The sequence below is a fragment of the Corynebacterium tuberculostearicum genome, assembly GCF_022347385.1.
GTDB lineage: Bacteria > Actinomycetota > Actinomycetes > Mycobacteriales > Mycobacteriaceae > Corynebacterium > Corynebacterium tuberculostearicum_M.
The window spans coordinates 1-56614 of the sequence record NZ_JAKRDT010000010.1 but is presented as its reverse complement, the minus strand read 5'-3'; the positions used below and the strand labels follow the sequence as shown (position 1 = coordinate 56614).

Genomic DNA, 56614 nt, shown 5'->3' with positions numbered 1-56614 from the left:
AAGAAGTAGGCGCCACCACAACGCATAAGGCCCGTACCGTCCCTTAGCCAGACTAGGGAGGTACGGGCCTTATGCTACCGTAGAACTTTAAGAGTTCTTTTGCTGCTGCTCCTGCTGTTCCTTCAGGAGGCGGGCTGCGGAACGGCGGCGGGAGCGCAGGTGGTTAATGCGCTCTTCAAGCAGCTCATCGAGCTCCTCGATGGAGCGGCGCTCACGCAGCATATCCCAGTGGGTGCGTGGTGGCTTAGCGGGCTTAGACTCAACGCCTTCACCTTCTACCAGGTGGCCCAGCTTGCCGTTCTTGCACATCCATTCTTCAGGGATTTCAGCATCATTCGCGAAAGGCACCTCATAAATTTCGCCGTCTTCGGTGCGGTACTTCACCATCTGGCGCGGTGCGAGGTCGTGGTCGCGGTCGGTTTCGTAGCTGACTGCGCCCATACGGCTGCCACGGAGTACGCGATCTGCCATGCAACATCATCCTTTTCAAAGAGATCCCTGATTGAGTGCGAAGCAAAACTTCGCCTAAGAGCTACTAATTATAACGAACACCCACGCGTCTTTGTTCCCAGCCCGCCCAAAATGGACTAAAGTGTACCGGGTGATCCGTACAGCTAGTCGTGAACGCAACGTCGGTTCCTGCCAATGGTGTGGGAAGGACATTGACCAAGGCGGTAGGGGACGGCCACGGAAGTTTTGCAGCGCCTCCTGTAAGCAGCGTGCTTATGAGCAAAGAAATAACGTCAGTGGCACGGGGATTCCCGCCAATGCCGTCATCCTTACTCCAGAAAAGGCAGAGAGTTTGCGTGACGGACTTTTTGAACTACGTTGTTCCGCAGAAGATATCAATACCGCCGCGGAGGAAGGCGCTAGTGCGCAGGAGCTTGCCGGTTTGTGCGAAGAGCTTGTTGCCCTGGCGCGACGCCTAGAAGGACTTCGATAGAAGATGAAAAAGCTTTTTTATAACCGCAAGCTCGTCATCACCATCTTTGTGGTGCTGATTGTGTTGCTCACCGCCGTGGCCATTGGCCCGATGATGTATTCGCTTCTCAAGGGCGCCGGAGTAAAGACCGAACCAGTTTCCGCCGACGGCGCAAAGGCCGCATCAACGGAGCTCGATGGCACCTGGGAGGTAGCCAAGGGCCGTGCCAATAACCATACCTCGGTTGGTTTTACCTTTAATGAGGTTCTACCTGCGGAAAAGACCACCACATCGGGTTCAACCACGGAGGTAACCGGCCAGGCGGATATTTCTGATTCCACCCTTAAAACCGCCACGGTCACCGTTGATATGGATGAACTGACCACAGATAAAAAGGTACGTGATCAGAACATGAAGTCCAAGCTCTTTGAGACTCAGCTTTTCCCAGAGGCATCCTTTGAGCTGACTAAGCCGGCCTCGCTTGCCGACGTCCCGGATGACGGCTCCATTGGCACAGTCAAGCTCACCGGAGATCTGACTATCAAGGATGAAACGCACGAGATTTCCCAAGACTTCGACGTTCTTCGCGATCGCGATCAGATCGTCATCGGCGGCACCGTGCCAGTAAATCGCCTTGATTATGGCGTGGAGACCCCAGAGATGCTCGCCGCGAAGGTCGAGGAAAACGGCGAGGTAAATCTCCGCATTTCCTTCGAGAAGAACTAACGAGGGCTTAAGCCTGTGAATTCCCGTCAGATTATCCCGTTTATGTGGCTGCGCCTCATCGTCGTCATCGGCTTTACCATTTTCGTCGCCGTTCAACAGATGTGGGTCATTGTGGCCATCTCTGTCCTTTTGGCGCTGTTGACTATCTGGCAGCTGTGGAGCGCTTACCAGAACCGCTAATTAGACCTTCACGGCGTTGGGTGTACTTCCTCGATTAAAGTCAGTGTGACTTTATATAGTGGTGTAGTAAGTCCCGCCAGTAGGGCCTATTTTTCGCCCGATATCAGGTTTTCGGTCGCCGAGCGAAACACCGTCGCCAACGGTTGGCCCCGGAATAAAAAGTCACGAAAGGCAGATGGGGTCGGCTGCCGCAAATCCGAACTCCAATGAGCGGCAGCCGGAATCGATACCTGCGCCTGAGCCTGGCGGCCGGCGGCCAGCGGGTGGCGTGACAGAGACCGCGGGTCGTCGCCAAGCAAAGCGCCGTAATATCGCGTGGAGGTTTGACGAAGCTGAATCGGGGCCCAATAGATGGGCCGGGAAGATGTGTTAGCACCCAGGCGCGACTGAGGGTGACACATGAAGGTCCGCTAGATATCCGTAATTGTCCGATAATGTACATTATGTCATTTTAACCAGGGGTGGCATTCCCCCTTTTAGCTCCTGACTCCATACATCGATACCTGCACCTCGCTTCTGTCGTTCGCTCCTGACAACACGCGCCCGAATGAAGCTTCCCAGATGTGCCATTCCTTCACGACAATTGGGCTCTCGTCATTTCTCATACGGCGGATGACTTCTTTCTCGGCTAGGCCTCTCGTAGCACATGCGGCCTTAAGCTCTGGATCGAATTCAGCGTTCGACGGATCCGATCCCTGCGCGTGTCCACCGCTAAATACGATATAAACCACTTCCGGATGGTGTTCTACATCCAGTGGACCTTTCCACCCACGCAGGTGTGCCTCTTCAGTCCAACAGGTTACCCCTGAGCGGTCTACACATTGTCCCATCGCTTTTTCTTGAGCGCGCGTCAGCGCAACTCCTGCAAAAGACTCATCATATGAATCGTCATTCCGCGCAAACAATACGAAGAGCCGCGCGGTTCCTTTTCTTCTACTTCTTCGTATCCATGTCCACATCTTCTCACCCGGCTATCGGTTAGTTTTCAACCAAAATGCACACTAGCGCATATAACGGCCAAGCAGGTCTCTATCAGGAGCGATTCCAAGCCGGCGAACGTACCTCATCTCCACAGGGTGCGTAGAATCGACAACATGACGATTCAGCACGTAGTAGATAAGCCTTCCCGCGCAGCTCTCTTCCTCGTCCTTGAAATCAAGGACGGTGGCGAGCAGGCCACTCGCGATATGCTCACGGGGTTTGCCGGACTGTTTAAGTCCGTTAACTTCCGCTACAACGAAGGCGAGCTTTATACCGTAGTCGGCATTGGTGCTTCCATGTGGCCGCGTTTGACCAGCGCGCCTATGCCGGAACGCCTGAAGGAATTTGAGGCAATCGATGCCGCGCATAAGGCCCCGGCCACGCCGGGCGATATTCTTCTCCACTTCCGTGCGAATACCTATGACCTGTGCCATGAGATGGCCCGCCAGGTACTGGATCAGCTGGGCGATGCCGCCAGGGTTATCGATGAGACCCACGGCTTTAAGTACTTGGACCAGCGCGATTTACTAGGCTTTGTGGATGGCACCGCCAATCCCCTCGCCGAAGAGGCCTTAGATACCGTGCTGCTTGGCGACAACGGCGACTACCCTCGTGGCTCCTACGTCACCGTCCAAAAATATATCCACGACCTGGCCAAGTGGAACGAGCTGAGCACCGAGGAGCAAGAAGAGGTCATCGGCCGCACCAAGGCCGACGATATCGAGTTGGATGACGATACCAAGCCCACTAACTCGCACGTCGCCCTCAATGACCTAGAGGAAGATATTTACCGTGAGAACATGGTCTTCGGCTCTTTCGCCGCGGGTGAGATGGGCACTTACTTCATCGGCTATGCCAAGGACCCCGAAAACGTCATGGAACGCCTGCGCAATATGTTCATTGGCAAGCCGGAGGGAAACTACGACCGTATCTTGGACTTCTCCACCGCGCTTACTGGCACCAACTTCTTTGTGCCCAGTGCGGATCTGATGAAGAACTTCGACGAGCTGCCGCCGGCCTAAGGGCCGCCGGCCTAAGGGCCGCCCGCCTAACGCCGGCCCCCGCGGTTGCGGTGAGCCAACCCAAATTGCACCGAGTCAATCATCCCGAGCGTCATAAGGGCCTCACGGAGGGCAAATTGGAAGGTCCATAAGCGACGGAAGACTGGGTCGAACCCAGCGGCCGCTGCTTCTCGCAGGTGCCCGTCAAAAAAGGATCGCTGCTGACGCAGGGATTCCAAGTAATGGGTGCCTACGTGTGTTTCGGACACGATGCGCAGGTTAGAGTTCTTATCCACTAGCTGGTGCATCTCCGTGGTGCGCGGATAGTCCAACCCCGGCCACACATAGGCTCGCAAGGCCTGAAGCGAGGCCTTACCGGCCTCCGTCATCGACTCGGTCGCAACGATGGACTGGATTCCTGCCCGCCCATTAGGCGTCAAGAACCGGTCGACTGCGCGGATATATTCTTTGCGCTCGCTGGCGCTGAGTTGTTCTACCTTTTCTACAGTGACGATTGCGTCATAGTGCCCGTGCCATTGCTTAGGGTTCGGGACGACACCGGGAATGCGCTCGACATGGATGGAATCGTCTGCCCCCTCTAGTACGAGGGCCTCGCGCATGTGGCTCATTTGGTCCACATCACTGGTCAAAACGTCCACCGTAGCGCGTCGCTTAGTCGCCCGCATCGCTGGCTGCATTCCGGCAGCCGGGTACACCAACAGGTGGGTTCCGGCGCCGGTGCGGGTGCCGTCAAGCAGCCAATCCGCTGCGCGGCGCTGCGCATCTCCCAGGTCATCCCTGTCCACACTCGTGGGCTCACTCAGCGTCGTGACATCGACGAAGTGGCTCTTCGGCTCCTTGCGGCCGGCCTTGGGGCTATAGCTTTCCACCGTTTCCCTAATGGTGGTCGGTACGCCACTGGAAAAAATCCCACCTACATGGCTTAATCCATCGCCGGCATAGAGCCGAACCAATTCCAGTGGCAGCTCCCCTGGCTCCGACTTACCAGCACCAAGCATTTTGGACTTGGGGAGGTAGCCTGCTCCCAATAGGCGGCCGAGCACCTTTACCAGCTGCGAGGAGGAAGTGACGGTCCACTCTCCTGCCATGTAGCTTTCCGCAAATCCCAACCAACCGCTAGCGGCAATGCGCTCAAACAAGGCATCATGCCCCACCTTGAGATCTGGTCCATCTTCGGCTTCGAGGTCCAGTTCTAGACCGGCATCATCGCAGGCCTTGGCAAATTCAGCCTCTGCCCGGCGGGCTTTCATTCCAGGCCAACGAGGTGCGGGAACCGTAGCCACATTGGGCCAGGATTCTGCATCGATAGAGCTCAAATACTCAGGGCGGGTAAAAGACATAATGCCAGGTGCGCTCCTTGGTGGGCGGAGGAAGTCACTATCCGGAACAACCTTAGTCAGCTTTGTGCGCACCCCGGTTTAGGCGCTCCGCACAGCCGCGCCGGTTCTTCCCACGGAATCCGCAACGCAGGGGCGGAAGTTTATCAGTCATTAAGTATGCGCGTTCTGTTTGAAGTGTTTAGACTGTACAGGTACAAAACATTAGCTTTCTTAAGGAAGGTCGCATTAAATCCATGACTGATACCCCTTATCGCCCCAACGGTGGCCGCCACCACGTCGTCGTGGTTGGCGCCGGCTTCGGTGGTCTCAACACCGTTCAGAAGCTGAAGAACGCCGATGTGGAAATCACCCTCATCGATAAGAAGAACCACCACCTGTTCCAGCCGATGCTGTACCAGGTAGCAACCGGCATGATTTCCGCCGGTGAGGTTGCCCCTTCCACCCGCCAGCTGCTGCGCGATCAGGACAACGTCCACTTCGTCAACGCTGAGGTAACTGATATCAATCTGGCGGACCAGACGGTGACCGCCGAGCAGGACGAGTTCTCCCGCACCTATGCTTATGACTCCCTGGTTGTCGCCGCGGGTTCCGGTCAGTCCTACTTTGGCAACGACCACTTCGCCGAGTTCGCCCCCGGCATGAAGACCTTGGACGATGCCCTGGAGCTGCGTTCTCGCATCATCTCGGCCTTTGAAAAGGCTGAGCTTACTGACGACCCCGCAGAACGCGAGCGCCTGCTCACTTTCATCATCGTTGGTGCCGGCCCAACCGGCGTTGAGCTCACCGGCCAGATTGCCGAATTGGCAAACCGTACCCTCAACGATGTCTACTCCAACTACGGCACTACCTCCGCCAAGATCTACCTGCTCGATGGCGCCCCACAGGTACTGCCACCATTTGGCAAGCGCCTGGGCCGCAAGGCGCAGCGCACCTTGGAAAAGGAAGGCGTACAGGTTCACCTCAACGCCATGGTGACTGATGTAACCGCAGATACCGTCACCTACAAGGACATGAAGACCGAGGAGGAGACCACCCTGACAGGTGCTACCAAGATCTGGTCGGCTGGTGTGGCCGCTTCCCCACTGGGCAAGATGGTTGCAGAGCAGGCTGGCGTCGAGGCAGACCGCGCAGGTCGCGTCTCCGTCAACGAGGACCTGACCGTGGGCGAGCACAACAACGTCTACATGATCGGTGACATGATCTCCCTCAACCGCCTGCCGGGTCTGGCACAGGTTGCTATCCAGGGTGGCGCGCACGTCGCAAAGCTCATCCAGGCCAAGGTGGACGAGGAATCTACCGCAAATGAGAAGGAAGCCTTCGACTACTTTGACAAGGGCTCCATGGCCATCGTCAAGCGCTTCAACGCCGTCGTTAAGCTGGGCAAGACCGAGTTCGGTGGCTTTGCAGGCTGGGTTGCATGGCTCGGCCTGCACCTGACCTACGTCATTGGTCTGCGCAGCCGCTTGGCCGTGCTGGTTAACTGGGCAACCAATATCCTTTCCCGCGATCGCGGCAACCTGGAGATCACCACCCAGCAGCGCATCGCACGCAACATCATTAACAAGAACGAGAAGTAGTACCTCCTCGCTCGCATCGCCGCCCCACCTGCTGCAAAGCAGGCTCTGGGCGGCGATTTTTATTTTCCTCGGCTACCTGCTGCTAGCGCCGGCGATTCCACTACTGGGGAGCCCGGACATCGATTTTCGCACATAGTTTCCGTGACCTTTGTTAGGCTGAGACACGCAACATGGGGTGCCGCACGCGGTGCGGCTGAGAAATACCCATCGAACCTGCACTCAGTTAGAACTAGCGAAGGGATAGTTGTGGATTATGCTTTTCTGCGCGCACACGACGCTGTGCGCGAGTCCACGCCGCTTATTCAATGTTTGACCAATAAGGTCGTCAGCAACGTCACCGCCAATGCCCTGCTGGCCATCGGGGCTAGCCCGGCGATGGTCGATACGCCGGAGGAATCGCGCGAATTCGCCCAAGTAGCCAGCGGCGTACTCATCAATTGCGGCACGCCCAGCTCAGAGCAATACGGCGGCATGCGCGAGGCTATCGCTGGGGCGAACTCCGCCCACACCCCCTGGGTACTCGATCCGGTAGGCGCCGGCGGACTGAGCCACCGCACCGAATTCATGCGCGAGGTGCTGCCACTCGGCCCGGGCGCAATTCGTGGCAACGCCTCAGAAATCATCGCCCTCGCAGGTACTGGGCAGGGCGGCCGTGGCGTCGAATCTACCGATGGCGTGGAAGCCGCCCTGGATTCGGCAGTAGCACTTTCCCGGGATACCGGAGCCGTCGTGGCCATTTCCGGCCCGCGGGACCTTATCGTCCACGTCGGCGATACAACCCGTGCCGTCTACCTCGAATCGGGACACCCGATGCTCCAAAACGTCATCGGTACTGGCTGTTCGCTTGGTGCTATCTGCGCCGCATATCTGGCCGCGTGGGAGGATCCTTTCGAAGCGATCATCGCCGCCCACGCGCACGTTGGCGCGGCAGGTAGCGTGGCCGCCGAAAAACACCACGCCCCCGGCTCCTTTGCCGTTGCTTGGCTGGATGCGCTCTACGATGTCCAGCCGGCGGACATCGAGGGCCTGGTCAAGCTCACTGACGTGGAGGGGATCTAGATGGCTATTGACTGGACGCTCTACCTGGTCACCGATCCAGATCTGGCTGGCGGGCGTGACAACGTGGTTTCCATCGTCCAGGAGGCTGTACGCGGCGGTGTTACCGTTGTCCAGCTCCGGGACAAGGAAGCTAGCGATGAACAGATTGAGCGCACGGCCCGCGAGCTGCTTGGCGTACTGGGCGATGTCCCGTTGTTCATCAATGACCGCGTAGAGGTGGCCGCAAAACTTGGCTGCCACCTGCACATTGGGCAGGATGATATGGCTTTTCGCGAGGCCCGAGAGAAGCTGGGTGAGGGCCAGCTTATTGGCTTATCCATCGGCAGTAGCGACGAGCTTGCTGCTATTGCGGACGATGCGCGCCCAGATGTCATTGGCATCGGGCCCGTGCATTCGACCGGAACGAAGAAAAACGCCCCGGCCGGCATGGGGCCGGCTGCGGCCGCAGCACTCGCCCACGCCGCACGTGAGCGTGGCATCGAATCCGTGGCCATCGGCGGAATCAAGACCCATAATGCGCACGAGCTGGCGGGCAGCGAGTTTGCCGGAATTTGCGTAGTCAGCGACATCATGGCGGCCGAGGATCCCGCAGCAGCCGCCGCCCACCTTAAGGAGGCTTTCCATGGCTAAAGGCATCTATCCCCGAGTACTGTCTATTGCCGGCACCGATCCCACTGGCGGAGCAGGCATTCAGGCCGATCTGAAATCCATCTCTGCCGCCGGCGGCTACGGCATGAGCGTCGTGACGGCGTTGGTGGCTCAAAACACCCAGGGTGTCCGCAGCGTCCACGTGCCACCGGTGGACTTTCTGCAGGAGCAGCTAGACTCCGTCATCGATGATGTGGAGATTGATGCGGTAAAGATTGGCATGCTTGCCGACGCCGCCATTACCGCCAAGGTCGCAGACTTCCTGCGCCGCCTGCCGGACGATGTTCCCGTGGTACTTGATCCGGTCATGGTGGCTACCAGTGGAGATCGCCTGCTGGAGAAGGAAGCAGAACAGGCCGTTCGCGATCTCTGCTCCCAGGTGGACCTCATCACTCCCAACTTGAAGGAATTGGCAGTCCTTACCCAGACGGACGAGGCGGGCGATCTTGAGCAGGCCATTGCCACGGCGAAGGAATGGGCGAAGAGTGCTGGTACCGCGGTCGTCGTCAAGGGCGGGCACCTCGATGCTGACATCGCCGACAATGCGGTGGTTAATGCGGATGGGGCTGTGCACCGCGTTGCTTCCAGCCGTGTGGACACGAAGAACACGCATGGAACTGGGTGTTCCCTTTCCTCTGCCCTAGCCACCCGCCTGGGAGCCGGCGATAGTCCCGCGGCAGCTCTGGTTTGGTCCACTCAGTGGCTGCATGAGGCCATTGCCCATGCGGATGCGCTTCACGTGGGCAAGGGACACGGCCCCGTGGACCACCTGCATCGCTCGCAGCGCCTTATGCAGGCGGCGTCTACCCTGCCCCGGCCGTATTTATCCGGCAGTTTGGAAGAACCGGAAAACGTTGACCAGCCGCGCGTTTCCGCGGCCGGCCCGCACACGCAACGCCTGTGGAACCTAGCCGGGGATCACTGGGAGGCCATCAAGGATCTGCCCTTTATTCGGGCCTTGGGCACGGGAGCGTTGGAAAAGGATGCCTTTGGCTTCTACCTCGACCAAGATGCTCAGTACCTGAATGCCTACTCCAAGGCGTTGGCTCGCCTCGCCAGCCAAGCCCCAGAAGCGGCACAGCAACTGCATTGGGCTGAGGGAGCGCATGATTGCTTGGCAGTGGAGGCCGAGCTGCACCGCGGCTGGCTCGAGAGCGATATCACGACTGCAGCCTCCCGGGTAACTAGCGCCTATACGGATTTCCTCATCCGCTCGACGCATACGGATGACTACGTAGTGGGCGCTGCGGCGGTACTGCCCTGCTACTGGCTATATGCAGAGGTAGGCCTCCACCTCGCAGAATTTGATTCCCCCGAACACCCCTATCACTCATGGCTCTCCATGTACGGCGGCGAGGACTTCCTCAACGGGGTTCGCACTAGCCTCGACATCGTCGAACAAGCCCTCGCCGGGGCGGATGAGCGCACCCGCCTGCGGGCCGAGCGCGCCTATATTACCGCCAGCCACCATGAGGTTGACTTCTTCGACCAAGCCGATAGGCGCTTTTAGGCCAGCAAGTCCGACCCAGGGCGCGAAAGAACGGCGACGAGGAAGGTGGAATGCTCCGAGAAGAGCTTCATGTCCCACGAGGAGAAAGTGAAGTCGACTCGGTAGCCCACCTTCTGCGCCATGTCGAGGAAATCAGCAAATTCCCACCCACGGCCCTCGCCAAAGCCGGTGACGAGGCGACCACCGGGCTTGAGGGAATCATAGATATTGCGCAGCGCGGGCTCGCGGCCGTCCTTTGCTAGAAAGCCCATGACATTGCCTGCGGACACGGCGATATCAAAGGGGCCTTCGGGCACCTCTTCCTCGCACAGATCTCCCACGAACCATTGCCCCTCTGGGAAATCGTGCTCTGCGTGCTCGATGAGAATGGGGTCTACGTCGACGCCCACAACGCTGTGGCCACGGCGAAGCAGCTCGCCGCCGACGCGGCCGGTGCCACAGCCGGCATCGAGGATGGTGGAGTTGCGTTCCACCATGGCGTCGATAAGCCGGGCCTCGCCGTTGATGTCTTTACCCTGTGCGGCCAGCACCTTCCATTTGCGAGCAAAGTTATGGGAGTGCTCGGGATTAGCGTCGGTTACTTCTTTCCACGTAGGCATAGATTCGATTATATTACCCGCCTTCGGTGTAAGATTTACCCGCTGCGTAAAATCGCCGCCTGCCCATTGGGAAAATATCCGCACTACCGCGCAAAGGAGGCTGAAAAGATGCCATCCGTACCTTCACCCTTTAGGGGCCGCAAGAAACCCGAGCCTCCTAGTAAGCCTACTTCCCTGCCGGTACCACCAGAGCGCGCCATCGAACATTGCCGCGTCTTTGTGGATGGCGAGGCGCTTCCTGGAGAGTATTCCACCAGCTCCGCGCTGGAAGCCATTGAGGAGTACGGCCGCGGATTTATTTGGGTGGGCCTGCACGAGCCCTATGAATCCCAGATGACCAAGGTGGCCTCCCAGTTTGGGATCCACGAACTTATCGTGGAAGACGCCGTTATGGCCCATCAACGCCCTAAGCTCGAGCGCTACGATGATCAGCTCTTCGTGGTCGCACGATCCGTGAACTACCGCGATCATGATGAGGTCACGGATAAGCGCCAGATCATTTCCACCGGTGAGATCCAGATGATCATGGGCTCCAACTTCATCATCACCGTCCGCCACGGCGCAAAGCTGCCCAACCTGGCTTATACGGTAGAAGATGAGCAGGACTTGGTAGAGCTTGGCCCAGTGGCCATGGCCTGGAAGATCCTGGATATGATGGTGGACCGCTACTCGGAGATTTCCCGCCTCATTAGCATCGAGGTCGATGAGCTAGAAGAAGAAATCTTCACCCCTAACCTCAAGTTTGATGTGGACCGCATCTACATGTTCAAGCGTGAGGTGCTGGAGATGAAGCATGCCATTGACCCGCTCTCGGTGGCACTGAAATCCATGGTCTCTGACCACAAGGATTTAATTTCCAAGCAATTGCGCTCCTACCTGCGCGACGTCAACGACCATGAGCTCGTGGTCAAGGACCAAGTATCCAGCTTCGATGAGCGCCTTACCTCGCTTATCGACGCCTCCGTGGCCAAGGTAACGATGCAACAGAACTCGGATATGCGCACCATTTCCGCGGTCGTTGGTATGTGGGCCGCGCCTACCCTGGTGGCGGGTATCTACGGTATGAACTTCGACATTATGCCGGAGCTGCACTGGGCGCTGGGATACCCCACGGCGATTATCATTATGATCTTGGTCGTTGTGGGCCTGTGGGCTTGGTTCCGAAAGAACCACTGGCTCTAATCCCTCCGGTACGCTCGTGCATTATGAGCGATATCACTGTTTACGGCGCTACCGGGCTGGTCGGCCAATTGGTGGCGCGCTACCTTGCCTCGATTAACGCGCCCTCTGTGACTCTGGCCGGCCGGAACCGACCGGTGTTAGCCGCGCTGCGCGATGAACTCAATCCGCACTGGGACATCGCCATCGCCGCCGCCGATGATGCCGCCGCTGTGGAGCGCATGGTGGAAGGTACCAAGGTGCTAATCACCGTGGTCGGCCCCTACAGCCTGTATGGTGGCCACGTCGTTGCCGCTTGCGCGCGCCATGGTGTGGACTATGTTGACCTCTGCGGTGAGGTTCCCTTTATTCGCCGGAGCATCGACTCCCACCACGCCACTGCCCAATCCACGGGTGCGCGCATCGTTCACTCCTGCGGCTTTGATTCCGTGCCCTCGGATATGGGCATGCTTAATCTCTATCAGGCGGCAGGAAAGCCGTTTGCACGGGTGCAGATGGTCGTCGACAAGCTCAAAGGGGGAATCTCACCGGGCACCATCGAGTCTTCCCTGCAGGTCTCGCATGCCGCGCACGCGGACAAAGAGGTAGCCCGTAACCTGCACAATCCTTACTCGCTGGACCCGGATCCCAAGGCCGGGCCACGCTTAGACGGCCTCCAGAAAGACTTCGAAATTAAAGAGGTCGACGGCGTGGGCTGGGTAGGACCGTTTTTTATGTCCATGTTCAATACCCGTGTGGTGCGCCGCTCTAACGCTCTGCTGGGGCGCGCGTGGGGAGCGCGCCTGTTTTACAAGGAAGCATGGTGGGCTGGCACCGGTCTTCCCGGTCGCGCCCGCGCCTATGGGCTGGCGCTCGCCACCAAGGTACTTTTTGATGGCACTCAGTCGCGCCTGCGCCCGCTGGTGGAAAAAATCCTGCCCAAACCCGGCCCTAAGGGCGCGCATTTCCAGGTCAGCCACCACGGCATTACCGAAGATGGCGAACGCTGGCGGGCAACTGTTTCTGCCGAGGGTGACCCAGGATATGAAGTCACCGCAATGATGCTGAGCCAGGCTGCTCTCTGCTTGCTCGATTCGCGCTCCGGTACTAGCCACGCAGGCGGCGTACTCACCCCGGCCACCGGACTTGGAAAGCCCTATCTGCAGCGGCTTTCCGCCCACGGCATGTCTTTTACCGCCGCTCGGGTGGACTAGCGCAGAATCATAGTGCGCAAGGTGGTGCGGGCGATAAGCTCGCGGCCTTGCCGCATCTCGACGCTCCACACGTGGGTGCGGCCGCCTAGCTGCACGGGCGTAGCCACGGCTTCTAACTCGCCCTTTCCTGTGGAGCAAATGAAGTCGCTGGAGTTATTGACGCCGACTGCGGGGGCGTCGGCAGCCGCAACGCTGGCAATGGAGGCCACGGTTTCTGCGATGGAGCAATACAACCCACCGTTGGCTACTCCCCAGGGTTGGTGATGCTCCGGCCGCACCTGCAGTTTCGCACGGGCCTCGCGCGGGCCCACGTGGGTGAACTGCAGTCCTAGCAATTCCGCAAGGCCGCCGTTTAAGGCGTTGAGAGACTCCAGTTCTTCTGCATTGAGCACTCGCGTGTGCGCGAGGTGGAGCAAGTCATTGAGTTTCTGCGTATCCGACATAGTCCACCAGCCTAGCCATTGATGCCAGCCTCGCATCCTAGTGACGTAGGATAGGCAGCATGATTGAAAAGAATGAACTTGCTCAGATTGGCGTCGTGGGATTGGCGGTCATGGGCTCTAATTTGGCCCGTAACTTTGCCCGCAACGGCAATACCGTAGCGGTGTATAACCGCAGCCCTGAAAAGACTCATGCGCTCATTAAGGCCCACGGTGAGGAAGGCAACTTCGTGCCCTCGGAAACCATCGAGGACTTTGTGGCTTCCTTGGAGCGCCCGCGCAAGGCAATCATCATGGTCAAGGCTGGCAAGGCCACCGATGCCGTCATCGATCAGCTGGCCGAGGCCATGGATGAGGGCGATATCATCATCGACGGCGGCAATGCTTTGTTCACTGACACCATTCGCCGCGAGAAGGACGTAGCCGCCCGCGGCAAGCACTTCGTCGGCGCCGGAATCTCCGGCGGCGAGGAGGGCGCGCTCAACGGTCCGGCCATCATGCCCGGCGGCCCCAAGGAGTCGTGGGAGACCCTCGGCCCGATTCTTGAGTCCATCGCTGCGAATGTGGACGGCACCCCGTGTGTAACCCACATTGGTCCAGACGGCGCCGGCCACTTTGTCAAGATGGTCCACAATGGCATCGAGTACGCCGATATGCAGGTCATCGGCGAGGCTTATCAGCTGCTGCGCTATGGCGCGGGCATGGAACCGGCCGAAATCGCAGAGGTATTCCGCGAATGGAATTCCGGCGACCTTGATTCCTACCTCATTGAAATCACCGCCGAGGTTCTGGCCCAAAAGGATCCGGAGACTGGCGCCCCGCTTGTCGACGTCATCGTGGACGCTGCCGGCCAGAAGGGCACCGGCCGCTGGACCGCCATCAACGGCCTAGAGCTCGGCGTTCCGATTACCGGTATTGCCGAATCCGTCTTCGCCCGCGCGCTGTCCTCCTCCACCGCGCAGCGCAGCGCCGCCCAAGAAGGCCAGCTTCCCGCCGGCACCATCAAGGCGCTGGACGTGGACAAGGCAGATTTCATCGAGGATGTGCGCCGCGCGCTCTACGCTGCCAAGCTCATTGCCTACTCCCAGGGCTTTGACGAGATTAAGGCTGGGTCCGAAGAATTCGGTTGGGACGTTGACCCGCGCGATCTAGCAACCATCTGGCGCGGCGGCTGCATCATCCGCGCCAAGTTCTTGGATCGCATCCGCGCAGCCTACGACAATAATGCGGACCTGCCCGCCCTCATTCTCGACCCCTACTTCAAGGGCGAGCTGGAAGACCTCATCGACCCTTGGCGCCGCGTGGTCGTCGCCGCTACCCAGCTGGGACTTCCGGCACCGGTCTTTGCGTCCTCCCTCTCTTACTACGACAGCCTGCGTGCCGAGCGCCTGCCGGCCGCTCTCATCCAGGGCCAGCGAGATTTCTTCGGCGCCCACACTTTCAAGCGCACCGACAAGCCGGGCACCTTCCACATTGAGTGGTCCGGTGACCGCAGCCTGACCCAGACCGACTAGATTCGCATTGACTTGATTGGGGCCCTTCGGGGCCCTTTCGCCTTTTCCAAGCAGGTCTTTCTCATGGAATGCGGCGATCCGCCGCGCTGCCGATAGGATGGGAAAGCGATGACTACCTTTGCCGATCTCGGCCTTCCCCAGCGCCTAGTACACGTTCTGCACAACGAAGGCATTACGGAACCGTTTCCTATTCAAAAAGCCGCGATTCCCGACGCCCTTGCAGGCAAAGACGTACTCGGCCGCGGCCCTACCGGGTCGGGTAAGACCTATACTTTTGGCTTGCCCATGCTCGCCCGCCTTGCCGGAACTGGTGCTTCCAAGCCTGCTCATCCCCGTGCGCTTATCCTCGCCCCGACCCGCGAGTTGGCTACTCAGATTCACCAGCGCCTTGACGAACCTGCGGCAACGCTGGGCTTAAGAGTGCTTGCCGTCGTGGGTGGGGTAAATATTAATCACCATATCCGCTCCCTCGCCCGCCCCGTTGATGTTCTTGTCGCTACCCCTGGCCGTGCCCAGGATCTAATTGATCAGGGCAAGCTGCATTTGGATGCGGTCCAGATCACTGCGCTGGATGAAGCCGACCAGATGGCCGATATGGGCTTTTTGCCCCAAGTACGCAAGCTTCTGCGCCTAACTCCGGTTCAAGGCCAGCGCTTGCTGTTTTCGGCGACGCTTGACGGCGACGTCAACAAACTGGTGGAGCAGTTCCTCCATGACCCAGTGGTCCACTCCACTGCCCCGGTGCAAGCTGCAGTGGATTCCATGTCCCATCACCTCTTTTTCGTCGGCGAGCGGACCGCCCGCAACGAGGTGGTGCTGCGCATTGCTGCCCGCCAAGGCAAAACCATCATGTTCATGCGTACGAAGCACGGCGTGGACAGGCAGGTCAAGAAATTGCGTCGCTCCGGCATCAACGCTTATCCATTGCATGGCGATAAAGGCCAAGGCGCGCGTACCCGCGCAATCGAAGGCTTCGCCGATGGCAGCATTCCAGTCTTGGTCGCCACCGATATTGCCGCCCGCGGTATCGATATTGCAGACGTTTCACTCGTTGTTCACGCCGACCCGCCCGCGGAGCACAAAGCCTATCTCCATCGCGCCGGCCGCACGGCACGCGGCGGTGCTGCGGGTACCGTGATCACTTTGGTCATGGATGAACAACGCAAAGAAGTAGACGCTCTAATTAAGAAAGCCGGGGTCACAGCTACGGAGCACGATATTTCTCACCGTGACAATCCTGCAGGTGCGCCGGTACTTAAGGAGATTACGGGTGCTCGCAAGCCCAATGGCCCTGCCCTTCCCCCGCCCGGGCAGGCCGTACCCCAGAAACCAGCGAAATCTGTCAAGAAATCCAATTTCCAACGCCGTCGCTCAGGCGGCAAAGTCGCCCGCCGCCGACGCCGCTAAGTCAAGGAGGTTAACTCTCATGCGTATCTTGAGCCCTGAGGAATGGAGCGCTCAACAGCATGAACACGAAAGGCAAGCCACCGACCGTTTGGAGCGCTTCCGGCATCCTGGCAGCTACCACCCTGTTTTCGATTTTCTCTTTGAGTACTACCCGGTACGCCCTTCTCACCTAAAGCGCTGGCACCCGGGTGTAGGAACTGCGCTGGCAGGCACTCCTCCGCATGCCGAATGGCGGGATTACCACGCCACCCCAGACGGCGTTACCGTCGACTTAGCCAGTTTTCTAGACCGTCGTGGTGACTCGGTTCGGTATATCTCTAATCTGCTTCGGCGTTCCGCTACCAATCCCGCTCACTTTGACTGCTTCGGTCTGCATGAATGGGCAATGGTCTACCACACGGATTCCCCGCGTCACTCGCTGCCCTTGCGGCTCGGTGCGGACGGCACCAACCAGGTTGTCGATGAGCACTCAATTAAGTGTTCTCACTACGATGCCTTCCGGTTCTTTACTCCTCCCGCTCGACCTCTTAACCTCACTGTCCTGCATCGTGAAGATCAGCCCGACAATGACCAGGCAGGCTGCGTACACGTCACGATGGATCTATATAAGTGGGCTTGGAAACTGGGACCGCTCGTTCCAGGCGAACTTTTCCTTGAGTGCCTGGATCTGGCGATTGAAGCGCGCATCCTTGACATGGAGGCGTCCCCTTATGACTGCCGTGATTGGGGACTTGGCGTCGTGCCCATCGAAACACCTGAGGGCAAGGCCGAATACGTCTCGAGGCAAAGAACGCTGGCGCACAAAGCTGAACCACTGCGAGAACGGCTTGTCGCTGTGATAGATCAGGCACTTGCCCCGCTAGAATGAGCCACTAACAACGGCAGTTTGCTTGGGAGGAAAACACCACATGGCACGGCATTCAAACGGGAAAAATAGCTTCGCAGTAGCGGGATGGGTTATTGCGGTGGCTATTATCGCGCTGCTGGCCATAATCGCCCTGGTGGCCTTCCTTTTACGCGGCGCGGGCAACGACGACGGCGAAGACTCCGCCGCACCCGCCGCAGTGGAAACCAGCACCGAGGCTGCAACGGAGACCAGCACGGCAGCTGCTTCCAGTACTTCCACGTCCGCTGCGCCTACGAGCTCTTCTTCCCCGAAGAGCTCCGCTCCAGCGACGAGTTCCGCAGCAGCTCCCAAGCCCGATGTGACGATGGCGGCAAATACGCTCCTGCTCTTGGATACCTCTACGGCCATGGCGCCGATGTACGGCCCTGTATCCGAAGCCTTGGGCACCACTGCTTCTGACCTAGCCGCAGACGGCGGGGCAGTCTCGTTGTGGAACTACTCCTCTCCTATCTCTGAAACCGCCACGGTTGGGTTCCGACAAAACCTGGGCTTTGGCGATGGCAACGCTGTATCCGGCACGCTCAGTGGCTTTGGAACTGGCGGTGTTCCGCAAACGCGCAGCGCAGTGGTAGCGGCAGTAGCCAATGCCGCCGACCAAGCTGCAGGCAGCGGCGATAAGGCACGCGTGCTCGTCGTAACTACTGGCACCGAGCAAGACATGGATGATGCTCAATTCACGTCCGCTCTTGAAGACGCCGCCTCCAAGGACGTTTCCCTCAGCGTCGTCCATGTCGGTGAAGGCAATGTCGATGCCGCACTGAAGTCCGCAGCCGATAGCTTCACTTCCGTTGACTCCGCCGATGAGACCCAGCTTTCGGGAGCAATCAACAAGGCCGCCGGCATTTAACAAGGAACCGATTTTTCCCCAGCACCGTACGAAGTCTCGTGCGGTGCTTTAATTTTTGCCCTCAAAAAGACTAGAGCTCTCATACACAGCCCACCCACGGGGCACTTCACCCGATTTAAGCTCAAGGCCGGCACGGGCTCTAAGGCAGAGCTCGACCTCGATACCGCGAGCCACGCAGCACGGAACAGGACGATCTTGCATGTTGTCATCGTGGCGATAGAGATCAAAAATCCACCCTTCTTCCCCGTGAGCTGGGAAGGAGGGTGGATTCTGTGTGGAGGATTTAAGAACTCTTGCGCTTGCGACGAGCAGCCAACTCGTCGAGGCCGACTACATTGTCTTCGGCAAAATCCTCGATGCGCTCCGAAGGGAAGGAAGAAATAGTGCCGGACAGTTCCTTCAAGATGCCCGGAACTGCGATGCCGAAGACGCCTTGACCGCCAGCGAGCAAGTCAATGACCTCATCGTTGGAACGGCATTCATAAACGGTGGTGCCATCGGAGACGAGGGTCAGCTTTGCCAAGTCATTCACACCACGATCACGCAGGGACTCAACTGCCAAACGGATATTCTGCAGGGAGATGCCGGTATCCAGCAGGCGCTTTACGATCTTGAGTACCAGTACGTCCTTGAAGGAGTACAGGCGCTGGGATCCGGAGCCGCGTGCCGTGCGGATGGAAGGGTTGACCAGGTTGGTGCGAGCCCAATAGTCCAGCTGGCGGTAGGTGATGCCGGCTACCTGGCACGCGATGGGAACGCGGTAGCCCACTTCTTCGTCAGGTCCGACGTCAAAAAGTGATTCCTGCACGTAGGTGGTTTCGGACTGGGAGTCCTCGTTAATGCTCACGTAATTACTCCAATGGGGTTTGTTGGAAGTTCTAAAGATCAATTAAAAGCCAAGCGCATACGCCCGTCAAGCGCTGCTTGCTCAACTGTCAAGTACAACTTTAGACTTCTCAAACCCCATTGTCACCATTAGTCACACGCGTGTCATTAACTTTTTTCGTCGTCATCCCCCGAAAGGAAATCCTTTTCGTCCATACCCAAAGACCTCATCATGGCTTCAAAATCTGCATCTGCCTGCGCATTTCCCGATGCCGAGGTCGAAAATTCGCTGTTTTCGCAGGTCTGCACATCATCGCCGGCGCCGGGGGTGGAAATTTCCAGGTCGAAGTACTCTTTCACATCCGCATCGCTGGCATAAACGGACACCTGGGCAAGGAGATCTGCTTCGGCTGAAATCGGGACGTTGAAATATTCGGACACTGCAAGTGCGTCGCTTAACCGAGAATCATAAACCTCTCCGTTCGGGGCCTTGATATCTACCATGAAGGTTCCCTGGTGGTAATTGGCAATTTCAATCGCCTCTACCCCGCCGGTTCCTTCCAACACCTCGCTGATCAGATCGTGTGAGGTGGGACGGTTTGGCTGGTGTCCGTCTAAAGCGGCAGCTAGTTGCATGCCTTCAATCGGGGAGATCCACACGGGAATCAACCGGTTCTCTTCCGGCCAGCGCAGCAAAGCGCACACATCGTCTTCGGGGCCGACCTGGTGGATACCGTGGAACTCTAGGGATACATCACTCATAACTACCACTCTCCCACAAAGACGGGAGCGCGTGTGTATTAGGAGTGGTATTCGTCGCGCAGATCCGACTTCACTAGAGTTGCGTGTAAGGACACCACGAGCGCGGTCATTTGCTGGGAGATTTCCTCCGCCTTCTGATGCGCGGTATCAGAGTTGGAGTGCGCCACGGGAGCTGCCGCCTGGGAGATCAGGTCTGCCTGCCGGCGGGCGTTATTGCGCAGGGACTTAAGTTCACGGGAGCCGAAACCAAATGCCTTAAGCGCCACTGCGGCAGAGACAATGGCTACGTCGTCGGTATTGAAAAAGCCGGCGGCATCCGGGCGGATGAGGCCATATTTAACCAAGGAGGCTACATCATCTTCGCTGGCACTAGCTTGGGTAGCTACCTCTACATCGGTCAGACGGGTGACCACAGGCGCCTTAAACTGCTGCGGCGAGAGCAGGGTTTCCGCATTTCCTGCGGAAACGATGGCGGTCACCTGGCCGGAATCCATGGCTTCTAGCTGCTCACGGATAACCTTCAGCGGCGTATAGTTATCGCGCTGAGTGGTGAGAATATACCGCAGCCGGTCCACGTCCTCTTGGGTGAACCGACGGTAGCCCGAGGCCGTGCGCTGTGGACTGATGAGCCCCTCAGATTCAAGGAAGCGAATCTTAGACACCGTGACGTCTGGGAATTGCTGATTCAACGTCTCCAAAACCACGCCAATGGACATGGTCTTAGGCTTCTTAGCTTTAGGGCTGGTGCGGCGTACTGCTGCTGCCGAAGAATCTGCTGCGCTCACTGTGTCTATCTCTTAGAGGGTATGAAAGTTCTTATCGTGCCAAAAGTAGACTACACCGCCCCTCCTAGTAAGGAAGCGCGGCTAGTCTACGTAAAAAATTAGCTCTGGTTAGCAATGAAAACCAAGCGGAACTTGCCAATCTGGATTTCGTCTCCCACCTCGAGCACCTGGGAGTTGCGGGGCTCGCGGTTAACGTAGGTTCCGTTCAGGGATCCCACATCAACTACCTCAAACTTGCCGTCATCATTCTTGCGAAACTCCGCGTGGCGGCGGGACACCGTAACGTCATCGAGGAAGATGTCTGCCTCAGGGTGGCGGCCGGCGGTAGTAGTCGCCTGATCCAGCAAGAAGCGGGCACCCGCGTTCGGGCCACGCTTTACCACGAGGAGGGCCTGACCTTCCGCCAAGTTGTCGGTGCCGGCAGCGGTAGCATCATTGCCATTCGCGCCGTTTTCCATCTCCTTGAGCAGGTCTGCGCGGAATACAGATGTGGTCTCTACCTGTGGTTCCGGGGTTCCGGTGTTCTCGCTCATTGTTACCTCCGGGGATTAGTTACGAGTTACTTATAACAATACTAGCGACTCACGTGAGTCCGTGGCCCCTTCGCGGGGAATAATTTCACCGGAAAATGTTTCCGATGCCGCTCAGCACGGAATTTCCCTTGCCCGCAAGGGGGTTATCGGACACCATGTAGGTCCATGTAGCACTCGGACGAGCGAGGCCGGCGTCATCGAGGTGCGCCCCAGCGGCGTCGATAAGCACCGTGCGGAAAGTCTCCACAGACTTGTCGACGGCCCGCTGAGCCAAGTCCTTAAACTCCCTCACCGCAATGCGGTGGTACTCGTCGATCGGCGTCTCACGTGCGATGGCGCGCAGGTGGATCGACTCGCGCACATCGTCCATAAGCTCCAAGTGGTCGGCCCAGGCCAAGTCCAGGTGATAGAGCATAACTTCGCGCGCGGCCTTAATGCGTGCTTCCTCAGGGACCTCCCGTAGCTCTGCTGCGCGCTCCGGAGCGCGTTGGGATAGTTCCTGCCAGGCTTGATCAGTATCCAATAGTTTGGCTCGGCGCTCATCAATAATAATGCGCTGATCCGCCAGAAGCTGGTTATACTTCCAGGTCTGGGCATGAATTTCGAGTAGTTGGCCCTCGGTCACGCGCTGGCAGTGGGCCACGAAATCGCTCACTCGCTTGGATTCAATGCGCCCGTCTTCTGCTGGTTGGGCACGCACTGTCTCGCCGTCGCCGCCTTGCTGGACTACATCGTCTTCAAGGGAGACGAAGAATAGGGACAGGCCCGGATCACCTTGCCGGCCTGCACGGCCGCGCAATTGGTTATCCAAGCGGGCGGTGCGGTGGCGGGAGGTACCGATAACCGCCAAGCCACCCAGCTCCGCTACTGCATCATGGTCAGCTTCGTTAGCGCCGCCCAACTTAATATCGGTGCCGCGTCCGGCCATCTGGGTAGAGACGGTGACGCGTCCAATATCGCCGGCCTCGGCGACGATCTGTGCCTCCTGCTCATCATTCTTGGCGTTGAGCACATTGACGTCAATGCCGCGCTCGCGCAAGGCATCCGCCAGATCTTCCGACTCAGCTACATCCTGCGTGCCCACGAGGATGGGTTGCCCCGTGGCGTGAATGGTGGCTATTTCCTCCACGATGGCGGCGGATTTATCATCGACTGTCGCGAAAATGCGGTCTTGCTCGTCAAAGCGCTGCAGCGGCTTATTGCGGTCGATCACGGATACATGAAGACCATAGAACTGCCGCAGCTGATCGGTCGCCTCCACCGCGGTACCAGTCATGCCGCACACGAGTGGGTAACGCCGCATAAGTTCTTGCAGCGTGATGGTGTCGAGGATGCGCCCGCCTTCGGAAACCTCTAGGCCTTCCTTGGCTTCTACTGCCGCCTGGAGCCCGTCGGGCCAGCGTTGGAGGTCGGCAACGCGGCCCCGGGAGGCGTCGATAAGCTGCAGCTTGCCATCGACCACGATGTAGTGGATGTCCCGGATGAGCAGGGCCTTGGCATGCAGGGCGAGGTTGACCTTCACCAAGATGGTGCCGATATTCTCCTCCGAATAGAGTGAATCAATGCCCAATTCTTGCTCCACGCGGCGTGCACCAGTCTCGGTCAGCTGAACGGTGCGGCCGTCCTCAGAGATGGAGTAGTCCAGCTTCTCGCGCAGGCGGGAAACCACATTGGTGATGTGCCCGGTGGGGGCCTCACCCGGCCGATTACCGGCCAGCACTAGGGGCACAAGGGCCTCATCCACCAAGACGGAATCGGCTTCATCTACGAGGGCAACGTCGCCAGCGGCCTGCACCGTGTGGGAGCGGTCGGTAATTTGATTATCGCGCAACAAATCAAAGCCCAGTTCGTTGACCGGTGCGTAGATAATATCCTGCGCGTAGGCAGCGCGGCGCTCGTCCGGTGTCATGCCCTCTGTTACCGAGGCAACGCTTAAGCCAAAGAACTCCACGACAGGGCGCATCCATTCAGCGTCGCGGGCGGCGAGATAGTTATTGACGGTAACAACGTGGACGCGTTTGCCACTCAACGCGAAACCTGTAGCCGCCATGGCGCCAACCAAAGTCTTGCCTTCGCCGGTTGCCATCTGGATGACGTCTCCGGTGAGCAGGCGCAGGACTGCCTGGGATTGCACGTTGAAGGGATTCATGCCCAAGGTGCGCTCGCACGCTACGGCCAGGGCCGCGAGGAACTGCGCCTTATCCGCAATCTCGCCGCCTTTCACAGCATCGCGTGCGGCTTGGGCTACAGCTGCGTCGTCTTGCTGGCCCAATGCCCGTGCCGCTTCATCGGCTGAACCCACGATGGCCTTGGATTTCTTATCGTTACGTTCGCTTTGCGAGCCCATTGCCTTCCAGAACCAATCAAACGCGCCCATACCTCATCCTCCTTATTTGGATTGCTCCTATCGACTGTAGTCAACCTGGTATGGCTTGCGGGTAAGAGGCCCGTTATTCTAGTTCTCATGCAATCCGTCAATGTTAAGCTGCCTTCGAGCCGGGGTACCGAGATGGCCGGAACCATCGACTTCCCGGATTCTCCTCCGATCGCCTATGCCATCTTTGCCCATTGCTTCGCCGGCTCCCGCCATACTCCCGGTGCTGCCCGCACCGCGAAGCAGCTCACCGAGTTCGGCATCGCCACTTTGCGTTTCGATTTTCCCGGCCTTGGCCAGTCCGCCGGTGAATTTGGCGATACTACTTTTAGCCAGAACGTTGAAGATATTCATGCCGCTGCCGCCTGGCTGACGGAGAACTACTCTGCCCCACAATTGCTCATGGGCCACTCGCTAGGTGGCGCCGCCGCGTTGAAGGCGGCCACCACCATGAAATCACTCAAGGCGGTAGCCACCATTGGCGCCCCCTTTGATCCTGCCCACTCCGTGCTTCACTATGCGGACAAGATCGGCGAGGTCGACGCCAACGGCGAGGTAGAAGTCATCCTCGGCGGCCGCGGCCTTATCATTTCCCGCAAGTTCTTGGAGGACTTGGCAGATACCAATCCCGAGGAATATCTGCCTAAGCTACGCAAGCCTTTGATGGTATTGCACTCGCCCATTGACCAGACGGTGGGTATTGACAATGCGCAAAATATCTTCCTGCTCACGCGCTACCCCAAGTCCTTGGTCTCCCTCGACAAGGCCGACCACCTGCTCACCAAGCAAGGTACGGCCGCTCGTGCAGCGGATCTCATCGGTGCATGGGCCGAGCAGTTTATCGTTCCTGACTACCGCCCAGAAGAAGTAGGAACCGACGCCGCAGTTGCGCAGCCGGCTACCGGCACCAAATTCGGCGTGGTCGTGCGCCACAATGACCATAGCCTCAGTGCCGACCGCACGAAGAAGAATGGCGGCAAGGGTAAGGGCTTTACCGCAGAGGGCCTTATTATGTCCGCGCTGGCCACGGCCGCTACCCAAGCAGTCAAGGATGCCGGCAAGAGGCTTGCGCTTGACGACGTCCACGTGAGCATCACCCAAACCGGCCCCGCCAGCTTTGAGCGCCGCATAGAGCTTGCCGGAAAACTGTCAGCGGAAGAAGAGGCTGCCCTGCGCTCTGCCGCGAAGGACACCGATGTGGAGCGCATGCTCGGCAACGTCACCATCGTGGACGTGGACGCACTCTAATGACGGCTTTTGATTCCTCGCGCCGCTGCCCGTGCGGCACCGGCCTGACCTACGGCGAGTGCTGCGGCAAGTACCATGCCGGCACCAATGCGCCTACCGCTGAGGCGCTCATGCGCTCGCGCTTTAGCGCCTTTGTTACTGGCGACGAAGCTTATCTGCTCCGTACGTGGGATCCCGATACTCGCCCTGCAACACTCGACTTGGCTGATTCTCCCGTCCGGTTTTACCGCCTTGATATCCTAGACACCCAAGCAGGCGGATTGCTCGATAATTCCGGCGTGGTGGAGTTTGAGGCCTTTTATAAAGGCGCGGCCGTTGGCTCACAACGCGAGCGTTCTTCGTTTCGCCGCGTGGGCGGCGCTTGGGTCTACTCCAGCGGCGAGGTTTAGCGCAGGTTACACCCCAAATTTCACAGTAGAATCCTACTGATGTAATCTAGACAAGTCGCACAGTTCGACGGCGGGCTATGGCGCAGTTTGGTAGCGCACTACACTGGGGGTGTAGGGGTCGCAGGTTCAAATCCTGTTAGCCCGACAAAAAGTTCAGTCGGCACCGTGAAGGTGCCGGCTTTTTCTATTATGCGTTTACACCGCAAGCAAGATCGCAATTCCTAATAGAATTAAGACCGCTGGAAACAGTACGCTTTCCCACTTTTCCAGTGTTTCTGCAATGCCCGGCCGCGTGGCCACAAACCGCGCTGCCCACACTAGGGGCGCCACGAGGATTAAGAAGACCACGCAATAGATCGCTACCTCAGCCGGCGAAGAAGTAGTAAATACTGGTACATAGACGCCGATATTGTCGCCACCGTTGGCGAAGGTCACCCCGGCTACCGCAAGTGCGCTCAGCCTTTTACCCGAAACGTCCTCATCGTCGTCCTCGCCCCGCAATGCTTGCCACGCTGCCCATAGGCCCAAAACAATGGAATGAGACCAAAGTAGCGAATCAATTCCTCGGGTAAAACAGCATTAAAGCCCAGTCCGACAGCGGCAGAGGCCGCCAGTATTCCGAGAAATCCCACATACTGACCTACCAGAATCGCGGGCGTCGTGCCCTTGCGCCCAGCACCACGGGCGAAGAAGAGGGACAACACCACAATGTCATCGATATTGGTGGCCACGAATAGTCCAGCAGCGGCTGCGAGAGTAGTAAGCACTTTCCTACCTTATCGCGGCATGACACTTGTCATGAAAATGTGTTGACAGATCCTATTCATCATCTTTGCTGGCTACGGATACTTTCCAGGTATGAGAACTACAGATCCATCTACCGGACAACCGCTGGCTATAGACGTATCCGGAGTCAGTAGAACCTTCGCCACGAGATCCTCCCATCCCGTCCATGCGCTCAGCGATATTTCCTTCAGCATCGCCCAAGGCGAGATCGTAGGCCTATTAGGCACCAATGGAGCAGGCAAAACCACCCTATTCGATCTCATCCTCGGGCTCACCACCCCCACCTCCGGCAACATTTCCGTACTCGGACTCACACCCCACGCTGCGATCCGCGCGGCACAGATTGGCGCCGTGCTGCAAACCGGTGGCCTGCTACCTGAGCTCACAGTCTTGGACACCCTAAAGATGATTTCTTCTACCTTTCCCCATCCCCTTCCCATCGAAGAAGTTGCCAAACAAGCAGACCTAGACCGGATCCTGCACCGCCCAGTAGGAAAATGCTCTGGTGGCGAGCAACAACGTGTGCGATTCGCCCTAGCTCTTGTGGGCAATCCCCAAATCCTATTGCTCGATGAGCCAACAGCTGGCATGGATGCTCAAGCGCGCCACGAGTTCTGGTCCACCATGCACAGACAAGCAGACCAGGGACGCACCATTGTCTTCGCTACGCACTTCCTCGAAGAGGCAGACAATTTTGCAGAAAGAATAATTCTCCTGCATGAAGGAAAGCTGCGCGCAGATGCTAAGGCCACAGAACTACGCGAACAGTCGGGCAAGCGCATAGTCGAGGCGAAATTCGACGGCACACCTTTAAATGCGAAAGAGCTACCCACCGTCACCGAGGTTTCCTTGTCTAACGGCTACGTCCGGATGACCACCCGTGACTCCGATGTACTTGCGAATTATCTTCTCAATCACACCTCGGCCCATGACCTGACTATTCGCACACATTCCTTAGAGGACGCATTTCTTGCTTTGACGTCATCCCAGTCCTAACCCGTCTCTCCGTTGGCTACTTCGTGAAAGGAATATTCAATGACTGCACAGTCAGCAACAACCAGTGCGCGCACTTTCGGGTTTGCCATCCATAACTTGTTGCGCCTTCGCCGTAACCTTACCCCGCTGTTTTTCAGCACGTTCTTGCCGGTATTTTTCTACCTGCTCTTTGGCACCATGATGGATTTTGGTAATGCCTCCTTTAAAGGCGGAAACTTCGCCGCCTTAGAGATGATCAGCATGGCCCTTTACGGCGGCGTCGCTGGTTCCGTCTCCGCCGCTGGCTCCGCCGTGACAGATACCAAGACTGGGTGGGCGCGCCAATTAGCACTTACTCCCCTGCATCCACGGCAGATTCTGTGGGCAAACCTGATATCCATCGGCTTTCAGGCGCTGCTCCCCATCACCGCGGTGTTTATCACCGGTGCCATGACACAAGCTGCAATGCAACCACACCAATGGGTTTTAGCCATTATCGCCTGCGTCCTAGTTTCCATTCCCTTTGGCTTTTATGGCTTGGTGTGGGCCATGGCTTTGCCCACCGACAATTCTGTCGCAATCGCCTCGACCTCCGTTGTCCTCTTCCTCTTTGCCGCCAATGTATTCACTCCCCTTACCGAGCCGCTGATGGAATTCGGCCGCTTCACTCCCCTCTTTGGCCCGGTTGTGCTCGCCCAGTGGCCCCTTGCAGAAGGCATGCAGTTTCTTAACGGGGAGGAAGGCACCGTGTCGCACCCCATGTGGGCCGCATGGTTAAACTTCGCGGTATGGACGACCATCTTTCTCACCGCTTGCCTGGTGCTGCGCTCCCGCGACAAGGCGCGCCGTTAATGGACCCCTTTCGCGAGCCGTGGCGCGGTTTTAGCCTCAATAGCGCTCTTTTCGCCAGCGTATGGTTGGTCTTCCTCATTCCCGGGTTGGTGATGACCTTTACCGCGCCGGGCACGACGCTCACTGGACGAATTGGGGCTTCTGCATGCGTTCTAGCGTTTAGTGCTGTCTACTTCCTTTCTTTTGGCGCTGTGGGCTACTACCCACGCGGATGGCGGTTAGGACAGCGGGTCGGGCTTTACTGGGTGTTACTCGCGGCCATCGCAGCGATATCAATTGGTTTCTTCGGGATAATAGCCGTCACGTTTGTGCCTTACCTGGCGGCGCTGCTCGGCTTTAACCTCTCGCTACGCCGGGCATTAGCGCTTACCCTGCTAATGGGGACCGTGCTCGCCACCACCACGTGGTTCTTCGCTCCTGAAAGCACCGGCTGGGCCCTGATAGTCCTCTTCGCCTGGCCGATACTACTAGTGCTACTAGGTACATTTTCCCAGCGCGAAGATAGCCGCGCTGAATTGGAACACGAATTGGACTTGGCACGCCAACGCGAGGATATCGCTACCGATGTTCACGATCTCTTGGGCCACTCTTTAACCGTTATCAACCTCAAGTCAGAGCTTGCCCGCCGTCTAATAGATTCGAATCCACAACGGGCACAGCAGGAGCTCCAGGAGGTGAGCGCGCTTTCTCGGAGGGGCTTGGCGGAAGTCCGCTCCACAGTAACCCGGATGCGCATGCCCACTTTCGAAGGAGAAATCCACGCGACTCAACGGGCACTCGACACTGCCGGCATTGTGTCGTACTTGCCCTCTGCGGCAAAAGGCGCTGGGCTTTACGACGCCGAATTTTCCTGGGCCCTACGCGAGCTAACCACAAACGTGGTGCGCCACTCAGGCGCAGCGCACTGTTGGGTCCAGGTGACAGACCACCAACTCCAAGTGGTGGACGATGGCTGCGGGTTTGACGCTGACGAAAGCCTTTCTAGTGCCCACGGTGGGATTGACGGTTTGCGTAAACGCATAACAGATGCTGGCGGGCACCTGCTCTTTGCGCGCCGCAATGGCTGTACTCTGGCCTTGGTTACTATGAATGGCGACACGGACTTTCTTCCTCTTACTACCGCCGGAGGCTCAGGCAATGACTGATCCCATCCGAGTTCTCATTGCTGAGGACCAATCATTGGTGCGTGGGGCGCTAGTTGCCCTCTTGGACACAGAGCCGGATATCAGCGTTGTGGCTGAGTGCGCAACGGGCGCGGAAGTTGCAGGGCTCGTCGCCAAGCATGGCGTCGATGTTGCCCTACTCGATATTGAAATGCCCGTTAAGAACGGTCTTGATGCGGCCGCTGAACTAGAGGGCACGGGTTGCCGCAGCCTGATTGTCACGACCTTTGGGCGCAGTGGCTACGTCAAACGTGCTTTGGAAACGGGCGTAGCTGGCTTCGTAGTCAAGGACACCCCACCCGAACAACTTGCCGAAGCCATTAGGCGAGTGCACGCCGGTCTAAAGGTCATCGACCCTGCATTGGCCCAGGAGACTATTTTCACGCCGGACAATCCACTAACCACACGCGAAAAGGAGGTCACACGTCATGTCTTGGAGGGGAGCGACACCCGCCAGATTGCCGGGCACCTTCACCTGAGCACTGGCACAGTGCGCAATATTGTCTCTTCGCTCATCGCCAAGACAGGAACTGGGAACCGCTATGAGGCAGCAACTACGGCACATGCCCGGGGATGGATATAGAAAAAAGAGGAGCCCGCTGCGGGTCCCCTTTATTGCTTGACTTCCTATTCTGGCTTCTTTAGCTCAAGGACATTGACCATGCCCTGAAGAACCACGTCCATCACCTTGGAAGCTAGGTTGAAGTAGAAATTAGCCGAGTGATAGCGCAGGGCTCCTACAGTACTCAACTGCGAGAGGCCGTGGATGCAGGCCCACAGCGCCGCAATCTGGGTAAAAAGAATCCATGGCGATCGAGGTCCATTCGACTCAGAAATGGCATCGCGCACCAGATTCATGATGAAGGTAAAGGCCTTACCCATATCAAATGGCTGCTCACTATCGCCGGACTCATCGAAAGAGACGGGCACGATCGAGCGGCTCGAAACCTCAATGAGGGCGACAAAGCCGACGGGGTCTTCTAGCGCATACTCCAAATACCCGAAGCCGGTTGCCTTAATATAAGCCAGCCCGTGGGATCCTTCCGGCACGGCCTGGTTCTGGCGCATGATTGCTAGCGTATTGGCTTCATCCAAAGACTCTTCCAAAGATTGCAGCAGGTGAGAATTACCATCGAAAAGATGCTCCGCATCTGCCAAATCCACGCCTGCTCGTGCAGCAGCAGAACCGAGATGCAAGCTAGGCAATCCATTTTGGGCTATCTCTTCGGCCGCACCGCGGAAAATGGCTGCACGCTTTTCCTCAGCCGTAGACTTTGGCATGTCCTTGGCTGCTATAGTAAACGGTTCCGCTTGTTCGCCAACGAGTGCTAGCGGTTCAAAGGGCGCAATCTCCCCGTCACGCAAGCTAACTTCCAAGCCAGAGAACAATGTCTCAATGCAAGCATTGAAGGTCTGCTTCTTCGCCGCAGGCGAGAGATGACGCATAATGCCGAACGTGGCCAAGTGCGTAATACCCTGCAGCTCAGACAAGTAAGTAAGTGATTGGATCACTACCAGGCGGTGCTCAAAATCGCCGCGTGCTGCAATAGCTGCTTCCCGCATGTGCTCAAGCATCCAGCGGAAGGTGGGCGGGAAGGCATCAAAGCTCTTCGCCTCTTCGATCCCGTCCTCAAAGTTGGGAAAGCTCGTTACCGTCTCGCAGTTGTTATAGGCTGCGAAGTAAGCGGGGTCATCAACAGCCCAGTTGAAGTAGGCCTTGGCAGACTCGCGAAGTTTCTGAATCGCGGTCGCGTCAGCCGGCAGTTTATCGAGTGCCTCATAGGCCGCTACTCGGAGACGCTCGTCCAAGAACCGGCTGGTCTGAATATAAAGGTCGTGGTCATCTTCAAAGAAAGACTTGGCTTCATCGACTGGAACAGCGATCTGCTCCGCCACAGCACAAACCTTTAAAGCGTCGCGCCCACCCTTAGCCAGGATACGGGCACTCTGCTCCAGCAAGCGCTGCTTAGTGGAGCCCGCATGGGAAACGGTGCCTTCAAGATTGTTCACAAATATAATCCTAGCGATTTCATGCAAATTTGCTTGGGATTCGTTCACTTTATAAGTCGAGCCACCCACAAAAAGGTGGGAGCGCCCATGTAGACCTTTGCCAGCTTTGTGCGGCTGGTCTTCATATAGCTTTGGCCCCCTACCCTTGCGGGCTGGGGGCCAAAATGGAAAGTAGGCATTCGCCCTTTAAGCGGGCGAGTCTATTTACTCGTTGCCAAGCTTGCCGTCAGCTGCGTCACGAGCCTTGTCGATCTGGTCAGCCTTGTCCTCGCCCAGCTTGCCCTTAGCTGCGTCCGCAGCCTTGTCCAGGCCCTTGTCGGTGAGCTCTTCGCCCTTGTCGGAGTTCAGTGCGTCCTTTGCCTTATCGAAGATACCCATGTGGTTATCCTTTCTTCTCGTTCTAGGTTTATCTAAAAGCTGCCGTGTCCGGCAACACACCCCAACGTACCGATACTTGAGTCAACATGCCACCGAAAAGTCTTTTAGGCCACTAGACCAAATAAGTTTTACTGCCGGGTAGCAAGGTTGCACTAAGGGGTATCCAGACTCCCCCGCAGCCTATCGAGCACCCAATAAGGCCTGCTGCTTTATCCCTACCCCAGCGAAGTATAAGCAAAATCGGGGTGCATATTTTAACTTCAGGCCAATTTTCCTCAGTCTTGCAAATGATAGCGTTAGACGGTAACGACGATTTACCAACGAAGGCTTCGCACCATGGCTTCAACTACCCCAGCGCCGCCGTCCACCCCGGAACCGGGCACGGAGTTCTTTGGCTTAGTATGGCCAGGTAAAGAGGCTGCCCGAGCAGCTGCCAGATCGCCGCTGAGCCGACGTTTCACGCGTGATTCCGCGCTCAGCACAGCCTGCGACACGGACAACGCGATTATTGCGGCAGATAATCTTCCGGTTCTGCAAAGGCTCACCTCCCGCGGAGAACTCTTTGACGTTATCTATATCGACCCGCCTTATAACACGGGCAAAGACTTTGTCTACCGCGATAACTACCGATTGCGCCGCCAGATGCGTTCCGGAAGCTATGCAGAATGGCACTCGCAATGGCTGTCGATGATGCTTCCCCGACTCATCTTGGCCCGAGACGTACTTTCCGCACAAGGTTTCATTTTTGTCTCCATCGGAGAAGACGAAGTGGCCAATACGCGCAAGGTACTCGATGAAGTTTTTGGAGAGGAGTGCTTTGCCGGCCAATTGATTTGGAAAAAGGCCGGCACCGGCAAGAACGATTCTAAGTACGCGGTGGTAGAACACGAATATATTCTGTGTTACGCCCGTACTCCCGACAATCCGGGGTTCAATGTCGATCTCCACGGTCACACTTCTACCAAATACAACCATGAGGATGACAAAGGGAAGTACTCCTTGGTGCGTTTAGACTCTAAGACCCTTGGGTACCTTCCCTCCCTCGACTTCCCTATCTCTGGGCCCGACGGCAAGGAATATTGGCCGGACCAGCCGGTGGGAAAAGAAAAGGTCGCCCGTTGGCGCTGGGGCCGGGATAAGGTTGAACAGCGCTTCGATGAGCTCGTCTTCCGGCGAGGCTTCGTCTACACCAAGAACTATCAGAAAGTTGGTGCACGCCCGCGCTCAATTTTGGACGGGGAGCGCTTTGGGGTGACCCGCACTGGCAGGCGCGATGCTGAAGACGTCATGGGGATAGAGGGCGTTTTCGAGTTTCCCAAACCGGTGCGCTTGATTAAGCACCTCATTTCCATTGCGGGTGGAAAGAATGCGCGCGTCCTTGACTTTTTTGCGGGCTCCGGCACCACTGCCCAGGCGGTAGTGGAACTCAATAACGACGATGGGGGCACTCGGTCTTTTCACCTTGTGCAAATTCCAGAGCCAACCTCCCCGCGTAGCGCTGCTCATCGCGCGGGCTTTTCTACCATTGCAGATATTTGCATTGAAAGGGTGCGCAAGGTTCCAGGCGCTAACTTTCAGGTCTATCGCCAGGACTAAGTCTGTGCGGTACCGGACGGGCGACCGGGAATGCCGAAGAAGTCTAGGACGCGGTCGGTAGCAAAGAATTTGCCTACCTCATTGTGCGCGTCTGCTGTACCACCAGGCCATACGTGTGAGCCTCCGGCGATACGGATGTGTTCAAGCGGTGCGGTACAGCCGCTCCACTTCATATCGAGTGCATTGTTGACCAGGCGGGTCGTATCGACATTGGTAGAGCAACCATTGCGTTTACGGTCTTGTTCCAGCACGGATTCCACAGAATAGTACTTGGTCTTATGGCGCGTTCCACCGTAGTAGCCCACCACGGGGTCCACGGTGCCGTGCATATCCAATCGGCCCACGGGTGAATGAGCACAGTCTTTGAGAATATCTTTGTAGTAGGCGGCGGAAACTGTAGCCACGGATTTAAAGACATCGGGCATCTGACAAGCCAGGTAGGCGGCAAACCCGCCACCGTTCGACATCCCGGTAGCAAAAATCCGGGAGTCATCTACCCGATACGTGGCTCGAACGGCATCAATGATGTCGCGAACAAATTTCTTGTCTTCTGCCGTTGACGTCTTGGCATAAGGAGCAGGGCTCCAAGCCTTCTTTTTACCTTCTGCGAAAACAGTGATGGCATCAGCGGCATCGAGGCGGGAATAGCCGCGGAGATTCTCAGCAGATTGTCCCCAGCCTGGAAAGGCCAGGACCATGGGCCACTTTTTCTCCCCAGTGTAGTCTTTGGGCACGCTGAGGATAAAGGAACGGCCCGAGGGCAGATTAACTGTTGTATAGCTTCCCGGCTCGGGTCCGCTCAGCGGTGCGGAGGTTGGAATACCTAGGTTTTTCGTCTCAGTTGGGACTGCTTGAGGCGCGGAGTCCGGCGAATCGGCCGAACATGATGCGCCGGCAACCGCAAGGAAACTCACTGCTACTGCGCCTAACACGACCCGTAGCGACCTCGCGTTCATCTTTGTCGTCCCTTCTGCCATGCGGTCCATAGTTGCTTGTAGCGGCCACCATAATCTAACAGTTCGTGGTGACTGCCTTGCTCCACCACCCGCCCGTTATCCATCACGGCGATGCTATCGGCTCGTGCGGCTTGGTCTAGTCGGTGTGCCACTATCAGTGCGGTTCGCCTACGGGTGACCTCTGTCGCGGCTTCTTCCAGAGCTTCCGCCCCCACCGATCCGGCCTCTGCGGTGGCCTCATCCATGATGACGATCTTGGGATCTAAAAGCAATATTCGCGCCAGCGCAAGCTGCTGTGCTGCTACCGGGTCTAGGTGAATCCCCTGTGCGCCAATGACCGTATCTAGGCCCTCTTCTAGCTGCAGATACCACTGTGCGCCGACGCGCTGTAGTGCATCTTCCATTTGTGCGTCTGAGGCTTGCGGGGCAGCCAAGGACAAATCTTCGCGCAGGGTTCCTGAGAATACGTGGACCTCTTGGGAAATCATCGCCAAACGCGCCACCCGTTCGGAATCAGAAAGGGCCGATACCTCTACTCCATCGACCACGACTGTTCCGGCAGCAGGCACCCGCAGTCCGGCTAGAAGAGCAGCGACCGTGGTCTTTCCCGCACCAGAGGCTCCCACTAAAGCTACGGTGTGTCCAGCGGGAAGCTTAAGGTTTACGTCTTGCACAGCCCAGCCGCCGTCATCGTAGCTGAAGCTCACTTCTTTTAATTCGGCAACTCCACCTGGGGTCGGGGCGCCGAAGTCTGGCACCGCCCGTGGCGGATCCATGACCACCCCAACTATCCGTGACAGGGAGGCATAGCCGGATTGAACGGTATCGATGACTCGCATCAATCCCATGAGCGGACCGCGCAAGCGAATAAGAAGGAGCATGGCCGCGGTGACTGCGCCAACGGTGAGGGCCCCAGACTGCACCACCCAAAAGCTAACGACCAGACCGCAGACCAGCATGACTAGCTCAATGACCGTCATCCATAGCTGCAGGACCATCATTGTCCTTCGCGCAGCGTAGCCCTTGTCCACCACCTGTGCGGAGGCACGTTCAATACCGGCATGCATCTGGTCTTCCATGCCAAAGGCGCGCACAGTCTCTCGCCCGCGAATTGCCTCCAGAAGCCTGCGTGCCCGTTCCGCCATGGCAGCGCGTTCGTCGGTATAGCGCTGTGGAGCGCGCTGCAGGTACTGGCGCGCAGCAATGAAATATAACGGCGTAACTGCGCCTACTACCAGTAAGTATTGCCAATTGAGGCTGACTAGTGCCACCCCGGTGGTTGCGATGGCGAAGACGGATTTCGCCAGCACAGGAACGGTCTCGGTTACGGCTGCCGATAGTTCTGCTACGTCGTCGGTCGAGCGAGAGACCAAATCCCCAGTGCCGGCTTCCTCCACACGGTGGGTAGGCAGGCGGAGAGCGGTAGAGACCATATCTTCCCGCAAAGCGGAGATCACGCGCTCGCTCAGGCGCGAAAGGACATAGAACCCCGCAGCGGAAAACAGTGCGGAGACCACAGCCACCAGCACCAGCGAGATACCGATGGGTGCGATGGCGCCGTGATCAATGACAGCGTCAACGATCTTTCCCAACAGGATGGGGATAGCTACATTGCTGCCGGCGCCTGCGGTAAGCAAGGCTAAGGCCGCTGCGGCTTGGGGGCGGGCACCGGGGACGTCGGAAAGCTGGCGGCCCACTTCCTTACGCACTTGGGGCCAAGAGGCCGTGGGAAAACGCATCATAGCTCCGCCCCCACTGTTGCCCACGCCGGCGAAGTGGTGAAGACAAGCGTGGGCTTAGACCCGCGGTGATGCGCCACTCGCTGCGCAATTTCCTGCTCGGTCACCGAATCCACCGCGGTAGTTGGGTCGGCCAAAACTAAAATCTCTGCGTCGGCAGCAATGGCTCGTGCAAGCGCTACGCGCTGTTGCTGTCCGCCGGAGAGGTTTCGGCCGCCTTCTCCCACCTCGCGGTCCAACCCGCCCGGAATATCTTCCCCTGCAGCTACGAAGAGGGCTCGTTGTGCACTCGCGCTATCCGGATGAATATTGTCCCGCACGGTCCCCTCAAAAAGCATGGTTTCGTGTGGAACAACCAGGAATCGCTCGCGCGGCAAGAAGACAAGCTCCTCTGGGACAGGCTCGGGCACCACGTTGATCCCAGGGGCGAGGGCCGGAACCTGCGGTTCACTTTTCTCTACCCCGGGTGCGGCGAGGACGGCGGTTATGCGTTCGGCGCTTGCCTGCGCAGCCGCCCACCGCGACGCGATATTTCGGCCCAGCATCGTCATTGGGGTGATAATGAACTGCGTAAGGCCGATGACCGTAATGAGTTCACCTACGCTCATCATGGAACGCATGGCCATCATTCCTGCACCAATACCCACTGCAATGACATATACCGAGCCCAAAATCTCCGTAGTCGCATTAAGTCGGGCTTGGGCACCATTGGCTTCTACCGCTCGCGCATAGGCAGCACCAGACACCGCGGAATAACGCCTACTCACTGTGGCTACAGCGCCCAGGCCCTTAAGGATCCGCAGGCCCTGGACCACATCGGTGGCCATGGAGCTGGCCTTCGCCAACGCCGCTTGGCGGATTCCGGAACGCGTACGCACAGGCTTTGCCGCGCGCACTGAGCCCCACACCATGAGCGGACCGCCACACAAAATGGCAATGCCTAAAGGCAGGTTAATACGGCTAGCCATAATCGCCACATACACAATGGCGGTGATCTCAGCGACGGGAAAGACCGTCATCATGACGGCATTCTGCACGCGCCGTGCGTCCGTGGAGGCGATGGCCAGTAGCTCGCCGGCGGTGCGAGGCCTGCCCGCAAGGCCCCGCGGATCCTGAATCCTATCCGTGATGGCCATGCGGACATCGTGCCCAATTACTAGCATGGCTCGCGCGTTGAGGCCGCGTCCGAACCATGCGGCTATGGTATTCAGACCAAAAGCTGCCCCCAATACCACCAGCCACATGCCTAGTCGGTCAACGGATCCTTTCGACACAGCTTCATCAATGGCATGTCCCACGATCACTGGAGTCGATCCGTTAAGCAGAAAAGAGACAGCCATGCAGAGCGCGGCCGGCACAGTGAGGGATGGACGAGAAAAGACGGTCTTTAGCAGCCACCTGGGATCTGATGGTGCAGGAAGTGTCTTCATAGGCTGCCATTCTAATTCGCGGTAGGTTAGATGGGCTATGTCGACTCGCCACCCCGATCCCAGCCACTTCCCTAGCTACCGCAAGGCCTCCTCTAGACAAGGCCCCGGCTTCCGCGATGCCGCGCAACGCACCGCTTCCGCCCAGGCCTTCCGCCGCGGCGCGAGCACCTATCACGATGTGCGCCCCGGCTATCCGGACGAGGTTTCTGCCCTTATTGCTGACGCCCATACCGTTGCCGATATTGGCGCCGGTACTGGAAAACTCACCGAGTCCCTACCCAATGCCCGGGTTGTGGCTCTGGAGCCCTCCGCTGATATGGCCGGAATCCTCGCAGCCCACCTCCGCCTGCCCGTCCTTCGTGCTACGGCCGAAAACACCGCGCTTGCCGACGCCTCCTTAGACGCCGCCTGCCTCGCCCAAACCTGGCACTGGGTCGACGTGCCAGCCGCCTGTGCAGAGCTTGACCGCGTCCTCGCGCCGGGCGGGAAGATTCTCCTGGTGTGGAACACGCTCGATGTCAACGCGGACCCCTGGATCCTGCGGCTATCTCGCATCATGCACTCCGGCGATGTACATAAGCCAGGCTTTTACCCGGACTATACGGCGCCGTGGTCTTTAGACCGCGAGCTGCGCTTGACCTGGGAGAACAAACTTACCCCGGAGCAGCTTCACCAATTGATGCATACCCGCTCCTATTGGCTGCGCAATGGCGAAGCCATCCATGAGCGTATGACCCACAACCTGGATTGGTACCTCTACGAGCACATGGGATTTAAGCCGGGGCAAAAACTACGCATCCCGTACCGCACGGATGCCTTCGTGCTGGTACGGGATTCGGATTAGAGCAGGACCTGCGCCAGTAGCGAGCCCACCACGCAGGAGGTGAACACCGAGATGGCGCCAGGGACAAGGAAGGAGTGGTTGATGACGAACTTGCCGATATGGGTAGTGCCTGTGCGGTCGAATCCGATGCAGGCTAGATCGGAAGGGTAGGTTGGCAAAATGAAGTAGCCATATGCTGCGCCGTAGAAACCAACGATAACGGCGGGATCGATGCCGAGCTGCAGGCCAATCGGAGCGATGGCAACCAGGGCGGCGGCCTGGGAGTTAACCAGCTTGGACACGATGACCAGTACCACCGCGTAGGCCCACGGGGCGGCCTCGACCACGGACCCGAGGTTGGATTCTAGGGCATCGATATGGGCTTCGAAGAAGGTATCTGCCATCCATGCCACGCCAAAGACCGAGAATACTGCGGTCATACCGGCCTTAAAGACTGGCGTGGACGCGATCTTCTTCGGGTCAGCCTTGCAGCTAAGCAAGATGATTGCGCCGGCAACAAGCATGACCATCTGGATAACCAGGTTCATCGACAGCGGGCTCAACTCGCCATCATCGCCTGGGACGAGTGGGCGCAGGAATTCGAACGCACCGAGCGCGACCACGCTGGCGATAGCCACGAGGAAGATAACCACTGCTCGTTTTGCTTCCGGCGAAAATTCTTCATCCATCAGCGATCCGGTGGACTGGTGAATGCTTTCTGCAAACTCCGGATCCTTCATGCGCTCCTGGAATGCCGGGTCCTCGTCCAAGTCCTTGCCGCGGCGCAGCGACCACAGCGAGGCAAGAATGACACCGGCAAGCGAGGCGGGCATAGCCACCATGAGGATCTGCGGAATGGAATAGGCGTGATCGATAGCACCGGCGTTTTCCGCGATGATGGACGCTAGGGATACGGTGGCCACAGATACTGGCGAGGCCGTAATACCCATCTGAGCCGACGTTGATGCCACGGCCATGGGGCGCTCTGGGCGGATGCCCTTCTTCAGGGCAATGTCCTCGATGATCGGAAACATCGTGTAGACCACGTGGCCCGTACCGCACAGGACCGTCAGGAACCAAGTGGTTAGCGGCGCGAGGATGGTAATGCGCTCTGGGTGGGCGCGGAGAAATTTCTCGGCAAATTGCATCATCACTTCTAGGCCGCGCGCCTGTTGCAAGGTGGCGGCGCAACCGATGACCGCAATGATGGTCAGCATCACGGATACCGGCGGCTCACCCGGGGCGAGGCCGAAGACAAAGACCATGAGCATCAAACCGATGCCGGAAATAAGACCAAGTCCGATGCCACCATAACGAGTGCCCAATAGCAGGGCACTGAGGATGATGATGACCTGGAGCACGATGGCCAGAATTGAATCTGGCGCAATTACGCTGGCTAGCATGCTGAGCCTTCCATCACGAGAGAATTATTAACTGGTTATATCCTATACAGACCCACATAACCGGACATAAACGGAAAGGCGAGCGAATTCTCACACCGTGTCCGGTGCAATAATCGCTCGCCTGAGTGCTATAATCCCAGCGTAACGGGCATACTGCTAGCGCTTCTTGCCGCGCTTTTCCCTCACGCGCACTGCGATGCGGATAGGCGTTCCGTGGAAACCAAACCGCTCGCGGAACTTGCGCTCAAGGTAGCGGCGATACGCCGCGTCCAAGAAGCCCGTCGTAAATAAGACGATGGTCGGCGGCTGAGTCGACGCCTGCGTGGCGAACAATACGCGCGGCAGGCGGTTATTTTTCATCGGCGGCGGATTAGCCGCGATAGCCTCACGCAACCAGTTATTCAGCTGGCCCGTGGACACACGCTGATCCCAACTTTCCAGTGCCTCAATCATGGCCGGCTCCAGCTTCTGCAGCGCGCGGCCCGTTTCCGCAGAGATATTCACGCGCGTGACCCACGGCAAGTGGCTCAGCTGCTGATCAATCTCTCGGTCCAGGTAGTAGCGGCGATCCTCATCCATGAGGTCCCACTTATTAAACGCGATCACCAGGGCCTTACCCGCCTCGAGCACCATATTGAGCACGCGCTGGTCTTGTTCGGAGATTTCCTCAGAGGCGTCGATAAGCATAATGCAGACCTCGGCCGCATCGATAACGCCGCGGGTACGCAAGGACGCATAGTATTCATGCCCCTGTGCGTTCTTCACCTTCTTGCGCAAGCCAGCGGTATCAATGAACTTCCACAGCTGATCATCCAGCTGCACCAGAGAGTCCACCGGATCCACGGTGGTTCCCGCGACGTTGTCGACCACGGACCGCTCCTCGCTGGTGAGCTTATTCAGCAGCGAGGACTTGCCCACGTTGGGCTTGCCCACCAATGCGACGCGGCGAGGGCCAGAGGTAATCGCGGTCTGCCGAGGTTCTTCAGGGAAGAACCGCAAAATCTCATCGAGCACGTCCGCACCACCGCGACCATGCTGGGCGGATACGGGCCACGGATCGCCCAAGCCCAAGGCATAAAATTCCGCCATATCCGCGTACTGATTATCGGAATCGAACTTATTCGATACCAAAATCACCGGCACAGGCGATTTCTGCAGGCGGCGGGCCATGACCTCATCCGTCTCCGTGATGCCCACCTTGGTGTCCACCACCATAACGATGACATCGGCGGTTTCCATGGCTACTTCTGCCTGGCGGGCAATCGCCGCATGGATACCCTTCACGTTGGGATCCCAGCCACCGGTGTCCTGTACCAAAAAGCGCTGACCGTTCCAGTCTGCAACGTAGGAAATTCGGTCACGGGTAACACCTGGGTGGTCTTCTACCACCGCTTCACGGCGGCCAAGGAAACGGTTAACCAAGGAGGACTTACCCACATTTGGGCGACCGACAACGGCCACCGTGCACAAAGCTTCTTCGGTGTGATCATCGGATTCCACGCCGAAGGCACGGGAGAGTTCTTCCCACTCCTCTTCACTCAGAGGCTCTTCTGCGTGCGCATCGTCGCTATAATCTGCCTCACCAAATTCCGAGTCATCAAAGTCATAGTCGAATTCCTCGGTATTGAAATCATCGGCGGCCCAACCAGGAGAGGCTTCTACCACCTCGTCATCGAACTTACCGGCTGGGTAATGGAACTGAGTCTCCGACTCTTCCTGGGGATCGTGATTAGTCATTGACAGACTCCTTTACCACGTTAATCAGAGCTTCCAGCACATCCTCTGGGCTCATATTGGAGGTATCGACTAGGGTTGCGTCTTCCGCTGGGCGCAAAGGTGAGGCCTTGCGGGAAGAATCCGCCGCATCACGGCGCTGGACATCTGCGAGCACCGTCTCGTAATCCGAAGCGATGCCCGCCTTTTCATTCTGGGTTTGGCGGCGCTGCGCGCGGACCTCGGCAGAGGCAGTCATGAATGCCTTAGCGGGGGCGTCGGCAAGCACCACAGTGCCAATATCGCGCCCTTCTACAATCGCGCGGTGCGCTTCACGGGCAAGCTTGCGCTGCAGCGCTACCAGATTCTCGCGCACCTCCGGAATGGCTGATACGGCGGAAACATTACGGGTGACTTCGTCTTCGCGAATAACGCGCGAGACGTCCTCGCCGCCGAGGAGAACTTCAGTGGAGTCCGGGTCATCGGATACTCCCAAGGGCAGATTGGCCGTAGCCGCAATAACCGCGGCGGTATCAGCAGGGTCGACGCCTTCACGCAGCACAGCAAGCGTTGCCACTCGGTACATAGCACCAGTGTCGACGTACTTTGCATCCAGCTGCTTGGCCAGCGCACGGCACGTGGTCGACTTTCCAGTTCCAGATGGGCCATCCACGGCGAGGATGAGACCCTCATTCGGCATATTAGAAATCATTACATCTCCACCGCCTTGTACAGGCTAGTCAGCTCGCTGGAATTAAGGGCACGCAGACCTCCAGGCTTCATATCGCCCAGCTGGACTGTATGCAGCTTGGTGCGCACCAGGCGCTGCACGGGGAAGCCGGCCTCCTTCAACATGCGGCGCACGATATGCTTGCGGCCTTCATGCAGTTCAAGACGCACCAAGGAATAACCCTGGTTGGTATCAACTACCTGTGCAAAGTCGGCCTTTGCCAGTCCGTCTTCCAGCTCGATGCCTTCCTTGAGCTGTCGCACGAGCTTCCTATCGGCCTCACCCAATACGGTGGCGAGGTAGGTCTTGGTCACCTCGTACTTAGGGTGCATCAAGCGGTTGGCCAACTCGCCATCATTGGTGAGGATGAGCAGGCCTTCCGTATCGGCGTCGAGGCGGCCAACGTGAAAGAGTCGCTGGCCAGCTGCGACCTTTTCTGACACCACGTCGCCCACGCACGGTCGCCCCAGGTCATCGGACATGGTGGACTGCATGCCGCGCGGCTTATTGAGCACAAAATATTCGTGCTCCTCATTGACGTTGACGCGCACGCCGTCCACTCGGATGACGTCGACGGAGGGGTTTACCTTGACGCCTTGCTTGGCGATGATCTTGCCGTTGACCTCAACTCGGCCGGCATCGATGAGGATTTCTGCGTGGCGGCGGGAAGCGACGCCTGCCTTGGCGAGCACCTTTTGGAGGCGCTCTCCCTTGGGCTTGTCTTCATCGACCAGCCAATCGGCACCCAATTCGCGGGCTACGGATTCTGCAGTAGCCTTCTGCTTTTTCTTTGACACATGCTGGTGACGGGCCGGCTTGGCATTGGAGACAATGATGTCACTGTCTCGCTGCTTCTTATCCGGTGTGCCGTCACGGCGAGCGGGAGGAGTCACGTACGTGTCCTTTTCTCTCGAAGATATGAAATTACCTGGGCAATCCTACCCCACGCTAGTACTCTTCGTCGATCGCCTCGACGTCAGGCAACAGCGGCGCCAAGTCAGGCAGGCGCTCCAAAGAATCGATCCCCAATAACTCGAGAAATAATTCCGTTGTCTCGTACCGGTGCGCGGCGCCCTCAAAATCATCCTGCGGCAGCTCCCGAACCAACCCGCGCAGGTTAAGGGTCCGCATTACGCCATCGACATTGACGCCGCGAACCGCCGCCACTTGCTGGCGAGTAACGGGCTGACGGTAGGCCACTACCGCCAAAGTCTCCAGGGCAGCACGGGAGAGTTTGGTTTGGGCGCCATCCAAGAGAAATTCTTCTACCGCACCGGCATTTTCGGTGCGCGTATAAAAGCGCCACCCCTCTTGGGTCTCGCGCAGGTCGATACCAGAACCGCGACTATCCAACTCCCGCTGAATAGAACGCAAGCAATCACTAACGACGTCCCTTTCTGCCCCCAGCGCACGCGCCAAAGACTCCACAGAGGCTGGGGAGTCCAGCACGAGCAAAATGGACTCAAGACGGGAACGCAGCTGCGAGATGAGGGGAAGATCCATAGCGCCCGAGTTTACTGGAAGGGAAAAAGTCGCAGAAAATTCCCCAAATCACTTTCGCACCCCACTGTGACTCGGCTAACATATTGTTATGGAAACTATCACTCGCACCGACAGACTCATCCTCATCCCGCTGTCCGCCGCTAATACCGAAGAGACCCACAAGGTCTACAGCGACGGACGTATCTGGAGCCACCGTCCCAATGGGCGCTTTGCTGACATTCGCACCACGCGTGCACTCGCACAAGCATCCTCTCAGTCGTGGGACGCCCACCACTTCGGGCCGTGGGCCGCGTATATGCGCCACAACCCTTCTGAATTCGTTGGAGTCGGCGGTGCCATCTTCGTCGACGAGGCAAACTTCTGGGACATCAAATACCGCCTGCGCCCCGCCCATTGGGGTGCCGGTTTTGCCACCGAAATCACCTCCGAGGCGGTGAAGAGCATCCGCCAGGTGGACCCCAACTCCCCCATTACGGCCCGCGTGACCACAAATCACCCGGCGGCCATCCGGGTCATCGAAAAGCAAGGGCTCAATCAGGTATGGGAAGGGCGACGCATAGGCACCGAGGACAACCCCGAGGAACCAGACGTACGCGTCTACTCCGACCGCGAGCTCACCCCCGAGACGCTGGAATTCATCCAGCAACGGCCTTAGTCCCAGTTCGCTGCGGCAACTACCGCTGGGTCAACATCCAGGCCTGTCCACGATAGGTCCAGCTGACCCAGCGCTTCTTCTTGTTGTGCATCAACTGCCTTGGCTTTGTACAACTCCAACAGGGCCAAGAAACGCCCCACTACCTGCATAGAAACCGTACAGTCGCGGGTTAGCGCACCGAAGCTGGTCCATTGGCCCGCACCGAGTAGCTTGAGTGTTTCCAAAATCTTGCCGGCCTGCTCCGGTACAGATACTGCTACGGCGTGCACGTGACCGGTTGCCACCTCCTCCGGTGGCTTGGGGCGGAACACGCCCGCGGCAAGCTCGGCAAAGCTGGCCGGCGTATGCCCGAGGGAGACCGGAGGCAAAAGCTCGGCGAACTTCTCCTCGATAGAAACCGCTCGCGGATAGCTCCGCTGCGCCTCGCGCTGCCACACGGCGAATTGGTCCGCTGCTTGTTTATAAGCCTTGTACTGCAACAGGCGGGCAAAAAGGAGGTCGCGCGACTCCAGCAGTTCCAAGTCTTCAATATCGTCGACATCACCGCGCGGCAAAAGCCGCGCCGCCTTCAAATCCAAGAGCGTAGCTGCCACCAGCAAAAAATCAGTGGTCTCATCCAGATCAGCGGACTCTCCCAGCTGGCGCGTATACGCCACGAATTCGTCCGTTACTTCTGACAGCGCAACGTCAGTCACGTCCATCTTCTTGGACTGAATAAGCTGCAAAAGCAGGTCAAAAGGGCCTTCAAAATTCCGCAGTGCAATGCGAAAGCCCGTAATCTCCGGCTGGGTCACGATACCTTAAACGGTCGAGCGCTCGATGACCTCTTTGGCCAAGTTCCGGTACTGCTGCGTGGCCGGGGAGCTTGGCGCCCAGGTAGTAATTGGCTCGCCGGCTACCGAAGTCTCTGGGAACCGAACGGTCCGGGTAATGACTGTGTCAAAGACCTTATCGCCAAAGTAATCCACCACCCGGGACATAACTTCTCGGGCGTGCTTGGTCCGGCGATCAAACATGGTCACTAGGATTCCCATGACCTCAAGGTCAAAGTTAATGCGATCAGAAACCTTTTCCACGGTATCGGTCAACAGCGCCAAACCGCGCAGGGAGAAGAACTCGCACTCCATAGGGATGATCACACCCTGTGAGCAAGCAAGGGCATTGACGGTAAGCAGGCCCAAGGAGGGCTGGCAGTCAATAATGATGAAATCATAATCGCGGCGCACCGGACGCAGGGCGCGGGCAAGGGTGTGCTCGCGACCGACCTCATTGACCATTTGAATCTCCGCGGCAGAAAGGTCGATATTCGCCGGCACCAGATCTAAGCCCGATACCCCGGTGTGCTGGATAGCGGAATGAATAGAGGTGTGGCTATCGAGCATCACGTCATAGATGGTGTCCTCGATATCGTCATGCGTGAGCCCGAGTCCCGCCGAAAGCGCGCCTTGGGGGTCAAGGTCAACCAAGAGGACTTTACGGCCGTACTCGGCCAAGCAGGCGCCCATATTGATGGTTGAGGTGGTTTTACCTACGCCACCCTTTTGGTTACACATCGAAATGATGGTGGCCGGCCCATGCTTTTCCAAGGGTGCGGGTTCCGGTAGCTCACGGATAGGACGACCGGTCAGCCCCACCTCTACGTCAGAGGCAGAAAATAGACCCTCTTCGCTCACAGTCACACCTGCTTCCTTGACGCCAAGTTCCGGACCATGACACTTGGCTTAGGGTTGATTACAACGTTGTCATTAAAGCGTACCCGTTACAGGTTAAAAGTACCGAGACTTAGCCTATATCAAGCGTTTAGCGTTGACTAGAACGGCGTTTGAGAATTGCCACCAGGGCTATGAGTGCGATGAGTACCGCCGCGGCTGCCCCTCCAATAATCCAGCCCAAATGTGAGCCGCCGTCTTCTTCTTTGGGGTCCTTTTGCTGGCGCTCATCGAGGTTTTCCGCGGCGGATTGATAGTTAGGGTCTTGCAAAGTGACGATGAGTGCGGCCCCAGAACCGTCATTGCGTAGCAACTGCATAATAAAGGGATTATCAGGCGCCTCGCCCACCGGATAGGTCAAGGTGAGGGTTCGAGAAGAGGCATCCACGTCACGCTCTACGCCTTGGATAATATTGCCCTCGCCATCGAGGTAGCGCAGCGTGACGTCATTTTCTTGCGTGTCCTTGAACTGCTGGTAGAGGTCATAGGCCTGCTTGAGGCCCATCTTTGCGGTAATAGTATTGCCTTCGATTTTCGATTCAAGGTTGACGTATTCCGCACCGTCAAGGTTGGCTTCCCCAGCAGGCTTGCGCTCCGGCTTTTTACCAGGAACAACCGGCAAGTTGCTATCGTCTTTCGCCGGCGCGGGCTTGTCATCTCCGCCCTCGGCATCTTCTTCGGCTGGTGCATTGTCACCCTCAGCCGGCTTATTGGAACCCGGATCCGGCGCTGGAGCTGGGGCTGGGCCGCCCTCCGCGCCGTCAATTTCTTCCTGAATGTCCTCCTGCGCAACCGACCCATCGGCTACCAGCGTCAGGGTCGCATTCATGCCTTGGGCAGAAACAGGAACCGAGATTTGGCCGCCATCTGCCGGGGCGGTGATAGTAGCGGAGGTACCTGAGGCAGATACATTCCACCCATCGCCGGAGTAGTTGGCTTCGGCCGGCACGGGCAAGCTTACAGTCGTGGTCTGGCCGGCAGGAACCGAAATGGGAGCGGCAATAGCAGCCTCTACTTCCGGCGGCAGCTGCGCGTGTGCCACCGCTGGGAAAAACAAGGCGGTAGAAAGCACCGCGCCAGCTACACGAGTTGAAAACATATAGGTCCTTTCTTAGGCACGAGGGTGCGCAGTGCGCCAGACCTCGCGCAAGGAATCGGCAGTGACGTGAGTATATATTTGCGTTGTCGTCACCGAGGAATGTCCCAGCAATTCTTGCACGGTGCGCACATCTGCGCCGCCTTCAAGCAGGTGCGTCGCAAAAGAATGCCGCAAGGTGTGCGGCGATATGGACTTTCCCAGTTGCGCCCGCTGCGCTGCAGTCTTCAACACAGTCCACGCACTTTGACGTGATAAAGCCCCGCCGCGGGTATTGAGAAACAACGCCGGCGTCTTACCTTTGCTCAGCGCCGGTCGCGCCCGCACCAAGTAGGCATCGAGAGCCTGGCGAGCATGCGAGCCCACTGGCACAATCCGTTCTTTGTCTCCTTTGCCCCGCAAGCGTATTACTTCCTGCGCGGAGGACACGTCATCAACGTTCAGAGAGATGATTTCCGAGATTCGCGCGCCGGTGCCATAGAGCATCTCCAGCAGGGCACGGTCGCGCACATCTACTGGAGTCTCAGTAGGAGTCGCTTCAATGAGGGCGGTGACTTCCTCTACCGATAGCGTTTCGGGCAGGTGCTGTCCATTTGATGGAGGGGTTACCTCAACCGCGACATCGACGTCCACTACGCCTTCTGACACGGCAAATTTATGCAGTCCGCGAGCAACGATGAGCGCTCGGTTGGCTGAGGACACAGCCATGTGTGAGCGCAGGTCTTTGAGATAAGCCTCCACCATCGGTCGCGTCACCGACCGCAGATCTTCTACTCCGTTATCCCCCAGCCACGCAAGGTAGCGGCGGACATCGCGGCGATAGTTGCTCAAGGTATTGGCGGAAACGCCGCGCTCGACTGCTAGATGATTAAGCCACGTCTGCGCTATGTTTTCTAGCGCACTCACAGCTGCTTTAGGTCCGCGCCCGTGCGGCGGGAGCTCATCGAGGTCGGTCGAAGGTCGAACGGCTCCTCCACGCTGCGGGTCTGCTTGCCGCCGCGCAGCACCGCGTAGGCGGCCAAGATACCACTGCAGGCGATGGAATTGACGATGTCACCGCGCAGCACCTTATCGACGGCCTCGTCGAGGCCCACCCAGGCGACTTCCATATCGGCCTCTTCATCCCCGGTAGCCTCCATCCGGGGGACGTCGGAAAGCTCCGAGGCGAGGAATACACGAACCGCCTCTTCGCAGAAACCCGGCGAAGTCACAAGGTCCGTCAACACGGACCACGTCTGTGCGCTCAGGCCGGCCTCTTCCTGCAACTCACGCTGCGCGCCGGTCAGCTCATCCTCACCGCGTACGTCGAGCAATCCCGCCGGCAGTTCCCACAGGCGCTTTCCCACGCTGTGGCGGTACTGATACACCATCGCAATACGCTCGTCTGAGTCCACTGCTACGACGGCCACAGCACCTAGGTGCTCGACTACTTCCCGGGAGGCAGAAACGCCGCCGGGCATGACTACCTCGTCGCGGCGGAGGGCGAGAATGGGGGCTTCGACAAGCAGCTGCGAATCAAGCACCTTGAAATCATGCGCCATGGGCTATTCCTTTCCCGGCAAGGCGGAGTCAGCAGTTTCGGTGGCGCCATAGTCGCCCTGGCCACCATCAAGTTGTTCCTGGGTGGCCAGAATGACCGCAATGCGCTCCACTGCCCGTTCGGTGCTATCGACCGTAGACAGCTCCGCGTCCTGATCCCGCACCTGGGCTAGCGCCTTATCATCTTGAGTCTGCTTGGTGCGCCCGCTCAACACCACGGACCCATTGACATCATCCAACCCGGTGGCAAATTCTGCCAGCGCGCTGGACGGGTAACCACGCAGGCCATTGCCAGAGACCACGATAATGGCCTGGGCAGGCACGATGGTTCCATCTTCGTAATCAATAAAGCCCTCGTCGCGCAGCTTATGGAGCACCTCTGCACGCTCGTCTACCGAGGCCAAAGGCTTCGTGCTCTCAGGATCCATAGACAGCGCAGTACCTAAGACCTCACCGCTGAGGGCTCCTGCAGAATCCAAGTCCTTGATATCTGCCTTTTTAGGCGCAGTATCTTTCAAGATGGGAAGCAGCTTGTCCTTAGTTTCGGGGCGCAAGAAGTCTTTGGTCAGCTTAATCTCGCCGGCCTCGGTGGCATCGGAAGACTTCAAGAGCTTCCGGATCGCGTCCACGTCTCCGCCGTTGGCGTCATCGGTGGTCACAATGAGCACTGGGCGCTGCGACAAGGCTCCATCAACCATTTCCGCCCCAGAATCGGCCACGATCTTGTCACTGGCGTCATTTTGGGTCTGCAGAATCTTATTGTCTTGGACCACCTTGCGGTGCTCCTCGCGGATCGGGTCATCATCAGCCATGCTGGTGGTCAAGTTCGGCGCAATCACCAGGGCGCCTAAGGCTACGCCTACCGCCGCGCCGAAGCCCAAGCCTGCTACGAGCTCAGTCTTTGCCATGCCTTATGCGCCCCCAAAGAGGCTAGACCAGGTTTCGCTGAGGTTGCTAGCAAAGTCCTGGCTGCCGCCGAAGCCGACGATAAGGATGACCGCCGCAATGGCAACCAGAATTCCCAGCACTGCCCACAGCCAGCCGAGGTTGGAGGAAGGCGCACTGTAGAGATTGATCACCGCATCGGCGTCAACCACCTTGGTACCGGCCTTGAGGCGGGACAGCACGGCCGAGGGGTTGGTGCGGTCAGCAAAGATATCATCGAGGTCTACCCCACCGCCGGCCTGCACGATGAGATCCGCGCCGTGGTAATCAGCAAAGAGCAGGCCCAAGTCGGTACCGGAATGCGTTGCTGCGGGGAAGGTCATCGCGCCGATGCCGAGGTCCTGGATGCGGTCGAGGCCTTCTACCTCCCCTTCTGGGTCCGCAGGAACGATTACGCGGGCGCCGCAACGCAGAGCTTCATCGCTCACGCTATTGGGATCCCCAATAATGAAATCTGGCTTATACCCTTGGGCCAGCAAGGAATCTGCCGCCGATCCCACTGCGATCAGCAGCGGCTCATACTCGCGAATAAAGTTGCGTAGCTGCTTGAGCTGTTCGCGGTGCCTATCGGTAGGCGAAAAGAGGACAACCTTGCGGCCGGCGATTTCGGAGCCGGAGGCGGGGACACCGAGGCCGTCGATAAGCAGCGGGCCTTCCGAGTTAATAAACTCGATGGAATTGCCAAAGAAGGATTCCATGTGGTCAATCAGCGCGCCCTGCGCCGCGGTGAAGTTCTTTTCTGCTCGCTCGCGGGTTACCACGCGGCCGGTGCCGAGCGCCTTATCGCCGCTAAAGACGGTGCCGTCCTCCCCGATGCGAGCCTTTTTGCCCTCTTTGAACTCGGAAACAAAGGATTGGCCAACGCCTTCAAGGAGAGTAATGTCGGCGTCAAGCAACATGTGCGGGCCATAATTGGGGACCGTGCCGGTAGAAAATTCCGCCACGTTAATGACTGCGGAGGGCTTAAGGTCTACGAGGGTCTGAGCCTCGTGGCGAGAGATATTAGCCGCATCAATTACGGCGACATCGCCTTCACTAAACTTTTTCATCCCCTTAGCGCCTGGAGTGCAATCGCGCAGTGCACCAGGCTGCTCGGGGTTACGGGAAAACAGAGCCATGGGCCCTATTGTGGCGTGATTATGGTTTCGAGTGGGTGAGGCGCGCGGAAGCTTCTTCCTGTGCGCGGTCAAAAAGCTCCTGCGCGTGCGCGCGGCCGGTCTCGGTATCGTCCAACCCCGCCAGCATGCGGGCCAGTTCCTCTACGCGCTCCTCCTGTGACAACTCGGCCACGCCAGAGGTAAATTTCTCCTTCGATACATGCAGGTGCGCATCCGCGTACGCTGCTACCTGCGGCAGGTGCGTTACCACAATCACTTGGTTATGCACCGCCAAGCGCGCCAGGCGGCGGCCGATCTCTACCGCTGCGCGGCCACCCACGCCGGCATCGACCTCATCGAAGACCAAGGTGGCGCCGTCCTCGTCTGCCAGCACGACCTCCAAGGCCAACATGACACGGGAAAGTTCGCCGCCCGAGGCAGCAGAGGCGATCGGCTTACCATTCAACTGCAGCTCAGCCGCGTCTGCACCGGACTTAAAATATTTCGCCTGCGTGAGCTCGACCGTCAGCGTCGAATTCGGCATGGCCAAGCCGTGGAGCTCCTGCGTTACCTGCTCGCCCAGAGCCTTCGCCGCTTTCCGACGCCCCTTTGTCAGCTCCCCTGCCCGCTCAATCATTACCGCTTCAGCGTCTTTGACCTGCTTTTTCAGCTCCTCCAGGGCTTCTGTGGAGGTATCCATGGACTCCAGTTTTGCCGCTGCCTCATTGCGCCAGGCTACGACGCCATCAATATCCCCCGCGTACTTCCTAGTCAACGTGCGCAATTCCTGCTGCCGTTGGAGGGACTTTTCCAACAGGTGCGGATCCGCCGGAAGTCCGGCTAGATACCCACCGAGCTCGCCGGAGATATCGCCCAACTGCGTCGAGATCTCGCTGAGCCGCTCGCCCAAGGCCGCTAGTTCCTTATCGGTGGATCCCGCCAAGGCAGAAACCGCCCGGCCTAGCAGTGCCGAGGCGGCCTCCTCCAATTCCTCGGTGCCGTCGATGGAAGCCAGGGCAATTTCCGCGGACTCGCGCAGCCCATCGACGTCTTGCAGCTTGCGAACCAGCTGCACCAGTTCTTCATCCTCGCCGGGTTCTGGGGCGATGCCATCGATCTCATCGACAGCGAATTGCAGGCGGTCAACCTCTTGCGCCAGCTCGCGGCGCTGCTCCGTGCGCCGCTTATAGTCCTTGGCAAGGCTGCGCCACTCTTTGAAGGCCTCGGTATAGCGCTCTCGCACACGCGCCAATTTCGGATCCGCACGGTCTACCGCACCCAGTTGTTCCTCGGGCGCGAGCAAACGCAGCTGATCATTTTGCCCGTGGACCGTTATAAGCTCGCGCGCGAAATCGCCCAGAGTTGCAGCCGGCACCGCACGGCCGCCTAAATAGGCCCGCGATCTTCCGGCGGCAGAGACCGTGCGTGAAACGATATACTCGCCATTTTCGTCAGCATCGCCGCCGACCGACTCCACCAACTCACGGATGGATTCTTTCGACGAAGAAAAGTGCCCCTCCACTGCAGCCTTCTTCGCGCCATCGCGCACTCGAGAGGCGTCCGCGCGACCACCGGCTAAGAGCCTTAAACCAGTAACCACCATGGTCTTACCCGCACCGGTTTCACCGGTAAGCACGGTAAGGCCCGCGGATAGTTCCGCAGAGCTCTGGCTAATGACGCCAAGATCATTGATGGAAATATCGACGAGCACTACTTCTCCTTCGGCCCGCGCCACCCTTCTACGGGCAGGCGCAGCTTCGAGACTAAACGGTCAGTAAAAGGTTGGTCATCCAAGCGTACCCACCGCACCGGACGCTCGCCTCGCACTACTTCCACACGTGCCCCTGCTGGCATCGCAAATTCGCGGAAGCCATCTAATATCACGGTGGCGGGAGTCGTGCGCATCGTCGATTCGACGGCTACTAAAGAATTGGGCGATACAACCAATGGCTTGGTAAACAGCGCATGCGCATTATTCGGCACTACCAAGATTGCATCCAGAGAGGGCCACAACACCGGACCACCTGCGGAAAACGCATAGGCGGTCGATCCAGTGGGCGTGGAAATCAGCACCCCATCGCAGCCAAAGGACGACACTGGCCGGCGGTCGACTTCCAAGATTGCATCTAGCACGCCGGAGCGGTTTTGGTTTTCTACCGAAGCCTCATTCAAAGCCCAGCTGCGGTTGAGAAGGGTTCCCTCCTCATCAAAGATGGACACATCAATGGTGAGGCGGTCTTCAATGCGGTAGCGCTTTTCAATCACGCGCACCAAGGCCTGATCGAGTGATTCGACCTCCCACTCGGCCAGAAACCCCACGTGGCCTAGATTGATGCCCAGCACCGGAATATCTACGGCACGCGCCATGTCGGCGGCACGGAGGAAGGTTCCATCGCCGCCTAAAACCAACACCAATTCGCACCCGTCGGCCGCATCTTCGGTGTGAGGTACATGCTTCAATCCCGGCAGTACCTTTTCGTCCGCGCACACTCGTACAGTAATTCCCGCATCTTGCAAAAGCTCAGCTGCACGCGACGTCGCCTCCAGGTTTTGCTGGCGGTTGGCATGAGGCACCAACAGGATTTCACGGGTCATCGCGGGCCTTCCTCGACTGCGCGGTCAATCATTTCTTCCACTCTAGCCAGATCTGTTGGCTGACCGTCTTTTTTCAGCCACAGGAAGTACTCCACATTGCCGCTTGGCCCAGGCAGCGGGGATGCCACAGCCCCATGCACGCTAAGCCCCAGGGACAACGCAAATTCAGCGACTTCCTTGGTTACTTCTTTGCGCAACTCCGGCGAACGGACCACGCCACCGCTTCCGAGGCGCTCCTTGCCCACTTCAAATTGCGGTTTCACCATAGGCAACAACCAAGCGCCGTCCTTCAGACAATCCACAATGGCCGGCAATACCAAGCGGAGGGAAATGAAGGACAAGTCGCCTACCATGCCGTCGCAGGGGCCGTCGGTAAGCTCCAGCGTTAAATTCCGGATATTCGTACGGTCTAAAACGGTGACGCGATCATCGTTTTGCAGGCGCCAGAGCAGCTGCCCATAGCCCACGTCGACAGACAGCACTTCCTGCGCACCGTGTTCCAGGCACACGTCTGTAAAGCCACCGGTAGAAGCGCCGGCATCGAGGATGCGGCCGTTCATGTCGACGTCGAACACCGCCAAGGCGCCCAAAAGCTTGTGGGCGCCACGTGAAGCCCACTTGTCTTCTTCGGCTTCCTCTACCTTGATGGAAACCTCGGGCTCTACAATCGACGCCGGCTTGTGCGCCTTGAAGCCACCCACCGTGACACGGCCAGATTTAATCATCTCCCGTGCCTGCTCACGTGACCGCGCAATCTTTCGGCGCACCAGCTCCGCATCTAACCTACGACGTTGTGGGGGCATTAATTCTCCTGCAATGCATCGCGCAACACATTGTGAGCGCGATCAAGCTGATCTACTTCAGCGGCCAAATCCGCTGCGTCTTCTCCAAGGATCTCCGCTACTTCCGCATCGATCTCTGCCGGTTCCTTGACGGCTCGAAAGTCGTGCGGCTTTACCGCCATTGCGCAACAACCTTTTCCGCCCGCTCACTACGCGGCTGAATATAGCGCGGCGGCGACGGCATGGCCCATGCAACTTCCAAAACGGTGCGCAATGCTTGAACGGAGGTAGACTTTTCGTCGCCGCCCTCGAGCAGAAGGTCATGGCCATCGCACCGCGCCGTAAATCCGCCCTGTGCTCCAGGACGAGCGACGGAGACAGGAAGGGCCAGCTCGTGCATTCCTGCGCCGATAAAGTTAGGGCGTGCCTCCACGGGTGCCTCAATCAGCTCCAACTCACCAGAAACGCCGGTGAGCACGTGGAAGGTATCCATTGCTGCGGAGTTGCCACCTGCAATATCAGTATCCAGACGGTCACCCACAGCAAGTGGCTTCTTCGCGCCGATTTGCTTTGCCGCAAAAGTAAACATGGCTGGCTCAGGCTTGCCAGCAGATACCGGCTCTACCCCAGTGGCTGACTGGATGGCAGCAACCAGAGAACCATTTCCCACAGCAAGACCCCTCTCAATCGGCAGAGAGGTATCAAGGTTAGAGGCAAAGAACTTGGCTCCCTGGCGGATGGCCAAGGCACCTTCAGTCAAGTGTTCCCAGCCAACCGAGCGGTCAAAGCCTTGCACTACGGCAGCGGGCTTGTCATCGGCGCTGGAGACTACCTTGAAACCCATCTCTCGGGCCAAGTCACGGAGGGAATCGGCACCGATGATAAGCAGCTTTGCCCCAGCTGGGACCTCTTCGGCTGCTAGTTGGAGAACCGCTTGCGCAGAGGTAACGATCTGTTCCGTACCCGCGGTAAGCCCGATGTCCCCCAGCATCTTCGCCACTGCTTGTGGGCTGCGCGAAGCATTGTTGGTCACATATACCGCCGGCACTCCGCAGGTGTTGATGACGTCCACCACGTTAGAAAGCGGGCGACCGCCTTCCCACACAGTGCCATCGAGATCGAGAAGAAGAGCGTCGTGCTTGCTGAGAACCGTCACTACTTGCACTCCTCAAGGCGCTCGGCAGCATCAGTCCAGTCGCCTTCATCAATAGAAACTGCGTGCTCAAACCAATCCCGAGCCTCGTCCTTTCGGCCTGCTTCGAGCAGAGCATTACCGTAGGCATAAGCTAGACGGCACGCGCTTACCCCGCGGGCATCGCGGTCAGGATGTGCGCGCTGAATGGTGACAACCGCGGACTCGGCTTGACCCATGTCTAGGCGGGCGCCGGCCAAAACAATTGCCAGCTCAATCTTGGACTCTTCATCAAGTTCCGATGCTTCATCCGCACGACCTAGCTCCAGCGCCTTTTCCGGGCGGCCCAAGCCGCGCTCGCAATCAGCCATTACTGCAAGCATTCCGGGGCCACCGGAAATGCGGCGCGCGGCACGCAGCTCAGCAAGCGCTTCCTTCCACTCGCCCGCACGATACGCAGCAATGCCATTGACCTCACGGGCGATAGCAACTCGGCCTGCACGATCCTTGGCAGCGCGTGCGTGCCGCAGGGCCAGCTTAGGATCATCTTCCATCCACGTCGCGGCCATGATCATATGCTTAGCGACGGCCTCGGAGTTCTCCTTCGATAGCGACTTCAGGTCCTGCAGCACCATCGGGTCCAAGTCGTTGACATCTACCTCAGCCGGGATGTCTGGGTCACTCATGCGACGGTTAATACGTTCCTCACGGTAACCGGAGCGCTGTGGCGAAAAAGACTTCTTCTTCCGGGAATCGCCCTTAAAATCACGGCCCTTGTTATTGCGTGGCTTGCGGTCACGTCCGCCGCGCCCATTGGGATTGCGCTCCGACATTCAGCCCTACCCTTTCTTGGTTGGAACTAGCACAGAAATACCGGCCCTATTCTACAACCCGCAAACAAAAAGCCGGAATTTAGATCCGGACGCGCTGCCGCAGCGTTACCCAAACATTACTCATCACACAAACCCAGACGCACGCCGTGACGAAACGGATGCTACCACCAGGAACAAGCAGCGCGCCTAGCGCTCCGTAGACAACAAATAGCAGGCCCCACAGCGCTTGACGACGCACCGCCTTCCTCAATGCAGCCCAACCGATAAGAATCACTGCACACACAATCAAAACCGCACCAGTCGCAGCGTCCCACCAGCCCTCACTGCCACCTTCACACGAAAAAGACAAGAGCAAAGAGCCCGGCAGCGCAGTACCGATACCGAATAAGACCCTAGTTCCAGAAACATCTAGCGGTCTTTCAGAAGAGGAGCCAGCCACCGCTAAATGTCCTTAAGCCGCTGCGAGAAATAATCACGGTTAAACTCTTGGTTCTCAGCGAATTCCCTGAGCACGCCTGGCCAAGTCGGGTAAGCATCAATAAGGTTCTCTGCGACATTCAATAGTGGTGAAAATGCAATCTCACCCCATCTAACGCCTATGCCTACCCGTTCAGAGTAAGCTGTGCTGCTCAATGGGCCTAGAGCCCACTGGCTACCGGAAGCAGCATTCATCCATGTACCGCTGATAGCCAGTATTCGGGACACCTTGTCTTCGTAGCTGTCCTTGGAATTTAAGACGTCTAGCACCGCGTCGAACGGAAATTCTTTAGAGCCCTGGGTGACTTGTTCTTCCTGCTCCGGCGAAAGCTCCTCGAGCATCGCAGGAATCGCAACCGCGTGAAACTCTTCCAGGCGTTTTCCAAACTGTCGATGATAGCCATCGAACCACATGAGTTTCCTCCCAAACAATCGAGTGACTAAGTGTAGCGAAGATGCAAAGAAAAAGTGTGCCCTTCGGGGCATCATTCGGAATATTCCTCAAGCCGGCTTCCCGTACAGCCGCGGTAAAACCACAAATGAAGCCGTAGAAGACTTTGGCACTTAGTGGTGCGCTGTCTTCTACGGCTTCATCATTACGGTATTCAATTGTTTTTGTTGTTTGGTGTCGGCGGTGACTTACTCTCCCACAACCTCCCGGTTGCAGTACCATCAGCGTGTGCAGGCTTAGCTTCCGGGTTCGGAATGGGACCGGGCGTTTCCCTGCAGC

The 56614-nt window shown here is 58.1% G+C and carries 57 protein-coding genes, 1 tRNA gene, 1 rRNA gene and 1 pseudogene (1 of these 60 cut by a window edge); 25 read left to right on the top strand and 35 right to left on the bottom strand.

Annotated elements, in window-relative coordinates:
• Positions 1–9 carry the 3' end of a polyprenol monophosphomannose synthase gene (locus MHK00_RS07325; RefSeq protein WP_250411014.1) on the top strand. Its footprint begins 885 nt before the window's first position, so 9 of the gene's 894 nt are visible here — the last part of the coding sequence; its start codon lies beyond the left edge, outside the window; it ends in the stop codon at positions 7–9.
• Between the two features lie 78 nt (positions 10–87).
• Here the strand turns inward: MHK00_RS07325 and MHK00_RS07320 are convergent, their stop codons facing one another.
• Positions 88–471 (bottom strand): RNA polymerase-binding protein RbpA, encoded by a 384-nt coding sequence (locus MHK00_RS07320; RefSeq protein WP_250411012.1) that lies wholly within the window; start codon positions 469–471, stop codon positions 88–90.
• A 130-nt stretch (positions 472–601) separates the two neighbouring features.
• Between MHK00_RS07320 and MHK00_RS07315 the strand changes: the two genes are divergently transcribed.
• From MHK00_RS07315 to MHK00_RS07300, 4 genes are all read left to right on the top strand, one after another.
• Entirely contained in the window at positions 602–943 is a 342-nt protein-coding gene (locus MHK00_RS07315; protein WP_034655353.1) for a hypothetical protein, read from the top strand.
• Between the two features lie 3 nt (positions 944–946).
• Complete coding sequence (locus tag MHK00_RS07310; protein ID WP_250411010.1) at positions 947–1648, top strand: YceI family protein; 702 nt, start codon at positions 947–949, stop codon at positions 1646–1648.
• A gap of 15 nt (positions 1649–1663) precedes the next feature.
• Complete coding sequence (locus MHK00_RS07305) at positions 1664–1828, top strand: hypothetical protein (RefSeq protein ID WP_250411008.1); 165 nt, start codon at positions 1664–1666, stop codon at positions 1826–1828.
• A gap of 1094 nt (positions 1829–2922) precedes the next feature.
• Positions 2923–3831, top strand: a complete 909-nt coding sequence (locus MHK00_RS07300; RefSeq protein WP_250411006.1) for a Dyp-type peroxidase — start codon at positions 2923–2925, stop codon at positions 3829–3831.
• A 26-nt stretch (positions 3832–3857) separates the two neighbouring features.
• Here the strand turns inward: MHK00_RS07300 and MHK00_RS07295 are convergent, their stop codons facing one another.
• Positions 3858–5171: a class I SAM-dependent methyltransferase gene (locus tag MHK00_RS07295; RefSeq protein ID WP_005324757.1), complete on the bottom strand. Its 1314-nt coding sequence runs from the start codon at positions 5169–5171 to the stop codon at positions 3858–3860.
• A 233-nt stretch (positions 5172–5404) separates the two neighbouring features.
• Between MHK00_RS07295 and MHK00_RS07290 the strand changes: the two genes are divergently transcribed.
• From MHK00_RS07290 to MHK00_RS07275, 4 genes are all read left to right on the top strand, one after another.
• The gene (locus MHK00_RS07290; RefSeq protein ID WP_005329603.1) at positions 5405–6748 is read left to right on the top strand and encodes an NAD(P)/FAD-dependent oxidoreductase; all 1344 of its coding nucleotides are present in this window, start codon (positions 5405–5407) and stop codon (positions 6746–6748) included.
• Between the two features lie 246 nt (positions 6749–6994).
• A complete protein-coding gene (gene thiM, locus MHK00_RS07285; RefSeq protein ID WP_250411005.1) occupies positions 6995–7807 on the top strand; it encodes a hydroxyethylthiazole kinase in 813 nt (270 codons plus the stop codon).
• A complete protein-coding gene (gene thiE, locus MHK00_RS07280; RefSeq protein WP_005324753.1) occupies positions 7808–8437 on the top strand; it encodes a thiamine phosphate synthase in 630 nt (209 codons plus the stop codon). It abuts the gene before it with no gap.
• Positions 8430–9965, top strand: a complete 1536-nt coding sequence (locus tag MHK00_RS07275) for a bifunctional hydroxymethylpyrimidine kinase/phosphomethylpyrimidine kinase (protein ID WP_250411003.1) — start codon at positions 8430–8432, stop codon at positions 9963–9965. The genes thiE and MHK00_RS07275 overlap by 8 nt, the downstream gene beginning before the upstream one ends.
• On the opposite strand, the gene MHK00_RS07270 is transcribed toward MHK00_RS07275, so the two are convergent.
• Entirely contained in the window at positions 9962–10564 is a 603-nt protein-coding gene (locus MHK00_RS07270) for a class I SAM-dependent methyltransferase (protein ID WP_005329591.1), read from the bottom strand. The two genes, MHK00_RS07275 and MHK00_RS07270, sit on opposite strands and share 4 nt — an antisense overlap.
• 108 nt (positions 10565–10672) lie before the next feature.
• On the opposite strand from MHK00_RS07270, the gene MHK00_RS07265 reads away from it, so the two are divergent.
• Together MHK00_RS07265 and MHK00_RS07260 are read left to right on the top strand one after the other, a co-directional pair.
• Positions 10673–11746, top strand: coding sequence for a magnesium and cobalt transport protein CorA (locus MHK00_RS07265; RefSeq protein ID WP_005324749.1), 1074 nt, complete (start codon positions 10673–10675; stop codon positions 11744–11746).
• Positions 11747–11769: 23 nt separating this feature from the next.
• Positions 11770–12936: a saccharopine dehydrogenase family protein gene (locus MHK00_RS07260; RefSeq protein ID WP_250411001.1), complete on the top strand. Its 1167-nt coding sequence runs from the start codon at positions 11770–11772 to the stop codon at positions 12934–12936.
• Here MHK00_RS07260 and MHK00_RS07255 read toward each other — a convergent pair.
• Positions 12933–13379, bottom strand: coding sequence for a PaaI family thioesterase (locus MHK00_RS07255; protein WP_005329576.1), 447 nt, complete (start codon positions 13377–13379; stop codon positions 12933–12935). The two genes, MHK00_RS07260 and MHK00_RS07255, sit on opposite strands and share 4 nt — an antisense overlap.
• A gap of 59 nt (positions 13380–13438) precedes the next feature.
• Here MHK00_RS07255 and gnd point away from each other — a divergent pair, with 59 nt between their 5' ends.
• The 4 genes from gnd (at position 13439) to MHK00_RS07235 (ending at position 18051) form a co-directional block, all read left to right on the top strand.
• The gene (gene gnd, locus MHK00_RS07250) at positions 13439–14890 is read left to right on the top strand and encodes an NADP-dependent phosphogluconate dehydrogenase (protein ID WP_005329574.1); all 1452 of its coding nucleotides are present in this window, start codon (positions 13439–13441) and stop codon (positions 14888–14890) included.
• 108 nt (positions 14891–14998) lie between these two features.
• Positions 14999–16297 carry a DEAD/DEAH box helicase gene (locus MHK00_RS07245; RefSeq protein WP_005329572.1) on the top strand — a complete coding sequence of 433 codons (1299 nt, stop codon included), beginning with the start codon at positions 14999–15001 and terminating at the stop codon, positions 16295–16297.
• Between the two features lie 19 nt (positions 16298–16316).
• Positions 16317–17165 carry a 3-methyladenine DNA glycosylase gene (locus MHK00_RS07240; RefSeq protein ID WP_250411000.1) on the top strand — a complete coding sequence of 283 codons (849 nt, stop codon included), beginning with the start codon at positions 16317–16319 and terminating at the stop codon, positions 17163–17165.
• Between the two features lie 40 nt (positions 17166–17205).
• A complete protein-coding gene (locus tag MHK00_RS07235; RefSeq protein WP_250410998.1) occupies positions 17206–18051 on the top strand; it encodes a hypothetical protein in 846 nt (281 codons plus the stop codon).
• Between the two features lie 283 nt (positions 18052–18334).
• Here the strand turns inward: MHK00_RS07235 and MHK00_RS07230 are convergent, their stop codons facing one another.
• The 5 genes from MHK00_RS07230 to secA2 form a co-directional block, all read right to left on the bottom strand.
• Positions 18335–18898, bottom strand: coding sequence for a MerR family transcriptional regulator (locus tag MHK00_RS07230; RefSeq protein WP_150851652.1), 564 nt, complete (start codon positions 18896–18898; stop codon positions 18335–18337).
• A gap of 146 nt (positions 18899–19044) precedes the next feature.
• Positions 19045–19638 (bottom strand): bifunctional nuclease family protein, encoded by a 594-nt coding sequence (locus MHK00_RS07225; protein ID WP_250410996.1) that lies wholly within the window; start codon positions 19636–19638, stop codon positions 19045–19047.
• A gap of 38 nt (positions 19639–19676) precedes the next feature.
• The gene (ftsR, locus tag MHK00_RS07220; RefSeq protein ID WP_005324733.1) at positions 19677–20423 is read right to left on the bottom strand and encodes a transcriptional regulator FtsR; all 747 of its coding nucleotides are present in this window, start codon (positions 20421–20423) and stop codon (positions 19677–19679) included.
• Between the two features lie 98 nt (positions 20424–20521).
• Positions 20522–20956: an oxoglutarate dehydrogenase inhibitor Odhl gene (odhI, locus tag MHK00_RS07215; protein ID WP_005324732.1), complete on the bottom strand. Its 435-nt coding sequence runs from the start codon at positions 20954–20956 to the stop codon at positions 20522–20524.
• 85 nt (positions 20957–21041) lie between these two features.
• Entirely contained in the window at positions 21042–23333 is a 2292-nt protein-coding gene (secA2, locus tag MHK00_RS07210) for an accessory Sec system translocase SecA2 (RefSeq protein WP_250410994.1), read from the bottom strand.
• An 87-nt stretch (positions 23334–23420) separates the two neighbouring features.
• Between secA2 and MHK00_RS07205 the strand changes: the two genes are divergently transcribed.
• The 3 genes from MHK00_RS07205 (at position 23421) to MHK00_RS07195 (ending at position 25112) form a co-directional block, all read left to right on the top strand.
• Positions 23421–24578 (top strand): bifunctional alpha/beta hydrolase/OsmC family protein, encoded by a 1158-nt coding sequence (locus tag MHK00_RS07205; protein WP_250410992.1) that lies wholly within the window; start codon positions 23421–23423, stop codon positions 24576–24578.
• A complete protein-coding gene (locus MHK00_RS07200) occupies positions 24578–24967 on the top strand; it encodes a YchJ family protein (protein WP_250410991.1) in 390 nt (129 codons plus the stop codon). Before MHK00_RS07205 ends, MHK00_RS07200 begins: the two co-directional genes overlap by 1 nt.
• A 71-nt stretch (positions 24968–25038) precedes the next feature.
• Positions 25039–25112: transfer RNA gene (locus MHK00_RS07195), tRNA-Pro, on the top strand.
• A 50-nt stretch (positions 25113–25162) separates the two neighbouring features.
• Here the strand turns inward: MHK00_RS07195 and MHK00_RS07190 are convergent.
• A pseudogene (locus MHK00_RS07190) lies at positions 25163–25734 on the bottom strand (cadmium resistance transporter).
• 91 nt (positions 25735–25825) lie between these two features.
• On the opposite strand from MHK00_RS07190, the gene MHK00_RS07185 reads away from it, so the two are divergent.
• From MHK00_RS07185 to MHK00_RS07170, 4 genes are read left to right on the top strand one after another with little or no spacing between them, the layout of a single operon-like run.
• Positions 25826–26749, top strand: coding sequence for an ABC transporter ATP-binding protein (locus MHK00_RS07185; RefSeq protein WP_005324721.1), 924 nt, complete (start codon positions 25826–25828; stop codon positions 26747–26749).
• Between the two features lie 39 nt (positions 26750–26788).
• On the top strand, positions 26789–27580 hold the full coding sequence (locus tag MHK00_RS07180; RefSeq protein WP_005324715.1) for a hypothetical protein: 792 nt from the start codon (positions 26789–26791) through the stop codon (positions 27578–27580).
• Positions 27580–28725 carry a sensor histidine kinase gene (locus tag MHK00_RS07175; protein WP_250410989.1) on the top strand — a complete coding sequence of 382 codons (1146 nt, stop codon included), beginning with the start codon at positions 27580–27582 and terminating at the stop codon, positions 28723–28725. The genes MHK00_RS07180 and MHK00_RS07175 overlap by 1 nt, the downstream gene beginning before the upstream one ends.
• Positions 28718–29326 (top strand): response regulator transcription factor, encoded by a 609-nt coding sequence (locus tag MHK00_RS07170; RefSeq protein WP_005324711.1) that lies wholly within the window; start codon positions 28718–28720, stop codon positions 29324–29326. Before MHK00_RS07175 ends, MHK00_RS07170 begins: the two co-directional genes overlap by 8 nt.
• Positions 29327–29370: 44 nt before the next feature.
• Here the strand turns inward: MHK00_RS07170 and MHK00_RS07165 are convergent, their stop codons facing one another.
• Together MHK00_RS07165 and MHK00_RS07160 are read right to left on the bottom strand one after the other, a co-directional pair.
• Positions 29371–30753 carry a hypothetical protein gene (locus tag MHK00_RS07165; RefSeq protein ID WP_250410987.1) on the bottom strand — a complete coding sequence of 461 codons (1383 nt, stop codon included), beginning with the start codon at positions 30751–30753 and terminating at the stop codon, positions 29371–29373.
• 204 nt (positions 30754–30957) lie between these two features.
• A complete protein-coding gene (locus tag MHK00_RS07160; protein ID WP_005324698.1) occupies positions 30958–31131 on the bottom strand; it encodes an antitoxin in 174 nt (57 codons plus the stop codon).
• Positions 31132–31467: 336 nt separating this feature from the next.
• Here MHK00_RS07160 and MHK00_RS07155 point away from each other — a divergent pair, with 336 nt between their 5' ends.
• The gene (locus MHK00_RS07155) at positions 31468–32727 is read left to right on the top strand and encodes a site-specific DNA-methyltransferase (protein ID WP_005324695.1); all 1260 of its coding nucleotides are present in this window, start codon (positions 31468–31470) and stop codon (positions 32725–32727) included.
• Here MHK00_RS07155 and MHK00_RS07150 read toward each other — a convergent pair.
• From MHK00_RS07150 to MHK00_RS07140, 3 genes are all read right to left on the bottom strand, one after another.
• The gene (locus tag MHK00_RS07150; RefSeq protein WP_167315517.1) at positions 32724–33470 is read right to left on the bottom strand and encodes a CE1 family esterase; all 747 of its coding nucleotides are present in this window, start codon (positions 33468–33470) and stop codon (positions 32724–32726) included. The genes MHK00_RS07155 and MHK00_RS07150 overlap by 4 nt on opposite strands.
• Positions 33471–33679: 209 nt before the next feature.
• Positions 33680–35422, bottom strand: a complete 1743-nt coding sequence (locus tag MHK00_RS07145) for an ABC transporter ATP-binding protein (protein ID WP_250411053.1) — start codon at positions 35420–35422, stop codon at positions 33680–33682.
• The gene (locus tag MHK00_RS07140; RefSeq protein WP_250410985.1) at positions 35422–36852 is read right to left on the bottom strand and encodes an ABC transporter transmembrane domain-containing protein; all 1431 of its coding nucleotides are present in this window, start codon (positions 36850–36852) and stop codon (positions 35422–35424) included. Before MHK00_RS07140 ends, MHK00_RS07145 begins: the two co-directional genes overlap by 1 nt.
• 37 nt (positions 36853–36889) lie before the next feature.
• On the opposite strand from MHK00_RS07140, the gene MHK00_RS07135 reads away from it, so the two are divergent.
• Positions 36890–37696 carry a class I SAM-dependent methyltransferase gene (locus MHK00_RS07135; RefSeq protein ID WP_250410984.1) on the top strand — a complete coding sequence of 269 codons (807 nt, stop codon included), beginning with the start codon at positions 36890–36892 and terminating at the stop codon, positions 37694–37696.
• Here MHK00_RS07135 and MHK00_RS07130 read toward each other — a convergent pair.
• The 5 genes from MHK00_RS07130 to scpB all read right to left on the bottom strand — a co-directional run bounded on the left by MHK00_RS07130 (position 37693) and on the right by scpB (position 43024).
• On the bottom strand, positions 37693–39078 hold the full coding sequence (locus MHK00_RS07130) for an anaerobic C4-dicarboxylate transporter (protein WP_250410982.1): 1386 nt from the start codon (positions 39076–39078) through the stop codon (positions 37693–37695). The genes MHK00_RS07135 and MHK00_RS07130 overlap by 4 nt on opposite strands.
• A gap of 156 nt (positions 39079–39234) precedes the next feature.
• On the bottom strand, positions 39235–40815 hold the full coding sequence (gene der, locus MHK00_RS07125; RefSeq protein WP_250409717.1) for a ribosome biogenesis GTPase Der: 1581 nt from the start codon (positions 40813–40815) through the stop codon (positions 39235–39237).
• Positions 40808–41503 carry a (d)CMP kinase gene (gene cmk, locus MHK00_RS07120; protein ID WP_250409718.1) on the bottom strand — a complete coding sequence of 232 codons (696 nt, stop codon included), beginning with the start codon at positions 41501–41503 and terminating at the stop codon, positions 40808–40810. Before cmk ends, der begins: the two co-directional genes overlap by 8 nt.
• Positions 41503–42414: a pseudouridine synthase gene (locus tag MHK00_RS07115; protein WP_005324678.1), complete on the bottom strand. Its 912-nt coding sequence runs from the start codon at positions 42412–42414 to the stop codon at positions 41503–41505. The genes cmk and MHK00_RS07115 overlap by 1 nt, the downstream gene beginning before the upstream one ends.
• 55 nt (positions 42415–42469) lie before the next feature.
• Positions 42470–43024 (bottom strand): SMC-Scp complex subunit ScpB, encoded by a 555-nt coding sequence (gene scpB, locus MHK00_RS07110; protein ID WP_200436151.1) that lies wholly within the window; start codon positions 43022–43024, stop codon positions 42470–42472.
• An 88-nt stretch (positions 43025–43112) separates the two neighbouring features.
• Here scpB and MHK00_RS07105 point away from each other — a divergent pair, with 88 nt between their 5' ends.
• Complete coding sequence (locus tag MHK00_RS07105) at positions 43113–43679, top strand: GNAT family N-acetyltransferase (protein ID WP_250410979.1); 567 nt, start codon at positions 43113–43115, stop codon at positions 43677–43679.
• On the opposite strand, the gene MHK00_RS07100 is transcribed toward MHK00_RS07105, so the two are convergent.
• From MHK00_RS07100 to rrf, 15 genes are all read right to left on the bottom strand, one after another.
• The gene (locus tag MHK00_RS07100) at positions 43676–44473 is read right to left on the bottom strand and encodes a segregation and condensation protein A (protein WP_005324675.1); all 798 of its coding nucleotides are present in this window, start codon (positions 44471–44473) and stop codon (positions 43676–43678) included. The genes MHK00_RS07105 and MHK00_RS07100 overlap by 4 nt on opposite strands.
• A 6-nt stretch (positions 44474–44479) precedes the next feature.
• A complete protein-coding gene (locus tag MHK00_RS07095) occupies positions 44480–45352 on the bottom strand; it encodes a ParA family protein (RefSeq protein WP_040425292.1) in 873 nt (290 codons plus the stop codon).
• Positions 45353–45479: 127 nt separating this feature from the next.
• Positions 45480–46487, bottom strand: coding sequence for a hypothetical protein (locus MHK00_RS07090; RefSeq protein WP_250410978.1), 1008 nt, complete (start codon positions 46485–46487; stop codon positions 45480–45482).
• A 12-nt stretch (positions 46488–46499) separates the two neighbouring features.
• A complete protein-coding gene (xerD, locus tag MHK00_RS07085) occupies positions 46500–47390 on the bottom strand; it encodes a site-specific tyrosine recombinase XerD (protein WP_250410976.1) in 891 nt (296 codons plus the stop codon).
• A complete protein-coding gene (locus MHK00_RS07080) occupies positions 47387–48025 on the bottom strand; it encodes an NUDIX domain-containing protein (RefSeq protein WP_005324666.1) in 639 nt (212 codons plus the stop codon). The genes xerD and MHK00_RS07080 overlap by 4 nt, the downstream gene beginning before the upstream one ends.
• A gap of 3 nt (positions 48026–48028) precedes the next feature.
• The gene (locus MHK00_RS07075; RefSeq protein ID WP_250410974.1) at positions 48029–48931 is read right to left on the bottom strand and encodes a copper transporter; all 903 of its coding nucleotides are present in this window, start codon (positions 48929–48931) and stop codon (positions 48029–48031) included.
• A gap of 3 nt (positions 48932–48934) precedes the next feature.
• Complete coding sequence (gene steA, locus MHK00_RS07070; protein ID WP_250410973.1) at positions 48935–50086, bottom strand: putative cytokinetic ring protein SteA; 1152 nt, start codon at positions 50084–50086, stop codon at positions 48935–48937.
• Positions 50087–50105: 19 nt separating this feature from the next.
• On the bottom strand, positions 50106–51776 hold the full coding sequence (recN, locus tag MHK00_RS07065; protein ID WP_250410972.1) for a DNA repair protein RecN: 1671 nt from the start codon (positions 51774–51776) through the stop codon (positions 50106–50108).
• Positions 51776–52660 carry an NAD kinase gene (locus tag MHK00_RS07060; protein WP_005324660.1) on the bottom strand — a complete coding sequence of 295 codons (885 nt, stop codon included), beginning with the start codon at positions 52658–52660 and terminating at the stop codon, positions 51776–51778. The genes recN and MHK00_RS07060 overlap by 1 nt, the downstream gene beginning before the upstream one ends.
• A complete protein-coding gene (locus MHK00_RS07055; RefSeq protein WP_250410971.1) occupies positions 52657–53463 on the bottom strand; it encodes a TlyA family RNA methyltransferase in 807 nt (268 codons plus the stop codon). Before MHK00_RS07055 ends, MHK00_RS07060 begins: the two co-directional genes overlap by 4 nt.
• Positions 53463–53624: a hypothetical protein gene (locus MHK00_RS07050; protein ID WP_005324658.1), complete on the bottom strand. Its 162-nt coding sequence runs from the start codon at positions 53622–53624 to the stop codon at positions 53463–53465. Before MHK00_RS07050 ends, MHK00_RS07055 begins: the two co-directional genes overlap by 1 nt.
• Positions 53615–54598, bottom strand: coding sequence for an HAD-IIA family hydrolase (locus tag MHK00_RS07045; RefSeq protein WP_250410969.1), 984 nt, complete (start codon positions 54596–54598; stop codon positions 53615–53617). The genes MHK00_RS07050 and MHK00_RS07045 overlap by 10 nt, the downstream gene beginning before the upstream one ends.
• Entirely contained in the window at positions 54598–55407 is an 810-nt protein-coding gene (locus tag MHK00_RS07040) for a tetratricopeptide repeat protein (protein ID WP_250410968.1), read from the bottom strand. The genes MHK00_RS07045 and MHK00_RS07040 overlap by 1 nt, the downstream gene beginning before the upstream one ends.
• Before the next feature lie 441 nt (positions 55408–55848).
• The gene (locus tag MHK00_RS07035) at positions 55849–56298 is read right to left on the bottom strand and encodes a hypothetical protein (RefSeq protein WP_250410967.1); all 450 of its coding nucleotides are present in this window, start codon (positions 56296–56298) and stop codon (positions 55849–55851) included.
• Between the two features lie 212 nt (positions 56299–56510).
• A 5S ribosomal RNA gene (gene rrf, locus MHK00_RS07030) occupies positions 56511–56614 on the bottom strand; the annotation flags it as partial.

Bases quoted from the DNA above. Each gene is read 5' to 3' on its own strand.
- MHK00_RS07320 (WP_250411012.1), bottom strand. From the start codon at position 471: ATGGCAGATCGCGTACTCCGTGGCAGCCGTATGGGCGCAGTCAGCTAC.
- MHK00_RS07310 (WP_250411010.1), top strand. From the start codon at position 947: ATGAAAAAGCTTTTTTATAACCGCAAGCTCGTCATCACCATCTTTGTG.
- MHK00_RS07300 (WP_250411006.1), top strand. From the start codon at position 2,923: ATGACGATTCAGCACGTAGTAGATAAGCCTTCCCGCGCAGCTCTCTTC.
- MHK00_RS07295 (WP_005324757.1), bottom strand. From the start codon at position 5,171: ATGTCTTTTACCCGCCCTGAGTATTTGAGCTCTATCGATGCAGAATCC.
- MHK00_RS07290 (WP_005329603.1), top strand. From the start codon at position 5,405: ATGACTGATACCCCTTATCGCCCCAACGGTGGCCGCCACCACGTCGTC.
- thiE (WP_005324753.1), top strand. From the start codon at position 7,808: ATGGCTATTGACTGGACGCTCTACCTGGTCACCGATCCAGATCTGGCT.
- MHK00_RS07275 (WP_250411003.1), top strand. From the start codon at position 8,430: ATGGCTAAAGGCATCTATCCCCGAGTACTGTCTATTGCCGGCACCGAT.
- MHK00_RS07270 (WP_005329591.1), bottom strand. From the start codon at position 10,564: ATGCCTACGTGGAAAGAAGTAACCGACGCTAATCCCGAGCACTCCCAT.
- MHK00_RS07265 (WP_005324749.1), top strand. From the start codon at position 10,673: ATGCCATCCGTACCTTCACCCTTTAGGGGCCGCAAGAAACCCGAGCCT.
- MHK00_RS07260 (WP_250411001.1), top strand. From the start codon at position 11,770: ATGAGCGATATCACTGTTTACGGCGCTACCGGGCTGGTCGGCCAATTG.
- MHK00_RS07255 (WP_005329576.1), bottom strand. From the start codon at position 13,379: ATGTCGGATACGCAGAAACTCAATGACTTGCTCCACCTCGCGCACACG.
- gnd (WP_005329574.1), top strand. From the start codon at position 13,439: ATGATTGAAAAGAATGAACTTGCTCAGATTGGCGTCGTGGGATTGGCG.
- MHK00_RS07245 (WP_005329572.1), top strand. From the start codon at position 14,999: ATGACTACCTTTGCCGATCTCGGCCTTCCCCAGCGCCTAGTACACGTT.
- MHK00_RS07240 (WP_250411000.1), top strand. From the start codon at position 16,317: ATGCGTATCTTGAGCCCTGAGGAATGGAGCGCTCAACAGCATGAACAC.
- MHK00_RS07235 (WP_250410998.1), top strand. From the start codon at position 17,206: ATGGCACGGCATTCAAACGGGAAAAATAGCTTCGCAGTAGCGGGATGG.
- MHK00_RS07225 (WP_250410996.1), bottom strand. From the start codon at position 19,638: ATGAGTGATGTATCCCTAGAGTTCCACGGTATCCACCAGGTCGGCCCC.
- odhI (WP_005324732.1), bottom strand. From the start codon at position 20,956: ATGAGCGAGAACACCGGAACCCCGGAACCACAGGTAGAGACCACATCT.
- secA2 (WP_250410994.1), bottom strand. From the start codon at position 23,333: ATGGGCGCGTTTGATTGGTTCTGGAAGGCAATGGGCTCGCAAAGCGAA.
- MHK00_RS07205 (WP_250410992.1), top strand. From the start codon at position 23,421: ATGCAATCCGTCAATGTTAAGCTGCCTTCGAGCCGGGGTACCGAGATG.
- MHK00_RS07200 (WP_250410991.1), top strand. From the start codon at position 24,578: ATGACGGCTTTTGATTCCTCGCGCCGCTGCCCGTGCGGCACCGGCCTG.
- MHK00_RS07185 (WP_005324721.1), top strand. From the start codon at position 25,826: ATGAGAACTACAGATCCATCTACCGGACAACCGCTGGCTATAGACGTA.
- MHK00_RS07180 (WP_005324715.1), top strand. From the start codon at position 26,789: ATGACTGCACAGTCAGCAACAACCAGTGCGCGCACTTTCGGGTTTGCC.
- MHK00_RS07175 (WP_250410989.1), top strand. From the start codon at position 27,580: ATGGACCCCTTTCGCGAGCCGTGGCGCGGTTTTAGCCTCAATAGCGCT.
- MHK00_RS07170 (WP_005324711.1), top strand. From the start codon at position 28,718: ATGACTGATCCCATCCGAGTTCTCATTGCTGAGGACCAATCATTGGTG.
- MHK00_RS07160 (WP_005324698.1), bottom strand. From the start codon at position 31,131: ATGGGTATCTTCGATAAGGCAAAGGACGCACTGAACTCCGACAAGGGC.
- MHK00_RS07155 (WP_005324695.1), top strand. From the start codon at position 31,468: ATGGCTTCAACTACCCCAGCGCCGCCGTCCACCCCGGAACCGGGCACG.
- MHK00_RS07145 (WP_250411053.1), bottom strand. From the start codon at position 35,422: ATGCGTTTTCCCACGGCCTCTTGGCCCCAAGTGCGTAAGGAAGTGGGC.
- MHK00_RS07140 (WP_250410985.1), bottom strand. From the start codon at position 36,852: ATGAAGACACTTCCTGCACCATCAGATCCCAGGTGGCTGCTAAAGACC.
- MHK00_RS07135 (WP_250410984.1), top strand. From the start codon at position 36,890: ATGTCGACTCGCCACCCCGATCCCAGCCACTTCCCTAGCTACCGCAAG.
- MHK00_RS07130 (WP_250410982.1), bottom strand. From the start codon at position 39,078: ATGCTAGCCAGCGTAATTGCGCCAGATTCAATTCTGGCCATCGTGCTC.
- der (WP_250409717.1), bottom strand. From the start codon at position 40,815: ATGACTAATCACGATCCCCAGGAAGAGTCGGAGACTCAGTTCCATTAC.
- cmk (WP_250409718.1), bottom strand. From the start codon at position 41,503: ATGATTTCTAATATGCCGAATGAGGGTCTCATCCTCGCCGTGGATGGC.
- scpB (WP_200436151.1), bottom strand. From the start codon at position 43,024: ATGGATCTTCCCCTCATCTCGCAGCTGCGTTCCCGTCTTGAGTCCATT.
- MHK00_RS07105 (WP_250410979.1), top strand. From the start codon at position 43,113: ATGGAAACTATCACTCGCACCGACAGACTCATCCTCATCCCGCTGTCC.
- MHK00_RS07090 (WP_250410978.1), bottom strand. From the start codon at position 46,487: ATGTTTTCAACTCGTGTAGCTGGCGCGGTGCTTTCTACCGCCTTGTTT.
- MHK00_RS07080 (WP_005324666.1), bottom strand. From the start codon at position 48,025: ATGGCGCATGATTTCAAGGTGCTTGATTCGCAGCTGCTTGTCGAAGCC.
- MHK00_RS07075 (WP_250410974.1), bottom strand. From the start codon at position 48,931: ATGGCAAAGACTGAGCTCGTAGCAGGCTTGGGCTTCGGCGCGGCGGTA.
- steA (WP_250410973.1), bottom strand. From the start codon at position 50,086: ATGGCTCTGTTTTCCCGTAACCCCGAGCAGCCTGGTGCACTGCGCGAT.
- MHK00_RS07060 (WP_005324660.1), bottom strand. From the start codon at position 52,660: ATGACCCGTGAAATCCTGTTGGTGCCTCATGCCAACCGCCAGCAAAAC.
- MHK00_RS07055 (WP_250410971.1), bottom strand. From the start codon at position 53,463: ATGCCCCCACAACGTCGTAGGTTAGATGCGGAGCTGGTGCGCCGAAAG.
- MHK00_RS07050 (WP_005324658.1), bottom strand. From the start codon at position 53,624: ATGGCGGTAAAGCCGCACGACTTTCGAGCCGTCAAGGAACCGGCAGAG.
- MHK00_RS07040 (WP_250410968.1), bottom strand. From the start codon at position 55,407: ATGTCGGAGCGCAATCCCAATGGGCGCGGCGGACGTGACCGCAAGCCA.
- MHK00_RS07035 (WP_250410967.1), bottom strand. From the start codon at position 56,298: ATGTGGTTCGATGGCTATCATCGACAGTTTGGAAAACGCCTGGAAGAG.